We start from the raw sequence: 48865 nt of genomic DNA on the forward strand, positions 1-48865 counted from the left end.
TTAATTGGAAAGCCCTGACTTAACGGTCAGGGCTTTTTCCATTTCTACGGCAACCAGCCCAGGGCAATCACTTCACAGCTTATTGATCGCGCATTGGCGTGCTACTCAGTCCTTTCCTTAATATAAAAGACATTACCTCCGCGCACTCTCCCGGCTGCATAATCTTCCTGCTGACCTTCTGGTCTGTCCTCGACTGGCGCTCAGAACAGGCGTTTTTGACGGTCCGGCTTCTTCACCTCACCCTCTTTGCACTCACCATCAGGCGGTCCTTCTCACGACGCCGTATTCGCTTACGCCCTCCTGTGCTTTCAGGGACGCAGAACGGCTGCAAACGCGGCTGGATTTGCGCTGTAAACGTCATCAGAAGATGATGTTTAAACAGTCTGGCGAGGGAAATTACTGCTTTCAGGGGTGGGTGTACGGCTGTAACTGAGCCTGTATATGCCAGGGTTGCTCTACTACCCATTCGCTTAAAAAATCAATAAAGGCACGCACGCGCTGGCTTACGCCAAGATCGCTGTAATAGACAGCATTGAACGGCATCTCTACCGGTAAACGTTGATCGGCCAGGATCTCCACCAGACTTCCGTCAGCGATCTCTTTATGCACCATATAATCAGAAAGGCAGGCAATCCCATTACCGTCCAGACAAAGCTGCTTGATGGTTTCTCCGCTGTTAGAATCCAGTTCCGAACGGATGATGTAAAGTTCCCCATCGTCACAGGCGATTGGCCAGCGGTTAAGACGTGGCGCATCAATAAAACCGAGACACTGATGATTATCCAGATCGGCTGCGCACACAGGAATACCATATTTCTCCAGATACCCGGGAGAGGCAATAAAGCGGCGATAGCTGGTGAACAGCAGTCGTGCCCGCAGGCCTGAATCGGTAAGGCTGCCTGCCCGAATCGCCACATCGACTTTACGCTCGATGAGATTAATAAAGTTTTCAGATGAAATCAGTGAAAGGGCAATCTCGGGATAGCGCTCCCGAAAAGCTTTTATCATGGGCATCAGGAGATGCAGTATGACAGGAGTGGCGGCATCAATACGTAACAATCCCTTGGGCGCATGACGGCTCTCTATCAACGCGTCTTCTGCGGCCGTCATCACCTGAAGAAAATGCTGAACCTGCTGGAAATAACGTTCTCCTTCCTGCGTTAACGCAAGATTGCGTGTGGTGCGCGTCAGTAAAGCCAGTCCGAGTTTATTTTCCAGTTTTTTGATCGTGCGGCTGACGGCGGAATTGGCCATCTGCAAGGTGTCCGCCGCGCGGCTGAAGCTCCCGTTTTCAACCACGCTGACAAATACTTTGAGTTCTTCAGAAGATGCCTTCATTGTTTCCTTCACGTGAAATAGCGCCTGAGGCCATATACCGCTAATTAAAGCACAGCCTGCCGTTTACCCCCTTGGCGCGGATGGCTTTTTGGTAAAGCGGGCTAAAGAAGACGAAAGCGCCTTTCCGTCAGGCCGGTTATCTTTTTAGTGGAAGAAACGGTCTGCACAGGCCGGATTACGCCATTCGTGACGACAATAAAGTGGGAGGGCGGTCTCGAACAATCGTCGGCATCGATTGAAACTGCGTACTAAAATCCCTATAACAGATAAGTGACATGAATTTCTGAATGATTAGCCAGGCGGGACAGTGCGCAAAAAAACCTATGCGATGAGATATGTAGCCGGACAGCCAGCGGAAAGGATCTTTCCTCCGGGTGCCATGTTTCATCTCGGCCAGGCACTGCCACCGGGTGAGCCACTCCCCGCCGATCCCACTTTGAAAGTATTAGTATGGAATATCTTTAAGCAGCAGCGCGCTGACTGGATGTCCGTGCTGGAAGGGTTTGGTAAGGATGCCCATCTGGTTCTGCTTCAGGAAGCGCAGACGACGCCCGAGCTAATCCGCTTTGCGACCAGTAACTATCTGGCGGCCGATCAGGTCCCGGCTTTAGTGCTGCCTCAGCACCCCTCTGGCGTCATGACGTTAGCTTCTGCTCACCCTGTTTATTGTTGCCCCCTGCGCGAGCGAGAACCCCTGTTAAGGCTCTCAAAATCCGCCTTAGTCACGGCGTATCCGCTTCCCACGGGCGAGATGCTGATGGTGGTGAACATCCACGCGGTAAATTTTAGCCTGGGCGTGGATGTTTACAGCAAGCAGCTCGGCCCCATTGGCGAACAGATTATCCATCATCGCGGGCCTGTCATTATGGCGGGCGACTTCAACGCCTGGAGCCGCCAGCGCATTAACGCCCTCTATCGCTTTGCGCATCAGATGAAACTGGAAGAGGTGATGTTTACCGCCGACCACCGACGTAAAGCCTTTGGCAGACCTTTAGATTTCGTTTTTTATCGCGATATACACGTCAGTGAAGCCTCGGTTCTGGTGACGCAGGCATCCGACCATAACCCGCTTTTGGTTGAGTTCAGTACCAGACGATAAAGGTGACATCAGGCAGGAAAGGGCAGAGAGAACGTGGTCACGGGCAGGATGTAGAATCAAACAAGAAAAAAGGCTGACAAATGTCAGCCTTTTCAACGTATCAGGTATCTGGTGTTGCGTTATTCTTAACGAACAACGTGAGCTCGTCACCAGGCTGAATATCTTTTGCGTTACTCACAACACTGTTCCAGCGCATCACGTCTTTGATGTTAACGCCGTGACGACGGGCGATACTGTCAAGAGAATCACCCTTACGAACGCGATAGGTGATGCTGTTGCTATTATCCGCCAGGCTCGTGCCATTCGAACCCACAGTCAGTAACTGACCGGGACGAATACTGGCACTGCGCAGGTTATTTTGCTGCTTCAGTGTGGCCACGCTGACGCCTAACTTATTCGCAATACCGGATAAGGTATCGCCGCTTCGCACTTTGTAGCCCCCCTCATTGCTGGCTTTCGCCAGTTGTGTGGGCTGCACGGCAGAGATATCACCGGAAGCCAGTGAATCACGCAGCTTTGCGACGTTAGACTTCGGCACCAGAATGTAATGTGGCCCATTAGGTGCTGTTGCGCCGCCTTTATAACCGGTATTGAAGCTCTTTAACTTGGTGAGCGACATCCCCGCCATTTCTGCGGCCTGCGTCAGTTTTATCTGCTGACCCACTTCAACGCGTGCCAGAGCACGGTTTTCGTCAGGCGTCGGCAGTTTGATACCGTAACGCTTGTTGTGCTTAAGCAACTCGCTCAAGGCCAACATTTTTGGTACATAAACCGTGGTTTCACGTGGAAGCGAAAGATGCCAGAAGTCGGTAGGCTTACCGCGCGCCTTGTTCTGTTTAATCGCTTTGAGTACCCGTCCTTCTCCGCTGTTGTAAGCCGCCACTGTCAAAAGCCAGTCACCACCAAACATCGTATTAAGACGCTGCATCATATCCAGTGCTACTTTCGTTGAGGCGACAACATCGCGACGACCATCGTAGTAACGGTTCTGTTTTAAACCATAGTTTCGACCCGTACTCCCAACGATCTGCCAGATGCCAGCGGCATTTGCAGATGACGTTGCGTGAGGATCAAAAGCGCTCTCCACTATGGGTAGCAGTACCAGTTCCATCGGCATATTACGTTTCTTAATCTGCTCGACTATCCAGTACATGTACGGCTCTGCCCGTAATGTTACATCGTGGAGATAGCTCTTATTTTTTAAAAACTTTAATTTCTGTTCGCGGATCCGGGCGTTTTCCGGAATCCCCATCTTCAACTCGTCACTAATGAAACGCCAGAGATCATTATCTTCTGCGAGGCCAGTTCCGTCTTCCTGCCATCGCGGCGATAAAAGTCGATCACCGTATTTTCCATTTTCACTTTGACCAGCTGAAGACAGACTCTGGGCATGCTGTTCGGGGATATTGGCGTCATTCCGTGATGCCTGACATCCTACCAGCAAGACCGAGGCGAATAATATCGCTTTAGCCTTCATGTGTGTGTCAATAGTTCGCTTAAAAGACGAGCAACTATACGTGACGGTCCTTCACAACACAACCCGAAAAATCAAAAAGCGTCTTTCTTCTCGCGTAGAACAGCAAATGTTTGCCATACGGGGCCAACCCCAGCATCAACGTTTAAAGCGCGTTGTAAATCAGCATCTTGCGTTCGGAGAAATAAATTTATCACACGCTCATGGGCCAGTTTTGTAGGTAAAGTAATGCGGTTTTCGGCCCGTAAGTCCTTAATTTTATGGTATTCAGCCGTTATTTGCGGATCGTGGGGTAAAATTGCCGCAGAAAACTTCAAATTGGATAAAGTATATTCATGCGCACAGCACACTAATGTGTCTTCCGGGAGCGAATTAAGCTTTTGAAAGGATTGGTACATTTGCTCAGGGGTGCCTTCGAAAAGCCGTCCGCAACCACCTGAGAACATCGTATCTCCACAAAAAAGATAAGGTGCACTGTAATATGAGATATGTCCTAAAGTGTGCCCCGGCGTAGCGATGACCGCGAATGACAGGCCCAAAACGTCAACGTTATCTCCTTCACGCACGCATGTTTTTGCCCCTTTATCTGCCGTTTCCTGCGGACCGTAAACGGCAATCTCGGGAAAATGTTCACAGAGCGTTTTCACGCCACCGACATGATCGTTGTGATGATGCGTCAGCAAAATGGCGACAGGCTGCCAGCCACTGGCCTGAATTTTCTCCAGAACCGGCTGGGCTTCACCCGGGTCAACAATCAGGCATTTTCCTTCGTCATCTGTTAACGTCCAGATGTAGTTATCTTGCAGTGCAGGAATGCTGGTAAGATTCATAAATACCTCTCGCTGGTCGTTAAAAGGAAAATGGTAAAGCATGAAGCCCGCCAAGACACGCCAAATCCTGAACGCCCCACGCTCATGGCACGATATGCCATGGGGCATTTACTTTCGCGATGCCCTGACGCAGCAACTTCAGCCTTACCTCGGAAAGCTTTATGGCTTTCATATGCTTAAGCTTGGCAACCTCAGCGCAGAAATCAATACGGAACAGTGCGCGATTTCCCATCAGGTCAGCGTAGGTGTCGAAGGTGAAGGCTTACAGGTCCTGGCGCATCCCACCCAGCTCCCGTTCGAAGCCAAGTCTGTCGATGCCTGTTTACTGGCCCATACGTTATCCTGGAGTCAGGATCCCCACCGGGTATTGCGGGAAGTGGACCGGGTATTGATCGATGATGGCTGGATGATAATCAGCGGCTTCAATCCGTTCAGTCTGCTGGGCATCAGTAAAATACTACCCGGAATACAGCGTAAAGCGCCCTGGAGCGGGCGCATGTTCAGCCAGATGCGATTACTGGACTGGCTGGGATTGCTGAATTATGAAGTGGTCTTTCGTACGCGTTTTCAGGTGTTGCCCTGGCACCGTCAGGGCGGCAGAATGATCAGCGCTCATTTACCTGCTTTAGGGTGCCTGAATATCGTCGTTGCGCGTAAGCGCAGTTTCCCTCTCACGCCGACCAAGGCAAGAATGAGTCTGAGCAAAAGGCCCCTGCCGCAGCCTGTGAATGCGACACGGCAGTTCAGACACGTCAACGATCAGGATTCTGGTTGATAGCCGATATCATCAAAAGCCGGATGGTTTGCGGCATGGCGTGCCAGTTCATCGCAGCGTTCATTCTCCGGGTGGCCCGCATGGCCTTTAACCCACTCCCATTGAATCTGATGGGTGCTGAGCGCAGTATCAAGCCGTTGCCACAGATCGACGTTTTTAACCGGCTTCTTATCGGCTGTTTTCCAGCCGCGTTTTTTCCAGTTATGAATCCATTGCGTAATGCCCTGGCGCACATACTGACTGTCGGTACTCAATACCACGTCACAGGGTTGTTTCAGGGCTTCCAGCGAGACGATAGCCGCCATCAGTTCCATGCGATTATTGGTCGTCAGGCGGTAACCGGCGCTAAATGTTTTTTCATGTTGCCCATAACGCAAAATTGCGCCATAACCTCCCGGGCCCGGGTTGCCGAGGCAGGAACCATCGGTATAAATTTCTACCTGTTTGCGCATCTCTGGTAGACTTCCTTCTGACAAAACGCCAAGTCTGACATAAAACGAGCCCTATGAGCACTGCAAATAACCGCCAAATCGTTCTCGATACTGAAACCACCGGTATGAATATGATCGGGGTGCATTATGAAGGTCACCGCATCATTGAGATCGGTGCCGTTGAAGTGGTGAACCGTCGCCTGACAGGGAACAACTTCCACATGTATCTCAAGCCCGATCGGCTGGTCGACCCGGAAGCGTTTGGCGTTCACGGTATTGCCGATGAGTTTCTGCTGGATAAACCGACCTTCAGTGAGATTGCCGATGAGTTTCTTGACTACATCCGTGGTGCAGAACTTGTTATTCATAATGCCTCGTTTGATATCGGCTTTATGGATTATGAGTTCAGCAAGCTTGAGCGCGGCATCGAAAAAACGGAAACCTTCTGCAAGATTACTGACAGCCTGGCGATGGCGCGCCGTATGTTCCCCGGTAAGCGCAACAGCCTCGACGCGCTGTGTTCACGTTATGAGATAGACAACAGTAAGCGTACGTTGCACGGCGCACTGCTCGATGCCGAGATCCTGGCCGAAGTCTTTTTAACCATGACGGGCGGACAAACATCCTTGTCTTTCTCGTCGGAAGAGGATCGCTCGCGTCAGCAGCAGAGCGAAGGCATTCAGCGCATCGTTCGGCCCACATCAGGATTGCGCGTGGTCACCGCCAGTGATGAGGAAATCAGTCATCACGAATCACGGCTGGATCTGATCATGAAGAAGGGGGGCAGTTGCCTCTGGCGCGCCTGAGTCGCAAAGATTTGTGTGTAAAATCAACATCGGGGCGAAAATAGCAGCAAACGGAAGCGGGCAGGGGGAAAACCGTTGACGGCGAGTAATGATGTGATTAATATGCGCCTCGTTCCCGACGGGGAACAAAGCGCGGAGCGGTAGTTCAGTTGGTTAGAATACCTGCCTGTCACGCAGGGGGTCGCGGGTTCGAGCCCCGTCCGTTCCGCCAAATTTTGACGCCATGCTGGTTATCAGCATGGCGTTTTTGCTTTCTGGCTCTGGACGTTTCTCGTCTTCCTCTCAACAGCCGGTTTGCCCGTCACGCTCAGTGCTATCCCGTATTTTCGACCTGATGCCCGTCGCACCCAATAAATGCCCCATAAAGGCAGGGTAAGAACGACGTTCCCACAGCCAGTCCTCACAGAAACGGACTGACTGACAGTAAGCGTGAATCAGTCTTTCTGCATCGCGACGGCACCCGACGGGATTGTCGTATGTTTTCCTGCAACCTGTTTTTCCCGCGCCACCAGCCAGTAGCAGCTTGCCGCCAGCGCCACGCCGATAAACCAGCTAAAGTTGGCGACCTGATGCAGAGAAGGGATAAAGCTAATCACCAGACAAATAGCGACCGAGGGCAGCAGGGCGACAATGGCTTTCGGGTTAAATCCACCGCGATACCAGTAGCGCCCCTGCGGTGTGGCATCGAACAGATCGTCCACAGAAATACGGCCGCCTTTGATCAGGTAAAAATCGGCTAACAGAATGCCAAACAAAGGCCCGATAAACGAACCCAGTACGTCCAGCGTATAGTGAATCAGTTCAGGCGACTGGAACAGATTCCACGGCGTGAGCAGGACCGAACCCACCGCTGCAATCATCCCCCCGGTACGAAAACTGATTTTCTGAGGCGAGCAGTTAGAAAAATCGAAAGCAGGAGACACGAAGTTCGCCACGATGTTGATGCCAATCGTCGCGGTGATCATGGTCAGTAAGCCAATCGCCACGGCTAAATCGCTGCCAACCATGCTCACGGTTTCGATAGGATCGGTGATCATTTTGCCAAACAAGGACTGCGTACCCGATACAATCACAACGGTCACGATGGAGAACAGCAGGAAATTGAACGGCAGTCCCCAGCGGTTACCCCGGCGAACCTCACTCATGCTTTTGCCGTAGCGAGAAAAGTCACCAAAGTTCAGCAGCGGGCCTGAGAAGTAAGACACGACCAGTGCCGTTGCCGTAATCATCTGCCAGGTTTGTTCACCGACGGACAGCGATTTGCTGGCCAGCGTAAACGAAATACCGTCGAATCCGGTTTTGTATACAATCCAGCCCGCCAGTGCCAGCATGACGACGTAAACGGCGGGACCAGCGATATCAATAAAGCGCTTAATCGCACTCATGCCGTGCCAGAACACCATCGCCTGCAGAACCCACATCACGCCAAAGCAGTACCAGCCCAGTTGCGATAAGCCAAGCCAGTGGCTGTGCGTCAGGCTTTCCAGCGACGGATAAAACTTCAGCAGCACCAGCATCAGCGCATTCGCTGCCAGCCAGGTCTGAATACCGTACCAGGCAAACGCAATCAGGCCGCGGATCACCGACGGAATATTGGCGCCAAAGACACCGAATGCCTGGCGGCAAATGACCGCATAAGGCACGCCGGCCATCTGGCTGGGTTTAGCGACCAGGTTGGCGCAGAGCTGAACAATACAGATCCCCGCCAGCAAACACAGCAGCACCTGCCAGCTGGCCAGCCCTAATGTGAAGAAGCTTGCCGCGACCACGTAGCCGCCCATGCTGTGCACATCCGACATCCAGAAGGAAAAGATGTTGTACCACGACCAGTTTTGATGACGGGTAGGCGCCAGGTCAGCATTACATAGCTTCGGACTGTATGCTTTTCCGGCTTCAGAGGCCGATGTGTTACCCACCGTTGAATGATTTGGCATGAAACCTGCTCCTCTCAAAGACATGAATAAAATAACCTTGTGAAATCACATTGCAGGATCCAGGCCAGATTTGTTTTTTGTATACAAAATTTATTTTTAACGTATACGATAAGTGACGCAATGATGTTTACCGGAGCGGGTGATGAAGAGTGAAACAGGCCAGAGAACGGCGGCCGATCTGCATGATAAAGATGAACCTATCTATCAGGCGTTAATGAACGCCATTGTCGAACATCAACTGCCGCCCGGCAGCAAATTGCCGGAAGAAGCGCTTTCAGAGGTCTTTGGCGTGAGCCGCACGGGCATCCGTAAGGTCTTGCAGCGCCTTGCTGCGGTGCAAATGATCACGCTCACGCCCAAACGTGGTGCACATGTCGCCACACCGGGCGTGGAGGAAGCGCGGGATATTTTCCGCACCCGAAGCCTGCTTGAGTGCGGCAATCTTTCTGCGGTGCTGGAACATCTGCAGGCACCGCACCTGGCCGGGCTCACGGCCCTGGTTGAGCAGGAAAAAGAGGCGATTGCCCGGCATGACGGGCCGGCGGCGATTCGTCTGTCCGCGGCCTTTCATATCCAGTTGCAGGCGATTTCGGGCAATCAGGTATTAACGGATTTGGTGACGCAACTGGCCCAGCGATCGTCGCTGGTGATTGCCACCTGGGGCGCGCCCTGGCAGCGCGGTTGTCGCTGTGACGATCACGGCCAGTTACTCCAGCGACTCCGGGAAAAAGACCTGGTGTCACTGACCGCCTCGCTGCAGCACCATTTTGAACACATCGTTGCCAGCCTCCATTTTGAGCGCGGAGGCGAAACACTACCGGATTTTTCCCGACTGTTTGCCGGGCATAAAGGAGCTGTATCATGAGCCTGATTCAGGTTATCAATCCCAATACCAGCCAGGCGATGACCGAAACCATCGGTCAGGCGGCCCGCGCGGTGGCCGCACCTGGAACGGACATTATTGCCGTTTGCCCTTCGCAGGGCGTGCCGTCGATTGAAGGGCATTTTGATGAGGCGATAGCGGCAATCGGCGTGCTGGAACAGGTGAAGCTCGGCAAAGCGCAGGGCGTCAGTGGCCATGTGATTGCCTGTTTTGGCGATCCTGGCTTGCTGGCGGCACGCGAACTGGCAAGCGGGCCGGTCATCGGTATCGCGGAGGCGGCCATGCATACCGCCACATTGGTGGCAACGCGTTTTTCAATTGTCACGACGTTGCCCCGCACGCTGGTCATCGCACGCCATTTACTTCAGCAGTACGGTTTTACGCACCATTGTGCCGCTTTACATGCTATTGATTTACCCGTGCTGGCGCTGGAAGACGGCAGCGGCGTGGCGCAGGAGAAAGTGCGCCAGCTCTGTATCCAGGCAAAGCGGGAAGATGGCTGTGGCGCCATTGTTTTAGGCTGTGGGGGCATGGCAACGCTGGCCGCGTCGCTGACAAAAGAGCTGGAGATGCCGGTGATTGATGGCGTCAGCGCCGCCGTCAAGATGGTGGAATCGCTGGTGGCGCTGGGTTTTGGCACCAGTAAACAAGGCGATTTAGCTTATCCGCTACATAAACCGCTCTCAGGTGTCTTTCAGCACCTAAACTAAGCAGATGTTCCCGTTCAACGACAGGATGCAAGTGATGACTGAAAGCCAGGATAAAAAAACCTACAGCTTCAATAAGAATTACCCGCGTGACCTGATCGGTTACGGTGGAAAGCCTCCACATGCACGCTGGCCAAAGAAAGCGCGCGTCGCGGTGCAGTTTGTACTCAACTATGAGGAAGGGGCAGAAAACAACGTTTTGCACGGCGACACGGGTTCAGAACAGTTCCTGTCTGACATCATTGGGGCGGCCAGTTATCCGGATCGGCATATGTCGATGGAATCCCTGTACGAGTATGGATCCCGCGCCGGTTTCTGGCGCATTCACAATGAGTTTCAGAAGCGCGGACTGCCCCTTACCGTGTTTGGCGTCGCGATGGCGTTGGCGCGCCACCCGGACATCGTGGACGCCATCAAACAGGCGCAGTATGACGTGGTCAGCCACGGCTGGCGCTGGATTCACTATCAGGGCATTGATGCTAAAACCGAACGTCAGCACATGCAGCAGGCGGTGGATGTGTTAACGGACCTGTTTGGCAAAGCGCCCACAGGCTGGTACACCGGACGCGACAGCCCCAATACGCGGCGGCTGGTGGTGGAACAGGGCGGCTTCAGTTATGACAGCGACTATTATGGTGATGATTTGCCATTCTGGACTCAGGTCACCTGTCAGGACGGTACGGTAAAACCCCATCTGATCATTCCTTACACGCTGGAATGCAACGATATGCGCTTTGCCTCGCCCCAGGGTTTCAATACCGCAGAGCAGTTCTTCACCTATCTGCGCGATACGTTCGACGTGCTGTATGAAGAAGGCGAAACCGCGCCCAAAATGATGTCGGTGGGGATGCACTGCCGCCTGTTAGGTCGCCCGGGAAAATTCCGCGCCTTGCAAAATTTCCTCGACCACATTCAGCAGCATAAAGATGTGTGGATTTGCACCCGGCAGCAGATTGCCGATCACTGGATAAAAACCTACCCCGCGCCAGAGGCGTAATCTCCCGGCGGCAAGCGCGTGACGGCAAAAGGATGTCGCCACGCGCTGCCCCGGTTTCCGGCATTGTCGTCCGCACGGCCCCACTCAGTCACATAACGTGGGATCGGCCTCAATCATCAACTGCTTCATCTCTTCGAAATGCCGCAGAGAGAAGTCGGGGATGCCTTCCCAGTCACGGGCCGTTTTTTCCGCGACCTCGTCGCTCAGCACCTTCAACGGTTGCCCGGTAGACCAGGCGGTGACCAGAATCTGGCAGGCCCGCTCAAGTGTCCAGATATCATCATAGGCCTCGCCCACCGTCTGGGCGGTAACCATAACGCCGTGATTACCCATCAACAGACGACGCTTATCGGTCAGCAGGCTGGCCAGTCGGGCGCCTTCCTCCTGAGTGTCTGCCATGCCCCCGTACAGGGTATCCACCGCGATACGGTTGAAGTAGCGCGCACTGTTTTGATCGACAGGCGGAATGTGTGGCTGCGCCAGACAGGCGACGCTGGTGGTGTAAACCGGATGCAGATGCATCACGACCCGGGTTTCTGGCAGCCGCTGATGAATTTGCCCATGGATCGACCAGGCCGTGGCGTCTACATCGTCCCGCTCTCCACAGGCGGCATCGTCTGCATTGAGCAGCAGCAGGTCGCTGGCGCGAAGCCGTGAAAAGTGTTTCCACTTTGGGTTCATCAGAAACTGCTTACCATCCGGTGAAACGGCGGCACTGAAATGGTTCGCTACCGCCTCATGCATGCCCAGGTGGGCAATAATGCGAAAGGTCGCCGCCAGATCGATACGGGTCTGCTCTTCAAAAGAAAGCGCCATATTCCCTCCTGAAAATGAACGCGTGACGGGCACGCGTTTGAGATTAAGGTTTTGGCATCAGGGTGTTGAGATCGTCGGCTGTTGGCGCTTCAAAATGGTATTTTTTGAGCAGCGCGGCATATTCGGGCGTTTTACTGAAGGTAGCCAGCGCAGCGACCAGGGCTTTTTTCACCTCCGTATTGTCCTTCTTCACGCCAAAACCGTTTAACACCGGATAGATAAGTGTCGTGGAGGAAATCTGAATACGGTCACCCAGCTTTTGCACCACGCCACGCGCCACGGCGGCATCGGTAATCTGTGCTTCGACCGCATGGGAGAGCATCGCCTGCGTTGTCTGCGGATCGGTCGAATATTCGCTAATCGCGATGGGGGGTTTACCGTTTTTCACACAGTAGTCGTCAGACAGTTTGTGTAACTGCTGCAACCACGACGTGGCGCCCATCGAACCGATTTTATGGCCGCAGAAATCTTCAGGCGTTTTGGGTTGATAATCGCTTCCCTTCAACGACAGGATAGCTTCGCCGCTTTTCAGATAGGGAATCATGTCGATCACTTTCATGCGATCGGCGGTGATGTACATCGACGAATTAGTCATATCAAACCGGTTACTCTGCAAGCCGGTAATCAGGTTAGGGAAACGGGTATCAATGTTAACGGCCTGACGGCCCATCACTTTGGCCAGACCATCAAGAAACTCAATGTCAAAGCCGGCGGGTTTATTATCCTTCATGTACTCATACGGAAAGAAGGTCATATCCGATCCGGCGATAATTTTGCCGGGTTGTAAAAAGGCTGAGGCGTTAAAGGACGCCAGTACAGCGCCTGCGGCAAGCAGACTTAACACGTAGGTTTTCATCATTATTCTCTCTCTGAAAAATGCCATCAGACGTTGGCAAGATCTTTACCGGCCTGTTGAACAAAAAACGAAGCACCGCGCGGTTTCTGCGGCAGGCGGAAGGCGTTTGCGGTGCTGCGGATCATGCCGCTCTCCTGACCGTAAACCAGCGTGCCCGCATCCGGGCTGGGTAACGGGTTTTCACCGAACGGCAGTGCATCTTCAGCGGCGTACACGGCGATAAACAGTGTGCGCGGCCATTCGGTTTCATTGGGACTGGAGGCGTGCAGCAGTCGGGTATGCATAAAGCACACAGAACCCGAGGGACCAAAACAGGCGGTAGGTTGTTGGCACTGTTCTTTCACCACTGCGGGATCAACGGCACCGGTAAAGCGGCCACCCTGCCAGTGTGAATAAAGCGGCCCCTGATGGCTGCCCGGCACCACGTTCAGCGGACCATTTTCCGGCGTGACCTCACTGACCATCAGCAGCGCGGTCACGATATCGTCGTTGCTGTGCGGGGTGAACAGGAAATCCTGGTGCCACTCCACTTTCGTTGCGGTATGGGGCAGTTTCGAGTTGATCTTACTGTGATGATAGCGTGCGCCGCTGCCCCCGATTAACTGTCCGGCAATCTGCGCCATACGTGACTGCAGTGCCGCATGGCGATAGGCGGCAGAGATATCGTTCGGGGAGCTGACGCGGCGCAAAGAAGGATGATCGGCACGGTGATCGCTCTCAATATCGAAACGCGGACGCCCATCCTGCGTATCGCCCCAGGGCGCATTCTGGCTGCGGCTTTCCTCAACCCACTGGTCAAAGTCGTGTTGTAGCGCTGCGATTTCATCGCTTGTCAGGACATTTTCAACTACCAGAAATCCCTGCTGGTGATACTGATCTACCTGCCACTGTTCAATCATGGTCGTGCCCTCGTGATTAATACATCGTTACGCCAGCGAGACATCCTTCAGAAAAGCTTCCACGCGCGGATGCTGGCCATCGCGTAGAGCCTGCGGCGCGTCGTCACAGACCACGCGTCCTTTTTCCATAAAGACAATCCGGTCAGACACCTTGAAGGCGAAGTTCATCTCATGGGTCACGATCACCATGGTGATGCCCTCGCTTGCCAGGGCTTCAATGACCTGAAGCACTTCATTCACTTTTTCGGGATCCAGTGCAGAGGTGGGTTCATCGAACAGCATGATTTGCGGACGCATCATCAAGGCACGTGCGATAGCCACGCGTTGCTGCTGACCGCCGGAGAGCTGATGAGGGTACTTCCACGCATGGTCGAGCATGCCGACTTTAAAAAGCAGCGCAGCAGCCTGCTGTTTTAATACCGCGGCAGGCGCGAGCTTGTGATAGCGAGGCGCCAGCAACAGGTTGTCCATAACGCTGAGATGACTGAACAAATTAAAGCTCTGAAAGACCATCCCGATATTAAGACGATGCTCTGCATGCTCAACGAAGCGTGGCTTGCGTTGCTCTCCCTGCTGACTGAGATGAATAAAGGGTTTTCCGTTAATACGAATTTCACCGTTATCGATCTGCTCCAGACCATTAAGCAGGCGAATCAGCGTAGTTTTTCCTGAACCTGAAGGCCCGATTACGGAAACCACTTCGCCAGGATGGATCTGCAGGTTAACGGCGCCCAGCACTTCAACATTGTTGTAAGCCTTGTGCAGACGCAGGGCCTGCAACGCTGGTCCGCTGGCGTGAAACGCCTGACGGACAGGATTCACCGCTGCGCGTTGTGCGAGTTCGAAAAGATGTGCATCAGGTTTGCCGGACGGTTGGCGTTGTGTCACGTCCAGATAGCGCTCCAGCTGTTTCAGCAGGAAGTCAAAGACGGTAACGATCAGCACGTAATAGAAGGCCACCGCCGCCATGGTTTCCATGACCAGAAAGTTTTGCGAGTAGAGTCGCTGGCCGACCATCAAAATTTCGGTAAGCGAGATAACAGAGACCAGTGACGTCAGCTTCACGATCGCGATGTATTCATTCGCCAGTGCCGGTAAGGCCACACGCAGTGCCTGCGGGATAATGATGCGCCACTGAATGCCTGCATAGCGTAATCCCAGTGCCCGGGCAGCCTCGCTCTGGCCTTTGGGAATCGCCAGCAGCCCGCCACGGTGAATCTCTGCGATATAGGCGCTTTCACACATGGTCAGCGCAATAAATCCTGCCCAGAATGGATCGCTCAGTACCGTCGACGTGGCGGGCAATGCCTGAGGCAGGTTATAAACAAAGATCAGCAGCACCAGCAAAGGCAGGCTGCGAAAGAGCCAGATATAAAACCGGGCCGGCAGCGTCAATAAGGGATGGCGCGACTGCTTGGCCAGCGCTAGGATAAATCCCGCAATAATGCTCGTTCCCCAGGTCAGCAGGCTCAGTTTGATGACAGTCCATGTCGCCAGCCAAAAATTAGCGTCGCTAAACAGACTGAACATATAGTTCCAGTTAAATGTCATGGGCTTGCTCACATTAAACAGAAGGGGTGAATAATTCTGTAATTCACTATGGCGGCAGGACGGGAACGATAGCAATTAGTAATTTGCTGGCTTCTGATTTTAAAAAAACTATCCAACTGTTATATCCCTTTTTAAACGGTGTCTTTTTAACAGTGCAGGGCAATAATTAACGTATTCTTTCCCTGTTTGCGCTTATTTAGGGCAGCACGCTGATCATTGCGACGCAGGGTGAGAGTTATTGGTGCAATTTCTTTTTGATGATTACGTTTCTGCCAGACGTAAAAAAACAGGTGGAATGGCGTTAATACATAAACGGCGTTCAGGTGGAACGGGCAGGTAAGTGGCACAGCATTTGCAATGCTGCTTAGGCCGGAACGAAGCAAGGTGTCTTGCTGACTATAAAAAACAGAGGTAACGCCATGAGTCGCTTTACACTTAAACAGCTCAGATATTTCGTCGCCGTGGTGGAGACGGAAAGCATTGCGGAAGCCTCGCGTCAGTTGCATATCGCCCAGCCCTCCATTTCCGTTTCCATCAAAAACCTGGAGGACGCCTTCGATCAGCAACTGCTCATCCGCCATCACGCACAGGGTGTTTCGCTGACGCCTGGCGGCCGCCGTTTTTACGAAAAGGCGCAGGAGCTGCTACGTCTGACACACGAGTTTGAGCAAAACTCACGTGCAGATAACACCCTGATTTCAGGCACCATTGCGGTGGGATGTTTTGAATCTGCGGCGCCGCTGTATATGCCCAAACTGATAGCCGGGTTTAAAAAACACTATCCGGATATTACCATTGAACTGTACGACGGCGAGCAGCATGAACTGATGCATGGACTCCATCGCGGACGTTTTGATCTGGCTTTTCTCTACGATCTTGAGCTGGATAACACCATTCAAAAAACCACGTTAAACGCCCCGCATAAACCTTACGCGCTCCTGCCGGTAAACCATCCACTGGCACAAAAATCCCTGGTCACGCTGCGTGAGCTGAGTCAGGAACCTATGATTTTGCTGGATGCGGTACCCAGCAGGAATTACTTCATCAATATTTTCAAAAGCAAAGGGTACCACCCGCAGGTAGCCTACAGTTCGCCCTCCATTGAAATGGTGCGTTGCATGGTAGGACAGGGGCTGGGGTTTTCAGTTCTGGTCACCCGCCCCTGCACTGATGTGACTTATGACGGTGAAAAGCTGGCGCAGATTGATATTGAAGATGATATGGAAGCCTCGACGTTAATCATGGCCTGGTTAAGTCATAATGAACCGACGCGACCGACAAAACTTTTTATGGACTATTGCCAGAATAGTGCGTTGGGGCCCACCGTGTAAAAAGTGCCGCGCAATTACCGTGCTGTTTGGTAAGAAAAAGAAATGTATTTGCGGTAAATCACATCGGCTAATTTCGCGCTTTATTCGCTGAGTGGCTTTAATAACCGGGCACGTATCTTCTGCTTATTAATTTCTTATTCAGATATTAGCTTTATAATATTTTACCCATTCATCTGCCTCAAATAGTCTTGGCGCTGGCGCGTGTCAGGAACACGTCATTAAAACGTCGGGCTTGAGGATGATGGAATGACAATATCAGAGCAAGAAACAGATACCCTGGTGATTGGGGCAGGGCAGGCCGGCATCGCCATGAGCGAGCATCTGGGGCGGCTCGGCATTCCGCATTGCGTGCTGGAAAAAAATCGTATTGCCGAAGCGTGGCGGACCCGGCGCTGGGACTCGCTGGTCGCCAACGGCCCGGCCTGGCACGATCGGTTTCCCGGCATGACTTTTCCGGGGCAGGATCCTGACAGCTTTGTGCCTAAAGAACAGATTGCTGACTATTTTGAAGCGTATGTGCAGCACATCGAGGCGCCTGTCAAAACGGGCGTCGAAGTCATCAGCGTGGTACCGCGTGTCGGGCGCAGCGGGTTCGACGTCTCAACCTCCGCTGGTCCGATCGTTGCCCGGCGCGTAGTCGTCGCCACAGGGCCTTTTCAGAAGCCTGTGATTCCCGCCATTGCGCCCACGGATACACGGTTCACCCAGTTACATTCGGCGGACTACCGTAACCCGCAACAACTGCCTGAAGGTGGTGTGCTGGTTATCGGCGCGGGCTCGTCAGGGGTGCAGATTGCCGATGAGCTTCAGCGTGCAGGAAAAGACGTGTGGCTCTCCGTTGGTCCCCACGATCGTCCGCCTCGCCGCTATCGCAACCGGGACTTTTGCTGGTGGTTAGGGGTCCTTGGCCTGTGGGATGCGGCAGCCAGTCAACCGGGGAAAGAACACGTCACCATCGCGGTCAGCGGCGCGCGCGGCGGGCATACCGTCGACTTTCGCAAACTGGCGGAGCAGGGCATCAACCTGGTCGGATTGACGGAGCGCTTTTCCGGCGAGGTCGTGACCTTTAAGCCCGATCTGGCGCAAAACATTGCCGCAGGCGATGAAAACTATTTATCCCTGCTGGATGCGGCCGATGCCTGGGTTGAACGCCATGGCCTGAATTTACCTGAGGATCCGGCCGCACGCGCCTTTCTGCCCGATCCGGAAAGCGTCTCGCATCCTGTGCAGTCGCTCAATCTGGTCCGCGCAGGGATCACGACGCTCATCTGGGCGACAGGCTATGCCACGGATTATACCTGGCTGAAGGTTAACGCCTTTGACGAGAAAAACAGACCTCTCCATCAACGCGGCGTCTCCCCGGAGTCCGGACTCTATTTCCTCGGGCTGCCCTGGCAGTCGCGCCGCGGCTCCTCGTTTATCTGGGGCGTGTGGCATGACGCAAAGTATGTTGCCGACCATATTGCTATTCAGCGCCAGTATCAGGATTACCGTGCCGCGTCAGAAAACTGAACCAGGAGACTGCTGTTATGCCAACCCATACTCGTATTCGGATGTTTAACACCAAAGAAACGTACCCTAATCAAACGCTGGACAACGATCTCTGCCAGGCCGTACGTGCAGGTAACACGGTGTACCTGCGTGGCCAGGTCGGCACTGACTTCGACGGTAATCTGGTTGGCCTGGGCGATCCGGCCGCGCAGGCGGCGCAGGCGATGAAAAATGTGAAGCAACTGCTGGAAGAGGCGGGGAGCGATCTGTCGCATATTGTTAAAACCACCACGTATATAGTCGACCCGCGTTATCGCGAACCGGTCTACCGGGAAGTCGGAAAGTGGCTAAAAGGTGTTTTCCCCGTCTCAACAGGGCTGGTGATTTCGGCTCTGGCACAGCCGCAGTGGCTGATGGAAATTGATGTCATTGCGGTGATTCCGGATGACTGGAAACGTGGAGCAGACCAATGACCTTATCAGTGATGGCACGGTGTGAAGAAACCGGTCAGCTCGGCATCGCTATCAGTTCATCCAGCATTGCGGTAGGCGCGCGCTGTCCCTGGCTCCAGGCCGGCGTGGGTGCCGTATCCAGCCAGAATATTACGTTGCCCTCTCTGGGGCAGCAGATTCTGTTGCATCTGGATCAGGGCAGCGATCTGAACGTGGCGCTAAAGCGGGCGCTGGCCGGCGACAGATTCAGTGATTACCGCCAGGTCGCCGCGATTGATATTCAGGGTAACACGGCGTTTTTCAGTGGCAGCAAGACGCTGGGTATCTGGAGCATGGCCGAAGGAAAAAACTGTATCGCCGCAGGCAATATGCTGGCGAACGAGGGCGTAACGGCATCCATGTGCGCGGCCTTTGAAGCGGCCTCCGGTGAACTGGCCAGTCGGCTGCTTGCCGCCCTTCAGGCCGGCGTGGCGGCAGGCGGAGAAGCCGGGCCGTTACATTCTGCTGCGCTCAAACTCGTGGATGATTATCCCTGGCCGCTGGTGGATCTGCGCATCGACTGGACCGGGCACGACCCTGTCGGGCAGTTGACACAACTGTGGCTTGCCTATGAACCTCAGATGGAAGCCTATGTCGCGCGCGCGCTGGATCCGCGTGAGGCACCGGCCTATGGTGTGCCCGGCGATGAATGAGACGTTACGGGCGCTTCTGGCCTCTCTGCTGGCCTTTGACACAACCAGTCGGGTGTCAAACCTGGCCCTGATCCAGTTTATTGACGACTACCTGACTGACAGAGGCATAACGACGCAGTGGCTGTATGACGACAGCGGTAAAAAAGCCAATCTGTATGCGCGTCTGGGGCCGGAGGGCGAAGGCGGCGTTATGCTGTCAGGGCATACGGACGTGGTGCCGGTTGAGGGGCAAAACTGGTCCGTGCCGCCTTTCGCCCTGACGGAACGTGACGGACGATACTACGGTCGGGGAAGCGCCGATATGAAAGGCTTTATTGCCTGCGTGCTGGCCATGCTGGATGCGTTTCTTCAGCAGCCCCTGCGCATGCCTTTGCATCTGGCGTTTTCCTGTGACGAAGAGGTGGGGTGCCTGGGCGTGCGCTCGCTGGTGGCGATGCTCAATGCCTCACCGGCAAAACCGGCGATGTGTATTGTGGGTGAGCCGACCGCCATGCAGCCGGTTTACGGACATAAGGGAAAACGGGCGGTGCGCTGTCGGGTGCAGGGCCACGCCTGCCACTCTGCCTATACGCATCAGGGCGTGAATGCGGTTCACTACGCCGCCCGGTTAATTGCGCGTCTTTTGCAGCAGGAAGAAGCGTTAAAGCAGCAACGTGACGAACGGTTTGAACCGCCTTACAGCACGCTGCAGATTGGCACGATTCAGGGCGGGACAGCACTGAATATTGTTCCTGAGACCTGCCATTTTGATATGGAGTGGCGAACGCTGCCTGGTACGGATGCTCAGGCGCTGTATGACAGCGTACGCCACTTCGCCGAAGCAGAACTGGTGCCTGAAATGCAGCGCACTGAACCGTTGTGCAACATTACCTTTCAACCACTGAGCGACTACCCCGGCTTATTGACCGATCCGCAGACCGACTTTGCCCGCTGGCTGGCGCAGTGGAGCGGACATAACGAGTTCGCTACGGTCGCCTTTGGCACCGAAGGGGGATTATTTGACGAGATTGGGGTAGCCACGTTGGTCTGCGGGCCGGGAAGCATGGAACAGGGACACAAAGCAGATGAGTTTGTCAGTCTTGAACAGCTTGAACAGCTTGAACGCTGTATGGCAATGCTACAAAACCTGCGTCAGTGGATGGCGGTAACGTCCACCAATAAAGCCACGCAGGGTGGAGCGCGCCGCGCGGCCAGATGATCGGCAAAAACGTTTGCGGGTGCGGTTTACAACCGGCCGTAAAACGTCAGGCGGGCCGTTTCCGACAGGGCGATGCCGGGCGCGGTATTGTAGGCCAGCACCGCCAGCATGCGCGTGACGTCGCCTTCTGTGGGCGTCACGCGATGCAGTGAATTTCGCCCACGAAACAGTACCAGGTCACCGGCATCCATAGCCAGTTCATCGACGGGGTGCTGTTCATCGAGCACGGCGGCCACGCCCGCGTAATTCATTTCGCCCGCATCAGCATCCCGCAGGTCTTTCACATACTGAAATCGTCCACCGCCCAGCGGTTTCTGCACCAGCAACGTGATGGCAAACGAGGAGTTATCAAAATGCCATCCCAGCTCTTTACCCTGTGGCGCATAGTGCAGGTTAATCGAAGACAACGGGTCGGCGTAGGGATACAGCGCCTCTTCGTCCAGCACTTCGCATAAGAAAGACTGAAACAGCGCATCGTCATACAGCTGACGCAGCGGGGAATCCGCTGCAATCATATCGTCCGTAATGCACCCTTTGGTGCTGTTTACTTGGCGGTTGCGTGGATGGCTGTCGCTGAAGCCGGCATCCGTTTTCATCAGGTAAACGTTGTGCTGACTGACAGTGTAATAAGCCCGATCGCGCTGCGCATTGCCTTCTGCGACGATGGCCTGCAGGGCGGCAGGCTGCAAAAAATGACGCAACACCAGCGCGCCGTGTTGATTAAGTTGCCTGCGACAGTCTTGACGCCAGGCGTGGTCGGTCAGAGGATGTAAGTCAGTACGTACCAGGGCTTTGGGCATCGTCGCGGTCTCATAATGAATGAATTGTCACACTAGCCTGCCCGGCATCAGCTGAATACCAATAAATCGTTAATACCCTGATAAGGAATGCTTAATGCCCAACCCGTCATCGCGCTTGCCTAAAATCAACGTGATTCAGTCATTTAAAGTGGCTGCGGAAACCGGCAGCCTGACCAGGGCCGCGGCACAGCTGGCCTTAACCCCTGCGGCGGTGAGTCAGCAAATTCGCCAGCTTGAAGATCATCTTGGCTGCGTCCTGTTTTTACGTACGCAACAGGGCGTGATGCTGACGGAGACGGGCAAGCAGTATCTTCGCTATGTCACGGAAGCCTTTGCGGTTCTCCAGCTTGGTCAGCGTAACATAGGATGCACTGAGACCGCCGCACAGCTTACGCTTTACACGCTGCCGGCGCTGGCGTCGAAATGGCTGTTGCCACATCTGTGCCGCTGGCGTGAACGCTGTCCGGATGTCAGTCTTTCCTTACATGGCACGCATGCGGAGGTGGATTTTGCTCAAACGCCGGCCGACTTTGTGATGTGTTTCGGCGAGGAGGCGTATCCCAGACTGAATAAAGCGTATCTGTTTCATGATGAGGTGCTCCCGGTCGCCAGCCCGCGGCTGATCGACGCCTTTTCCCGCGAGGATCTGTTACGGCATGCGCCGCTGATTCATCTCGACTGGGGCAAAGAAGGGCGCTTTTTGCCAGACTGGTCGGGCTGGTTTGAGGCGAAAGGAATGGCTGTGCCAGCAGCCCGACCAGCCATGACCTTTAACCTGACCTCGCTGGCGATTGATGCCGCCGTGGCCGGCGCTGGTGTGCTGCTGGGACAGCGCCGGATGATCGCCCATGCGCTGGGCCGGGGCGAACTGGTCATTGTTGATGCGCTCGCGTTGCCGCTCAGCAAGCCCTATTATCTGGCCTGGCCGAATCGCACGCTGAACCAGCCTGGCGCAGAGGCAATGATCGCCTGGTTAGGCGAGCTCGCCGCCCTGTAGGAAGGCGTAGGGGTTGCAGTTGAGCGCTTTCGCGGCGTGAACCGTTAGACTCAGGCCTCCCGGCCTTAACATATGACTGCTCCGCCGGGCTTAGCTCATCAGACTGACCTGCGCTGCCACGATGCGCCAGCCCTGCGGAAACTTCACCCAGGTCTGTTGCTGACGGCCAATTTTCTCGGTGCCCGCCCGGGTAAATTCGGTGCTGCACACCGCATACGCGTCACCAAACGTGGTGATCACCGTATTGCGCAGCATGCGGTCCAGCCCCGCTGACGGTCTTGCCGCGCGAAACGCGCGGATTTCATCAATGCCGTACAGGTTCTCGCCAGCGCCTAAGCGCACGGTCCGCGGATCGTGCCAGAACAGCTCATCCAGGACGGCAATGTCGTTGCCCGTCAGCGCCTTTTCATAACGGTAGAACGCGGCGGTAACGGCGTTCAGCACCTCGGGAAGATTAATCGCGTCAGTATTCATTGTGCTCCTGCCCTGCGGGTGGGCGAAAATGTCAGTCCTTGTTGTTCAAGGGCACAGGCTGCGCGTAAGACAGCCTGTTCGTTAAAGGGGGCGCCAATTAACTGTACGCCAATCGGTAAACCGCTCGCCGTCGTCATCGGCACAGTACAGACGGGAAGTCCAAGGAAGGAGATCGGCTGCGTCAGCATGCCCATGCTGGCCTTCGTCGGCAGATTCTGCCCGTTAATGGCAATCGTTTCCTGACCAATTAACGGCGCGCTACATGGCGTGGCAGGGGCGATAAGCACATCGTACTGCGCAAACAGCGGGACGACCTGCTGCTGAAAGTGGCGGCGGAAGCGCTGGGCCTGAACATACCATGCCGCGGGCAGCATCGCACCAGCCAGCAGGCGTTCACGCGAATGGGGCTCAAACAGGTCGGGCTGCTGACGCAGCGCAGGCAGGTAATGATTGCCGCCTTCAGAGGCGGTCATAATAAAGGCGGCCGAGCGCGCTAACTCAGCCTCCGCGATTACCACGTCGTCCTGAGCCTGTAACGCCTGCGCCACCTGTAATTGCGCCGCGCGGGCATCATCATTACACCAGGTCGAAAAGAAGCCGCCCAGTACGGCGCAGCGCAAATCCTGTGCACCGTTTTTCAGCTGCGGTAAGGTGGCTGCCAGCGGGCGATCGGCCTGGAAGGCATCCGTGCTGTCGTGCCCTTGCAGCAGATCGTAAACCAGGGCCAGATCGTCCACCCGACGGGCAAAGGGACCGATATGATCCAGACTGGCGACAAACGGATGGCTGCCGCTGCGGGATAAGCGGCCAAAAGTCGGTTTCAGGCCAAAAATCCCACACAGGGAAGCCGGGACGCGGATTGAGCCGTTGGTGTCCGTCCCCAGCGAGAAAGGCACCAGTCCCGCTGCCACGGCGGCGGCCGAACCGCCGGATGAGCCGCCCGCAATGCGCGCCAGATCATGCGGGTTGTGCGTCGCCCCGTAGTGGGTATTTTCGGTGGTAAAACCGTAGGCATAGGCATCCATGTTGACCATGCCGGAAAGCAGGGCACCGGCCTGCTGAAGTTGGGTGATGGCAAAGGCATCCCGGGTTGCGGCCGGACGCTGACGAAACAGTCTGGCCCCCGCCAGGGTAGTGTACCCCTGCACGTCAAACAGGTTTTTTACCGCATAGGGAATGCCCGCCAGCGGCGGCAAGTTCTCGCCGCGCAGGCGTTGCTTGTCTATCGCATCCGCTTCCTGCACCATCCGCGTTGCGGTGATATCCGTCCAGGCATTAAGCTGCGGATTCTGTTTCTCAATCGCGGTCAGTGTCTGCTCCGCCACTTCACGGGCGCTGATATCACCGTGCTGAATCGCCTGCTGAAGTGCCTGAATGGAAACCTCGTCTGGTCTCATGCTTTGTACACTCCTGCGACTTCGAGCCGGTCGTCCAGCGGATAAGCCATCAACGGGGCCGCCATATCGGCAATGCGCGTCATCTGTTGTAGCAGGGCGACACGGCGATCTTCGTCCAGTTCCACGTTCAGGATTTGCTCCATTTGGGCAATATAGGCTGCCCAGTCACTCTGATTCATGATTTACTCCTGTCAGAAACCGGCGGCGCTGCCGTTGCTGCGCGGATCGCTTGCGCCTTCAAACATACCGTTGTTGTGACGAACAATGGCACCTGCATGGCCGACGGCCTCACTGTAGGCCGGCAGCGACTCCACGTCATGTCCTAACGCACGTAGCGCCTCCAGGGTGTCGGGCGCGAAGCGACTTTCCAGTTTGAGCGAGTCCGACAGCTGGCCCCAGGTCCGCCCCAGCAGCCAGCGAGGTGCGCTAACGGCCTGCTGCAGCGGCAGGCGCTGAATAACATGGCGGGTAAAAATGGCTGCCTGAGTTTGCGGCTGGCCATCGCCGCCCATGGAGCCGTATACCATGGTGCGACCATCCTTCAGGCGTGCGGCGGCAGGATTCAGCGTATGGAAGGGTTGTTTACCGGGCGCCAGCGCCAGCATATGGTCGGGATCGAGGCTAAAAGCCGCGCCCCGGTTTTGCCAGACAAGTCCGGTGCCGGGCACCACTACACCGCTGCCAAACTCATGATAAATACTTTGGATAAAGGAAACGGAAAGCCCGCTGCTGTCCATCACGCCCATCCAGACGGTATCGCCAGGCCCGCGACCGGTTCCCCAGGGCGCAGCGCGATCATCCTGAATCTGGCTGGCGAGGGTGGCGAGGGTTTCGCCGTCAAGCAGTGCCTGCAGATCCTCAACCACATGGCGGGGATCGGTAATATGCTGATCCCGAAGGGCAAACGCTTTTTTGGTGGCTTCGACGATACGGTGGATCGTCTGCACCTCATCTGCGTTCGCCATGTCCAGATGATCCGTGATGCCCAGTATGGCCAGCGACACCATACCTTGTGTCGGTGGCGTGATATTCCAGATATCGCCTTCGCTGTGGCGAATATGGAGCGGCGTGACGCGGCGAGCCCGTTGCTGCTGTAAATCCGCCAGGGTGATGGGAATGCCCAGATTGACCATTTCTTCCGCAAGGTGCTGTGCCAGCGTGCCGCGATAAAAACTGTCCAGACCTTCTTCGCTCAGCAGGCTCAATGTACGGGCTAAATCAGGCTGGGTGAAACGGCTGCCTTCCGCTGGCACATCGCCGTCCGGTAAAAACGTGGCGGCAAAGCCAGGCAGATGCTGTAGCTCGTCGCGCTTCGTCCGCGTCGCCGCGGCTTGTGAGGCGGTGACGGGAATGCCATCGGCAGCATAGCGAACAGCATCGCGGAGTAAGCGCGGTAAAGGCAGGGTGGTTCCCCCCAGTTCTGCGGACAGGTCCAGTGCCGCCTGCCAGCCGCTCACCGTGCCCGCCACCGTCAGGGCCGCTTTAGGCCCACGATGAGGGATATGGGTTTCCCCCTTATAGAAGTCAAAATTCGCCAGCGAACCCGCTCTGCCACTGCCATCAATGCCAACCGGATCGCCTTTGCCTGGCATGATCAGCCAGAATCCGTCACCGCCCAGCCCATTCATGTGCGGATAGACCACCGCAATCGTCGCCGCGGCGGCCACCATGGCCTCAATCGCGTTCCCCCCTTCCCGCAGTACCGCCAGCGCACTTTCACTGGCCAGATGATGCGGCGTCACGGCCATGCCTAACGGGGCCAAATTGCTCTGAATCATGCTCTTCTCATTCTGTTTTTCAGGGTACAAAGCAAAAGGTTAAGCAAGAGCCGTTCCAGTTTTTAAGAAGACAACGTCTCTGGACAGGTTTATCTGGCCCAAATTATGCTAGCTTCTGTGGCAATCCCGCGATTGAAACAAAAGTTACAGGACCTGAATGAAACAGCTTGATGAGCGACTCAGAACGCATTACCCCCAGCTTTCGCCGCAGGAGCAGCGTATAGCCGACTTTATTTTTGACCACTTTGATGACCTGATTAGCTATAACAGTGCCGAGCTGGCACGCCTGAGCGGTGTCTCAAAAGCCACGGTGAGCCGACTGTTTAAGCGCCTGGGCTATGACAAATATAAAGACATGCGCGATGAGCTCCGTACCCTGCGCCAGAGCGGTATGCCGTTAACGGATAACCGGGATGCGGTACAGGGAAATACCCTGCTGTCGCGGCATTACAAGCAGGAAATGGCCAATCTGACACAATGGGTTAACAGCATTGATCCTCAGCAATTCGCCGATGTGATCGCCCAGCTGGCGCAGGCAAAACGTATCTATATTGTTGGCATGCGTAATGCCTATCCGGTGGCGCTGCATCTGCGTCAGCAGCTCATTCAGACGCGTGCTCAGGTGCATATTCTGCCCCAGCCGGGCCAGACGCTGGCAGAGGATTTGGTGGACATCACGCCGGAGGATATGGTGGTCGTGATTGCGTTTCGCCGCCGCACCCGCATTATTCAGCCGTTAATGCAGCAGCTGCAAAGCGCAAGGATTCCGGTACTGGCGCTGTGTGAGCCCCAGGCGCAGAGCGTGATTTCACTGGCGCGCTGGCAGTTTTGCGCCCCGCTGGACAGCGTCTCCGCCTTCGACAGCTACGCCTCGGCCATGAGTCTGGTGAACCTGCTCGCCAACGCCCTGCTGCATGAATTACTGGCGCTGGGGCGGCCGCGTATTCATCAGATTGCCGATCTTTATCAGCACCTTGATGAGCTGGAGCACCGTTAGCAGGCACCATTTTGGTGCTTTGCCCCTTTTTGGACCGTCTCCCGGGGTGACTCGGGAATCGCATTACGCTTAGTAAAAGCCGCCATTTCAGCGTTAATCCGCATTTATCCCCCACCCGTTGCGTTGGCACATTAGTTGCAGAATGCCAATCATAAGAATCTTTTGTTTCACATAATCTCACCGGGGTGCATAATGAAAAAAGTATTAATGGCCGTTGTCGCGGCAGCCGTACTGATGGCACAGGCAGGCAGCGTGCTGGCGGATCAACTGCAGGACATCCAGAAACGCGGCGTGCTGCGAGTGGCAGTGCCGCAGGATTTCCCACCGTTTGGCTCCGTGGGGACCGATCTGCAACCGCAGGGCTATGACATCGACATGGCAAAGTATCTGGCCAAACAGATGAAACTTAAGTTGCAACTGGTGCCGGTCAGCAGTGCCAACCGTGTGCCTTATCTGCAGACGGACAAGGTGGATCTGGTGATCTCCAGCATGGGGAAAAATCCTGAGCGTGAAAAGGTGATTGATTTCAGCCGGGCTTACGCGCCGTTCTTTCTGGGCGTTTTTGGACCTAAAGGCGATCATCTGAAAGATCCCGCGGCGCTGAGCGGCAAGTCGGTGGGTGTCACCCGTGGTGCGGTGGAAGATATGGTGCTGAGCGAGGTGGCGCCGAAAGACGCGCAGGTGAAACGTTATGAAGATAACAACACCACGTTATCAGCCTACCTCTCCGGACAGGTGCAGTATGTCGCTACCGGCAACCTGGTCGTCGCAGCCATTACGCGTCAGAACCCGGCTAAAGCCCCTGTTGCGCAGTTCATGCTGAAAGACTCGCCGTGCTATATCGGACTGAAAAAAGACGAGCCGGCACTGAAAGAGAAAGTGAATGCGCTGATCGACCAGGGCATTAAAGACGGCACGCTGAACAAAATGTCCGAAGAGTGGCTGAAAGCGCCGCTGCCAGCCAACCTGGGCGCATAAGGACGGGGCAATGACCGGGCAACTTAATTTCCCTGCATTGTTGCCGTACTGGCCGGAGTTGCTCTCCGGCCTGTGGGTAACGATCCAGTTAACGGTGCTGGCGACGGTCGGCGGCGTCAGTATCGGCATTATCGGCGCGGCGCTGCGCAGCGGTAAACCCAGTTGGTTAAGCCGCCTGTGGGGCATCTATGTCGAACTGATTCGTAATACGCCGTTTGTGGTGCAGCTGTTCTTTATTGTGTTCGGTTTACCCAACCTGGGGCTGAAACTCACCGCAGGGGAAGCCGCACTGCTGGCGATGCTGGTTAACCTGGGTGCCTATAGCACGGAAATTATCCGGGCGGGCATTCAGGTCACGCCAAAAGGGCAGTGGGAAGCCGGTCGGGTGCTGGGATTAACGCGCAGCCAGACCTTTCTGCGCGTGGTGTTGCCACCGTCGCTGCAACGGATTTATCCGGCGCTGGTGAGTCAGTGCATCATTGTGATGCTGGGATCGTCGGTCGTCTCGCAGGTCTCCTACGAGGAGCTGACCTTTGCCGCCAACCTGATTCAGTCACGTACGTTTTTGAGTTTCGAAGTCTACTCGGTGACCACGTTGATCTACCTGGCGTTGTCGATAGTAATGCGTCAGCTGCTGCTGGCGATTGGCCGCAAGTGGCTGGGGGTGCAGGCATGATGACAACCTTTACCGACTGGGACATCGTGCGCAACCTGCTGCTGGCCGCGCGCTGGACGATTGCCCTGTCGCTGGTGGCCTTTTTAGGCGGTACGCTCGTGACGTTACCTCTGCTGTTTTTACGTCTGTTAAAGCGTAAATGGCTGACGCGAATCATTCGCGCGTACACCGAGCTGTTCCAGGGCACACCGCTGCTGATGCAGCTGTTTCTGGCTTTCTTTGGCGTCGGGCTGTTTGGCATCGACGTTGCGCCCTGGACCGCTGCGTCGCTGGCGCTGACCTTTTATACCAGTGCCTATTTGCTGGATATCTGGCACGGCAGTATTCAGGCGCTGCCAAAAGGGCAGTGGGAAGCGTCACGCTGCCTCGGCCTGAACTTTGGTCAGACGCTCACGCGGGTGATTGCGCCTCAGGCGATCCGCATTGCGATTGCCCCGACAGTGGGGTTTGCTGTGCAGGTGATTAAAGGCACCGCGCTGGCCTCCATTATCGGATTTGTCGAGCTGACCAAAGCCGGCACCATTTTGAATAACGTGACCTACCAGCCGTTTAAAGTCTTTGGGCTGGTGGCACTGGGCTACTTCCTGATGTGTTATCCGCTGTCGCGTTACAGCCAGTATCTGGAGAAAAAATTCAATGCCGCTCATCACCATTAATCAGGTCCAGAAGTATTACGGCACCAACCATGTTTTGAAAGGCGTGGATCTGGATATCGATATGGGAGAAGTGATCTCGATTATCGGTCGCAGCGGTTCCGGCAAAAGTACACTGCTGCGCTGCATGAACGGGCTGGAAGGCTATCAGGATGGCAGCATTAAACTCGGCGGCATGACCATCACCGACCGCGACTCACAGGCGCGCGAAATCAGCCGCTCCGTAGGGATGGTATTTCAGAACTTCAACCTGTTCCCACATATGACGGCGCTGGAAAACGTCATGCTGGCACCGCGTCGGGTTCTGAAAAAAAGTCAGGCCGAGTGCCGCGAACTGGCAGCCCGTATGCTGGAAAAAGTGGGGCTGGGCGAGCGGCTGGATTATTACCCGTCCAGCCTGTCAGGCGGACAGCAACAGCGCGTAGCCATTGCCCGCGCACTGGCCATGGAACCCCGGGTATTACTGTGTGATGAGATCACCTCAGCCCTGGACCCGGAGCTGGTCGGCGAAGTGCTGAAAGTGCTGGAGCAACTTGCCGCCGAAGGCATGACGTTAATTCTCGTCACCCATGAAATGAACTTCGCCCGCGATGTGGGCGATCGTGTGGTCTTTATGCATCAGGGGCGCGTCTGGGAACAGGGGGACAGCAAAACACTGTTTGCCCATCCGCAGACGGCGGAGCTAAAGCAGTTTATTTCCTCTGTGCGTCTGTGAGTGCTTAACAAGGAATTCACTATGGATATCTCTCAATTTTCGCAAATTAATCCGCCTCAGCGCCTGTTAATGGGCCCCGGTCCGATCAATGCCGATCCGCGTGTGCTGCGCGCGATGTCGAGCCAGTTGCTCGGACAATATGATCCGGCGATGACCCATTACATGAATGAAGTGATGGCGCTCTATCGCGGCGTGTTCCGCACCGAAAACTGCTGGACGCTGCTGATCGACGGTACCTCACGCGCCGGTATTGAAGCGATCCTGCTGTCGGCGATTCGCCCTGGCGATAAGGTGCTGGTGCCAGTCTATGGCCGTTTTGGTCATCTGCTGTGTGAAATCGCCCGTCGCTGCCGGGCCGATGTGCACACCATTGCGGTGCCGTGGGGAGAGGTGTTTACGCCCGATCAGATCGAAGATGCGATTAAAAAAGTAAAACCGCGTTTGCTGTTGACCGTACAGGGCGATACCTCAACCACTATGCTGCAGCCGCTGGCGGAGCTGGGGGCGATCTGCAAAAAATATGGTGTGCTGTTTTACACCGATGCCACGGCATCGCTGGCGGGCAATGCGCTGGAAACCGATGCATGGGGCCTGGACGCGGTGTCCGCCGGCATGCAGAAATGCCTGGGTGGCCCGTCCGGAACTTCGCCGATCACGCTGAGCGATGAGATGGCAGCGGTGATCCGCCAGCGCAAATGCGTAGAGCAGGGGATCCGCACGGATGCGCACCAGGATGGCGATGACGAGATGATCTACTCCAACTATTTCGATCTCGGCATGATCATGGATTACTGGGGCCCGGAACGCCTCAATCACCACACTGAAGCGACCAGCGCCCTGTTCGGCGCGCGTGAATGCGCGCGTCTGATTCTGCAGGAAGGGCTGGATAACGGGATTGCGCGCCACAAGCTGCACGGCGAAGCGATGTTAAAAGGCATTCAGGGGATGGGGCTGGAAACCTTTGGCGATCTCAGCAACAAAATGAGTAACGTGCTGGGCGTAGTGATCCCTCAGGGCGTCAATGGCGATGAGGTCCGTAAGCTGATGCTGGAAGATTTCGGCATTGAAATCGGCACGTCGTTTGGTCCGCTGCATGGCAAAGTCTGGCGCATCGGCACGATGGGTTACAACGCGCGCAAAGACTGCGTGATGCAAACCCTGGCCGCGCTGGAAATGGTGTTGTCGCATGTCGGTTACCGCACGCCACAGGGCGCGGGCTCGCAGGCGGCATGGAACCACTACGGGAGCCATGCATGATGATGAATGCCAGCGAGGCTCAGGTTGCCGCCCGGCGCGTGATGGCGCGCTGTGATGCGCTGGCTGAGATCAGTGAAAGCGAACAAGGGCTGACACGGGTTTATCTGTCGCCGGAACACCTGCGTGCCAACGCGCGCGTCGGTGAGTGGATGCAGGCCGCCGGTATGACGGTCTGGCAGGATGAAGTCGGCAATATCTGCGGCCGCTACGACGCGGCCCAGCCTGGCGCACCTGCGCTGCTGCTGGGCTCGCATCTGGACACGGTTCGTAATGCGGGCCGCTATGACGGCATGCTGGGCGTGCTGAGCGCGATTGAAACCGTGCAGTGGCTCCACGATCGCCAGCGTCGCCTGCCCCTGGCCATTGAAATCATCGGCTTTGGTGATGAAGAAGGCACGCGTTTTGGCATTACCCTGCTGGGCAGTCGCGGCATTACCGGCACCTGGCCTGACAGCTGGCCGACCCATCCTGACGGCAATGGCATTACGGTGGCACAGGCGATGCAGGATGTCGGCCTGGACGCCAGCCAGATCTCACGCGCCGCTCGTAACGTCAGCGACATCGTGGCCTATCTTGAACTGCACATAGAGCAGGGGCCTTGCCTGGAGCAGGAAGATCTCGCGTTGGGTGTGGTTACCGCGATCAACGGTGCCCGTCGCCTCAATTGCTGTTTCACCGGTGAGGCCGGTCATGCCGGAACCGTACCGATGGCGCATCGTAAAGACGCGCTGGCCGCTGCCGCAGAGTGGATGGTATTCATCGAGCATACCACGCGCGAGCAGACTTCACCGCTTGTCGCTACGGTGGGCACGCTGAACTGCGCGCCGGGCGCGGTGAACGTCATTCCGGGGGAGGTGCATCTGTCTCTGGATGTGCGTGGACCCGAGGACGCGCCGCTTGAATCGTTGCTGTCCTCGTTGCTGACCCAGGCGGAAGCCATTGCACTGCGTCGCGGTTTAACCTTTAGCGCGCAGGAGTATTACCGTATCGCGGCAACGGCCTGCGATGCCGGATTGCAACAGGCGCTGAGCCACGCGGTAGAAACCGTTCAGGGACGCTGCCTGGCGCTGCCCAGCGGGGCGGGTCATGATGCTATTGCCATTGCAGAGCGCTGGCCGGTGGGGATGCTGTTCGTGCGTAACCACCGCGGCATCAGCCACCATCCGGCAGAATCGGTGAATGAAGCCGATGTCGCGCCAGCGGTTCAGGCCTATTTGCAGACGATTTGCCTCCTTGCGGAGCAGCATTAATATGGATCTGGATACCTTTAACCAGTTACCGGAAGCCGCTGCACAGCTTGCCCTGTCCCACTGCGTTGCGCTGCCGCACTGGCAGCTGGCGCTGGTGGCGGCCCGCCCGTTTCACAGTCTTGATGCCCTGCTGACTGAAGCACAACGGCTGACACAGGACTGGCAGGAGGACGATCTGAATCAGGCGCTCTCCGCTCATCCACGTATCGGGGAAAAGGCGCAGGGCAATGAGAAGGAAAAACAGTTGTCGCGTAGCGAACAGGCGGCCATGCAACACGCAGACGACGCGTTACATCAGGCCATGGTGCGGGGCAATCAGGCATATGAGGCGCGCTTTAACCGGGTATTTTTGATTCGGGCCAAAGGACGCAGCGCACAGACGCTGCTTGATGAACTCACGCGGCGGCTGGACAACAGCCCGGAAACCGAGCAACAGGAAGCCCTGGCGCAGTTGCGGGAAATCACCCTGCTGCGCTTAAAGGAGAGTTTTTCATGAGCACCATCAGCACTCACATTCTGGATACGGCGCTGGGAAAACCCGCGCCGGGCGTTGCCATGTTGCTGGAACAGCACACGGCACAAGGCTGGACTCCCTGTGCACAAGGCGTCACAGATAACGATGGTCGTCTGAAGGATCTGACACCTGAGCCACTTGCGTCTGGGCAGTATCGCCTCACGGCAGATATTGGCGCCTACTTTCGCGCGGACGGACGGGAAACCTTATACGTCAGCGCACAAATTGATTTTGTCCTCACGGAAAGCGGCAGCCATTACCACTTGCCCTTTTTGATATCCCCCTGGAGCTGGTCCACCTATCGCGGCAGCTGACGGGTCCATCGGGCGCAGCTTTTTTTTCGCTGCGCTTGAAAGCTAATGGCTATCAATACCTTCGGCCCATCCGACTATATTCCTGCTAACGCCAGGGTTATCTTAGCGATGACAATGTGAAGGCAACGGAGCCGATAATGAGCACGCCAAAAGATAATGATGTAGCCGCTTCAGGTAAATGTCCCTTTCATCACGGTAAATCGGAAGAAGAAAGCGTTCTGGCTCGTGGAGCCGGTAGTGGTACCAGCAATCGCGACTGGTGGCCAAATATGCTGCGCGTGGATCTGCTGAACCAGCACTCCAACCGCTCTAATCCCCTCGGCGAGAACTTCAACTACCGCGAAGAGTTCAGCAAACTGGACTATTCCGCACTGAAAGCCGATATCCGGGCGTTGCTCACCGACTCCCAGTCATGGTGGCCTGCCGACTGGGGCAGCTACATTGGTCTGTTCATCCGCATGGCGTGGCACAGTGCCGGCACATACCGCACTATCGATGGCCGTGGCGGCTCCGGTCGTGGTCAGCAGCGTTTCGCGCCGCTGAACTCCTGGCCTGACAACGTCAGCCTGGACAAAGCCCGTCGCCTGCTGTGGCCGGTCAAACAGAAATACGGCCAGAAAATTTCCTGGGCCGACCTCTATATTCTCGCGGGTAACGTTTCGCTGGAAAACTCAGGTTTCCGTACCTTTGGTTTTGGTGCCGGTCGTGAAGACGTCTGGGAACCGGATATGGACGTGGACTGGGGTAACGAAACCGAGTGGCTGGCCCACCGTCATCCCGAAAGTCTGGCTAACGCCCCGCTGGGCGCAACCGAAATGGGGCTGATCTACGTGAACCCAGAGGGGCCTGAAGCCAGCGGCGATCCGGCATCTGCCGCGCCAGCGATTCGCGCCACCTTTGGCAACATGGGCATGAACGATGAAGAGATCGTCGCGTTGATCGCAGGCGGGCATACGCTGGGTAAAACCCACGGTGCGGCGGCGGCCAGCCATGTTGGCGTCGATCCGGAAGCGTCACCCATCGAAGCTCAGGGCTTTGGCTGGAACAACAGCTACGGCAGCGGTGTCGGTGCCGATGCGATTACGTCGGGTCTGGAAGTCGTCTGGACGCAGACGCCAACTCAGTGGAGTAACTACTTCTTTGAGAACCTGTTTAAATATGAGTGGGTGAAAACCCATAGCCCGGCAGGGGCCATTCAGTATGAAGCCGTTAACGCAGAAGCCATTATTCCGGACCCGTTCGATCCTGAGAAAAAGCGTAAACCCACCATGCTGGTTACGGACCTGACGCTGCGTTTTGATCCGGAGTTCGAGAAAATCTCTCGCCGTTTCCTTAACGATCCGCAGGCCTTTAACGAAGCCTTCGCCCGCGCCTGGTTTAAACTGACGCACCGCGATATGGGGCCAAAAGCACGTTACATCGGGCCAGAAGTACCGAAAGAAGATTTACTGTGGCAGGATCCGTTACCGCAGCCGACTCATCAGCCCACGCCAGCGGATATCAGTGAGCTGAAGGCGAAAATCGCGGCGTCAGGTCTGAGCGTGAGCCAGCTGGTTTCAGCGGCCTGGGCGTCGGCATCAACCTTCCGGGGTGGCGACAAACGTGGCGGAGCGAACGGTGCCCGTCTGGCCCTGGCACCGCAGAATAGCTGGGCTGTGAACGCCAGCGTGATTAACGACGTGTTACCGAAACTGCAGCAGATTCAGCAGGAATCCGGCAAGGCCTCGCTGGCTGACGTCATCGTCCTTGCGGGCAGCGTCGGTATCGAAATGGCCGCCGCCGCTGCGGGCGTGGCCGCGCAGGTCCCCTTTACGCCAGGTCGTGTGGATGCTCGTCAGGATCAAACCGATGTCGAATCCTTTAACGTGCTTCAGCCGCTGGCGGACGGGTTCCGTAACTACCGTCGCGTGAAAGGCGGCTCGTCAACCGAAACCCTGCTGCTGGACAAAGCACAGCAGCTGACGCTGAGCGCGCCGGAACTGACGGTGTTACTGGGTGGTCTGCGTGTGCTGGGGACCAACTTTGACGGCAGCCATCATGGCGTCTTTACTGACCGCGTCGGCGTCCTGAGTAACGACTTCTTCGTAAACTTGCTGGATATGCGCACCGCCTGGCGTGCGACCGACAGCAGTGAAGAGATCTTTGAAGGCCGTGACCGTCAGAGTGGCGAAGTCAGGTTCAGCGCCACGCGTGCCGATCTGGTGTTCGGTTCCAACGCCATCCTGCGCGCCCTGGCGGAAGTCTATGCCAGCAGCGATGCGAAACAGAAGTTTGTTACTGACTTCGTGGCGGCCTGGACAAAAGTAATGAATCTGGACCGTTTCGACCTGCAATAACTGACTGAAGCGCCCCGGCCTGGCCGGGGCGCTTTTATTCTGCCAGCGTAAAGCCATCCGCATCCCGCCACGCCGGAAACCGCTCGCGATAAGCCTGCAGATCGGCAAGCGACAGCGACGTCTCAACCTTACCTGCCGTAAAGGGCTCACCTGCAGCCAGCACCTCGCCTTGCGGTGAAATAATTCGGCTGTCCCCACTGTACTGATGTTGGTTGCCATCGCTGCCCACGCGATTGCAGCCCGCGACAAACGCCTGATTCTCAATCGCCCGGGCCAGCAGTAGCGCCTGCCAGTGCAGCGCGCGCGGCGCAGGCCAGTTGGCCACATACAACGCCAGATCGTAGTCATTTTGGTTGCGCGAAAAGACCGGAAAGCGCAGGTCGTAACAGATTTGCGGCAAAATGCGCCAGCCGCGCCACTGAATCACCGTGCGCGCCGTGCCCGCGACGTAATGCTGCTGCTCATCCGCCATGCGAAACAGGTGTCGCTTGTCATAGTGATGCAGCGTGCCATTCGGCTCAACCAGCAAAAAACGGTTCACGGCACCCGCTGGCGTTTGTATCGCGGCACTGCCGCCCACCAGCGCATTCGTGCGCTTCGCATGACGGTGTAGCCATGTCACGACCTGCTGTTGCGGCAGGGCCTGCTGTGCAGCCTCCATCGCAAAACCGGTGGTGAACATCTCCGGCAGAATAATCACATCCCGGTCTGTCATGTCAGCCAGCAGATTATCGAAATGGCGCAGGTTAGCCTCGCCATCCATCCACGTCAGCGGCGCTTGCAACAACGTAATGGCTAAAGACGACATAAGCGCTCCGCTGCGGCGTCGAGCGTCGCTTCCTGTTTTGCAAAGCACAGCCGGATCAGTTTGTGTGGGAAAGGCGCTTCACAGAAGACCGACAGCGGGATCGCGGCCACGCCCACTTCGCGCGTCAGCCACTGGCAAAACTGCACGTCATCCAGCGCCGATATAGCGCTGTAGTCCGCCAGCAGGAAGTAGGTGCCTTCGCACGGTAAAATGCGGAAACGGCTACGGCTCAGTGCCTGTATCAGTCGGTCACGGCGCGCGCGATAGAAGTCGGGCAGCTCACGATAATGTTCAGGATGCTGGCGCAGCATATCGGCAATCGCCAGTTGAGCGGGTGTGTTGACGGAAAAAGTGAGGTACTGATGGATCTTGCGGATTTCTGCGCTGATCGCCGCGGGGGCGACGCAGTAACCCACTTTCCAGCCGGTCATGTGAAAGGTTTTGCCAAACGAGGAAACCGCCACCGCACGTTGACGCAGTTCGGGGTGCGCCAGCACGCTGGCATGACCGTCCTGGGCAAAACAGATGTGCTCATAAACCTCATCGCTCAGCACATAGATTTCCCGGTCAGCAATCGACTGCCATAAGGCCGCATAGTCCGCCTGGTGCCAGACGCTGGCCGAGGGATTATGTGGCGTATTTAAGATAACCAGTCGGGTTTTATCGCTTAACAGCGCGGAGAACGCCGGCCAGTCAACTGCAAACGTGGGCGGCTGCAGGGTGAGGCGTTTCAGTACGCCGCCCGCCAGTTGCACCGCGGGCGCATAGCTGTCGTAACTGGGATCGAAGCAGATCACCTCGTCACCTGGGCGAACCAGGGCAGTGATCGCGGCATACAGCGCTTCGGTTGCGCCTGCGGTCACGGTGATATCGCTGTTCACATCGGGACGATAGTCGTACAACGCAGCGGTCTTTTCGGCAATGGCTTCGCGTAACGGTTGTGCGCCGGTCATGGGGGCATACTGATTGGCACCCTGACTGACATGATAAGCCAGCCTGTCCTGCAGGTAGCGCGGACCATCAAAATCCGGAAAACCCTGGGAAAGATTGATGGCGTTATGCTGCTGTGCCAGCGCGCTCATCTGCGTGAATATCGTGGTGCCGAGGGCGGGTAACTTGCTCTCAGGCGTGAGGATGGATTGCGTCATGATTAGGTTGCCTTACGCGCAAAAACGGTTACGGAGAAACGCTGAGTTGCTGCCACTATAAACAGGATGCTAGTATTTGGCAATCAAGACGCTTAGACGGCTAAAAGGAAGAGTAATGTCCGATTCTCATGCTTTAGATCAGCTGGTTGCCGCCTGTCACTGGATAGGTGCGAAGGGCTGGGCGCCCGCCACCGGCGGCAATATGTCGGTGCGCCAGGATGCGCATTTCTGCCTGCTCAGCGAGTCAGGCAAAGATAAAGGCAGCCTGACGCGGGATGACTTTATTCAGGTCGACATTGCCACCAGCCAGGCCCCCTCGGGTCGCAGGCCTTCTGCCGAGACCGCACTGCACACGCTGATCTACCGCCTGTTTCCGGAGGCGGGCGCAGTACTGCATACGCACACGGTCAATTCCACCGTTCTGTCGCGCGTAGAGCAGGGCGCGGCGCTACTGCTGTACGGCTATGAGATGCAAAAGTCGCTGAGCGGTCAGTCCACGCATGAGGATACCGTGGCGATTCCGGTGTTTGATAACCGCCAGGATGTTGCCGAGCTGGCGTCAGAAATTGAAGATTATGCAGCCCGTTTTCCGCTGCGTTACGGCTTTCTGCTGCGTGGTCATGGCCTGACCTGCTGGGGCAACGATGTGGCAGAAGCGCGCCGCCATCTGGAAGGGCTGGAGTTTTTATTTGAATGCGAACGTCAACGTCGCTTGCTGGAGAAGGCATGATTAAGGCCATTGTTACCGATATTGAAGGCACCACCAGCGATATCCGTTTTGTACATAACGTCCTGTTTCCCTATGCCCGTGCCCATCTGGCCGACTATGTGCGCCAGCATAAGGCGCAGCCCACCGTTCAGGACGCGCTCAATGCCGTGCGTGCGGAGGCCGGACAGCCCGATGCCGACGTCGACAGCGTGATCGCCATCCTGTTTTCTTATATGGATGAGGACCGCAAATCGACCGGCCTGAAAGCGCTGCAGGGGATGATTTGGCGCGAGGGCTATCTGAGCGGGCGTTTTACAGGGCACCTTTATCCGGATGTCCTGCCTGCGCTCACGGCCTGGCACGCGCAAGGCATTAAACTTTATATATATTCCTCTGGCTCGGTCGCCGCGCAGAAATTGTTATTTGGCTACAGCGACGAAGGTGATATTACTGGTTTGTTTAGCGGTTACTTTGATACCCACGTGGGCGCCAAGCGCGAGGTAACGTCGTATCAAAACATCGCGGCGCAAACGGGCTTGCCGGCCGGACAATTGCTGTTCCTCTCTGATATTCATCAGGAGCTGGACGCCGCCAGACAGGCTGGCTGGCACACGTTGCAGCTGATTCGTGACGCGGCGGATGATGACAGCCATCATCGTCAGGTCGCTGATTTTTCTCAGATTAACCCGGAGTCGATTTGAAATGAGTGCACTGACCATTTTTAGCGATAGCGATCCGAGCCAGCCGTTGTGGCACAGCACCGATCCCGAGGCGATCCGTGAGCGTCTGAACGCCAAAGACGTTCGCTTCGAGCGCTGGCAGGCAGACCGCGATCTGGGCGAGAATCCCGATGCGGAAACGGTGATCAACGCCTATCAGCACGCCATTGACCGCCTGGTCGCCGAAAAAGGCTATCAGAGCTGGGACGTCATCAGTATGCGGGCAGACAATCCGCAAAAAGACGTGCTGCGCCAGAAATTCCTCTCAGAACATACGCACGGTGAAGACGAAGTGCGGTTCTTTGTCGAAGGCGCCGGGCTGTTCTGCCTGCATCTGGACGGTGAAATCCTGCAGATCCTGTGCGAAAAGAACGATCTGATTTCGGTGCCCGCAGGCACGCCGCACTGGTTTGATATGGGATCATCCCCGCATTTCACGGCGATTCGTATTTTTGATAATCAGGAAGGCTGGATCGCCAACTTCACAGGCGACAGGATCGCCGATGCCTACCCGCGCCTGGCGTAATTATGACGGTGCCTTCTGCGGGCGGCTGACTCAGCCGCCCGTTTTGTTTACTGTGGCTGAAAAACGCCAGCAGCCACCTGTGCCGGTGTGATCACGCCGGTATCCAGTACCCAACCACTGATGAGCGCCGCAGGCGTGACATCAAAGGCCGGATTAGAAACCTGAGCATCCGCGGGCGCCCACTGCACGCTGCCGAAGCTTCCCGACACACCGGTAACTTCACTGGCGGCACGCTGCTCAATCGGGATGGCATCCCCCGTCGGGCATTGACGATCCAGCGTGGTATGCGGCGCGGCAACATAAAACGGAATACCATGATAGTGCGCCAGTACCGCCAGGCTGTAGGTGCCGATTTTATTCGCCACGTCACCATTGGCGGCAATGCGATCCGCGCCGACCCAGACAGCATCAACCTTGCCCGCCGCCATCAGGCTGGCGGCCATCGAATCCGTGATCAACTGGTAAGGCACACCCAGCTCGCCCAGTTCCCAGGCGGTTAAGCGTCCTCCCTGCAACAGCGGGCGCGTTTCATCAACCCAGACATTGTGAACGTGGCCTTGTTGATGCGCACGCGCGATAACGCCCAGTGCCGTACCCACACCCGCAGTCGCCAGACCGCCGGTGTTGCAGTGGGTTAACAACTGACTGCCGGGTTTGACCAGCGCACAGCCGGCATCGGCGATGCGATCGCACAGCTGTTTATCTTCATGCACCAGACGCAACGCTTCTTCCACCAGGCTCGTTGCCATTTCTGGCTGCGCCAGCGCCTGTTTCATACGATCAAGGTTATTCATCAGGTTCACGGCGGTAGGGCGGGCGGCCCGCAGGGTGTCCAGCGATTGCGCCAGTTGCTCGCGTGATTCCCCCTGTTCTGCCAGCAGTGCCAGCAGCAGTGATGCAGATAAACCAATTAACGGCGCGCCGCGCACCCGCAGGGCATGAATATGGTCAACCAACTGCGCCACAGTATGGACGGGCAGCCAGTTCTTTTGCTGAGGCAGGGCCTGCTGATCCAGTATCCAGAGCTGGTTGTTGCGAACCTGTAAGCTTGTGGTTTGGAATGTCTGCATTGTCGGTGAAATCCATGTTGCGTTGATGACGGATATTGTGCCAACATGCGTAACGGATGTATAGACGTCTGAACGGCTTGTTACGAAAGATTAATCAGCTCCGGCGCACACCGGCGTTTGTTGATGAGGAAAGGTCAATGTCGCAATACCGTACATTCACCGCTGCCGATGCGGTTGAATATGCCAAACAGTTTGGTGGGCTGGAAGATCCCTCGGTTTTACGCAGTGCGGAAGAGATTGGTGATGGTAACCTCAATCTGGTGTTCAAAATTTACGACGACCAGGGCAACAGCCGCATTGTAGTCAAGCAGGCGTTGCCCTATGTGCGCTGTGTGGGCGAATCCTGGCCGTTAACCCTTGATCGTGCGCGTATTGAAGCGCAGACGCTGGTCGAGCATTACAAATATTGCCCGCAGCACACGGTCAACGTCACGCATTACGATGCAGACCTGGCGGTGATGATCATGGAAGATCTGTCCAGTCACCGTATCTGGCGCAGCGAGCTGGTGAAGGGCGCTTACTATCCGGAGGCGCCACGTCAGCTTGGCGAATATCTGGCCCAGACGTTGTTCCATACCTCAGACTTCATTCTGCATCCGCATGTGAAAAAAGCCGAAGTGGCGCGCTTTATCAATCCCGAACTGTGTGAAATCACAGAAGATCTTTTTTTCAACGATCCCTATACCGACCATGTGCGTAACAGCTACCCCGAGGCGCTGGAACCCCTGGTGGCATCGCTTCGTACCGATGAGGCGCTGCGCATTGCTGTCGCCGGGCTGAAGCACCGTTTCTTCAGTCATGCAGAAGCCTTACTGCATGGCGATATCCACAGCGGCTCCATTTTTGTGGCTGACGGTAGCTTAAAAGCGATCGACGCAGAGTTTGGCTATTTTGGACCGATGGGATTTGATGTCGGTACGGCATTGGGCAATCTGCTGATTAACTACTGTGGCTTACCAGGGCTGCTGCCGCCCCGTGAAGCCGCGGATGCGCGCGAGCAGCGCCTGAGCGACGTGCATGATGTCTGGCAGACCTTTGAAACGCGTTTTCTGGCGCTGGCGGAGAGCAAGACGCAGGATGTGGCCATGGCTTATCCCGGCTATGCGCAGGCGTTTCTGCGTAAAGTGTGGGCAGATACCATTGGCTATTGTGGCACCGAACTGATTCGCAGAACCGTTGGCATGTCGCATGTGGCGGACATGAAACTGATTCGGGATGAGGAGATGCGGACTGACTGCATTCGCAATGCGATTACCCTGGGCCGCACCCTGATTCTGGCGGCCGGGCACGTGGACGATGTGGATGCACTGATTGCCCGCATCCGCCAGGCGGGATAAAAAAAGGCCGACGTGATGTCGGCCTGATGGGTTATGCCGCCTCGCTGGGGCGCGCGGGCTTAGTCACATCCTGTCTGACCGGCACGGCCAGCGCATCGGCCTCAAACTCGTCCACGTTGATTGAACGCAGACGGCTCTCTTCGGCACGCTTCAGCACCTCTGCCTCTTTCTGATCGATCCAGCCCTGTTCCAGCGCCTGTTTAGCCAGCGCATCCAGGCGCGTAAACGAGAGGTGTTTTTTCTGCTGTTTGCACAGGCGATCGTGAATCACCTCAGCCGCCATCACATCCTGTAGCGCCTGCTCTAACTGGCCCGCCGGATTATGCTTGCTGGGAGCCAGATACTGACCACGACCTAAGCGCGTACGCGTCGCCGACGGCACCTGCAGCATTTTTGCCAGCTTATGATCCAGGCGATCGGACGGTGCCGGGCAGTGCTGACCACCGGCAAAGACCACCAGGCGCATGACGCCAGCGACCAGACGGTTCGGGAAATTGCTCAGCAGATCGTCCATAGCTTTCTCGGCTTTGTGCAAGGCATCCTGCACGCCCCAGTGCACCAGCGGCAGATCGGCTTCATGACGGCCTTCATCCTCATAACGTTTCAGCGTCGCCGAGGCCAGATACAGCTGGCTCAGCACATCGCCCAGGCGCGCTGACATACGTTCGCGACGTTTCAGGCTACCGCCTAACACCGCCATGGACACGTCCGACAGTAACGCCAGATTGGCACTGATACGGTTCAGGTGCTGATAATAGCGACGGGTGGCATCACGCGTTGGCGCGGCGCTGGTGCGTCCGCCCAGAAGGCCCAGCCACAGGCTGCGCATCGCATTGCTGCCAACGTGGCCAATATGGCTAAACAGCGCCTTATCAAAGCCCGCCACATCATTGCTGGCGGCGGCCGCCATTTCCTGCAACACATACGGATGGCAGCGGATAGCACCCTGGCCAAAGATGATCATACTGCGGGTCAGGATATTCGCGCCTTCCACGGTAATGGCGATAGGGGCACCCTGATAAGCCCGGGCCAGGAAGTTGCTGTCGCCCAGCATGATACCTTTACCCCCGGCAATATCCATTGCATCGATAATTGACTGTTGGGCGCGGTGGGTACAGTGATATTTCACAATCGCAGACAGCACCGCAGGTTTCTCGCCCTGCATAATGCCGGTGGTAATCAGCGTCGCGGCAGCGTCCATCACGTAGGCATTACCGGCAATGCGCGCCAGGGGTTCTTCAATCCCTTCCATTTTACCGATAGACAGTTTGAACTGACGGCGGATATGCGCATAGGCGCCTGTGGCCAGCGCTACGCTTTTCAGGCTGCCGGTTGAGTTAGACGGCAGGGTGATTCCACGGCCCACCGACAGACATTCCACCAGCATCCGCCAGCCCTGTCCGGCCATTTCCGGGCCACCGATAATGAAATCGATCGGCACGAAAATATCTTTACCGCGGGTTGGGCCATTCTGGAACGGTACGTTAAGCGGGAAATGGCGATGGCCGATTTCCACGCCCGGTGTGCTGGTGGGGATCAGGGCGCAGGTAATGCCCAGTTCGTCTTTGTCGCCCAGCAGATGGTCGGGATCGGAAAGTTTAAACGCCAGGCCCAGCACAGTGGCAATCGGGGCCAGCGTAATATAGCGCTTGTTCCAGGTAAGGCGCATGCCCAGCACCTGCTGGCCCTGCCACTCGCCCATGCACACAACGCCCGTATCCGGAATCGCTCCCGCATCTGAACCGGCTTCCGGGCTGGTCAGGGCGAAACAGGGGATTTCATCGCCACGCGCCAGACGCGGCAGATAGTGGTCTTTCTGTTTTTCCGTTCCGTAATGTTGCAGCAGTTCGCCAGGGCCCAGTGAGTTAGGCACGCCCACGGTAATCGCCAGAATGCCTGAGACGCCGGCCAGTTTCTGCAACACGCGCGCCTGTGCATAGGCAGAGAACTCCAGGCCGCCGTACTCTTTCTTGATGATCATGGCAAAGAAGCGATGGGCTTTCAGATGCGCCCACAGTTCTGGCGGCATATCGGCCAGTTCATGGGTAATCTGGAAATCATTCGCCAGACGACAGGCTTCTTCCACCGGCCCGTCAAGAAACGCCTGTTCTTCCGGCGTCAGTCGCGGTTGCGGGTAGTTATGCAGTTTCTGCCAGTCGGGTTTGCCCTGAAACAGGTCGCCTTCCCACCAGGTGGTGCCTGCATCGATCGCCTCTTTTTCCGTACGAGACATCGGCGGCATCACCTGCTGAAAGCGGTGCAGCATCGGTTTGGAAAACAGGCTGCGGCGCAGGCTGGTGAGGTTCAGCGGTAACAGGATAATCGCCAGCGGCACAAGCAGCCACGGCGTCCAGAGATGGACCACCGCCATTGCTGCGGTCCACAGCAACAGGATGATGCTGCTGAGTAGCAGCGAGATGCGGTGATAGAACAGTGCGCCAGTCAGCAGCACTGTCGCAAGAATCGAGACAACCATCATAATGAAGTGCTCCGTAAGTAGTAAGAGGTCTGACCTGTTATGATGAAGGTGTAATTCAGATGAGGGCATTTATCAATTTGTTTACATCGCAATTACAACCTGACTCACAAAATCAGCGAAAGCGCGAGCAACGCCCAGGCTGTGGTCGCGAAAAAGCGCGGCGCGAAAAGGATCCGGCGGGGTGATGCTATGCGTGCGTCAGCCATTCCGTTAAACTTGCTGTGATTACCCTCTCCTACAAAGGACAAGTCTATGTATCAGGACATTATTCGTTCAGAGCTCAACGAAGCTGCAGAAACGTTGAATAACTTTCTGAGTGACGACGCGAACATTCATACCATCCAGCGTGCAGCGGTGATGTTGGCGGACAGCTTCAAAGCGGGCGGCAAAGTGCTCTCCTGTGGCAACGGCGGATCACACTGTGATGCGATGCATTTTGCGGAGGAACTGACGGGCCGTTACCGTGAAAATCGTCCGGGCTACCCGGCGATTGCCATTTCAGACGTCAGCCACCTTTCCTGTGTGAGTAATGATTTTGGTTATGACCATGTCTTTTCCCGTTATGTAGAAGCGGTAGGGCGCCCGGGCGACGTGTTGCTGGGGATTTCAACCTCAGGTAACTCGGCTAATATCATCAAAGCCGTAGAAGCGGCGCGCGCCCAGGGGATGAAAGTGATCACGCTGACCGGTAAAGATGGCGGTAAAATGGCCGGCAGCGCGGACATTGAAATTCGTGTGCCCCATTTCGGTTATGCTGACCGTATTCAGGAGATCCACATCAAAGTGATTCATATCCTGATGCTGCTGATTGAAAAAGAGATGGTCAGGTAACAGCGTGTGTCGCCTCCTGACCGACAGGAGGCTTTTACTCTAAGGCGGTTGCTATGTGCGAATTGCTCGGGATGAGCGCTAACGTTCCCACCGATATTTGTTTTAGTTTCACCGGACTGGTGCAGCGCGGCGGCGGAACAGGGCCGCATAAAGACGGCTGGGGCATTACGTTTTATGAAGATAAAGGGTGCCGCACCTTTAAAGATCCCTTGCCGAGTTTTAATTCCCCCATTGCGCGCCTGGTGCAGGAATATCCCATCAAATCCCATTCCGTCGTGGCGCACATTCGCCAGGCGAATCGCGGCCCGGTTTCGCTGGAAAATACGCACCCCTTTACCCGGGAGTTATGGGGACGCAACTGGACCTATGCCCACAACGGACAACTGAAAGGTTACCGGCAACTGGAAACCGGCACGTTTCGGCCGGTAGGCGAAACCGACAGCGAAAAGGCCTTTTGCTGGATTCTGCATAAGCTGGCCACGCGCTATCCGCGCACGCCGGGAAACTGGCCTGCGGTTTTCCGCTACATCGGCGAGCTGGCGAGCGAGCTGCGGCAAAAGGGCGTGTTCAACATGTTGCTGTCGGACGGGCGCTATCTGATGGCCTTCTGCTCGACCAATCTGTTCTGGATCACCCGCCGTGCCCCTTTTGGCCGGGCGCAGTTGCTCGATCAGGATGTGGAAATTGATTTCCAGAAACATACCGGGGCGAACGACGTGGTCACGGTCATTGCCACACAGCCGCTGACGGGGAATGAAACCTGGCACCGGATCGTGCCAGGCGAGTGGGCCTTATTTTACCTTGGAGAGCGCCAGGAACGACTGTGATGCCGCTTCGGGTTGGGTGATGACCGGGCTGCTGTTCATCACATATCTGCCGCTGGCGACATTGACTGTCGGCGGTTGATGATACTTCGCAAAGTAGACATAACCCGGCTGAAGCTGCTTCCAGAAATCCGCGTAGGTCGAATAACGATGGCGCTGCATGTTGCTGTCCGTCATGCGGAACGGATAAATTGCAATATTCACTTCCTGCTGACCATTACGCAATGCCGCGTTCACATACGTGAAAATCTGATCCATATAGGCATTGGTCATGGCATAGCAGCCAATCGACTTACAGTCGCCGTGAATCATCAGGTAGTTGCCGCTGTAGCCCTGGTCACGGTCGTATTGATTCGGAAAGCCAATATTAATCGCGCGATAGAAACGGCTGTCAGGTTTAAGCTGATTCAGTTTTACGCTGTAGAAACCTTCCGGGCTTTTAAAATCGCCTTCACGGCGTTTTGGACCCAGACCGCCCGAAAAATTGCAGATGCGGTAAGTATCCAGCAAGCGGTATTCGTTACCAATCTTGCCGTACAGCTCAAGTGTCCGCTCTTCCTTAAAGATCTGAATATAAACCGGCGTGCCGATTAGCTGTTTCTTTAACTCTTTACTCACAGGGGCCAGTTGCTGAACCGGCTCGGGAGTCATTGCCATGCTGAGGGCTGGCAGTAAAAGCATCGCAAACAGAAGTGCGATTTTGCCCATGCTGTGTATACCTTGAAGTGAAGAAGAACAATGGCGCGTTATGTGCGCCTCTGTTTGCATTATCGGAACTTTCCGCTACCGCAGCGCAACATTAAACATTGTCTGTTTTTTTAGCAATACAGCACGGCGCAAAATGTCCATTTCTTTGGCGGAATGACGCCAAAAATTTGTAAACTTTGTTTGTTATTGCAAGAAATATTGCACAAGCCTTTCCGAACTGTATACTTATCCAGTACTGGAGGGGCGATGCGTAAGATCATTCATGTTGATATGGACTGCTTTTTTGCGGCGGTGGAAATGCGTGACGATCCCTCATTACGCGATATTCCCATGGCCATCGGCGGCAGCCGCGATCGACGTGGCGTTATCAGTACCGCTAATTATCCGGCCCGCAAATATGGCGTACGCAGCGCGATGCCGACCGGTATGGCCTTAAAGCTTTGTCCGCATCTGCGTCTACTGCCCGGACGGTATGACATCTATAAAGAAGCCTCCAGTCAGATCCGTGCCATCTTTTCGCGTTATACCTCGCTCATTGAGCCACTCTCACTGGACGAAGCCTATCTGGATGTCACCGACAGCCAGCACTGTCAGGGATCGGCCACGCTTATCGCGCAGGACATCCGCGCCACCATTTTTCGTGAAACGCAGCTCACTGCCTCTGCGGGCATCGCGCCCATAAAATTCCTTGCCAAGATCGCCTCCGATTTAAACAAGCCTGATGGTCAGTATGTGATTACACCGGCCCAGATGTCCGATTTCTTGCTGGCCTTACCGCTGGCAAAAATTCCCGGTGTAGGAAAAGTTTCAGCAAAAAAGCTCGAAGAGCTGGGTCTGCACACCTGCGCGGACGTGCAAAAAGCCGATTTGGCGCTGCTGCTTAAGCGTTTTGGCAAGTTCGGCAGAGTGTTATGGGAGCGCAGTCACGGCATTGACGAACGGGGCGTGGTGGTTGAACGCGAACGGAAATCGCTGGGTGTGGAGCGGACGCTGGCTGACGATATCGACAGTTGGGAGCGCTGTCTGGAAATTATTGATTACCTCTATGCCGAGCTTGATCGTCGCCTGACGCAGATTCGACCCGATAAGCACATTGCGCGCCAGGGCGTGAAGCTGAAGTTTAGTGATTTCCAGCAGACCACTCAGGAACATGTCTGGCCCGTGCTCAATAAAGAGGACATGATTGCCGTGGCCCGTAAGACCTGGGACGAGCGCCGCGCCGGACGTGGCGTCCGGCTGGTGGGGCTGCATGTGACGCTGGTGGATCCGCAGCTGGAGAGACAGTTGCTGCTGGGATTATAGAGGGGGCGCTTTCGCGTTGAGTGGGGGGATTACGGTTGTGCTCCGGCTCCATGAAACCCCTGCCTGTGGGATCGTGTTATTGATTTGGTGTGGTGTTGTCTGAGGTTTTGTCTGTTTGCCCGCGGGGCGGGGGAGATTACGGTCGTGCACCGGGAATTTTCCGCCCGCCAGGAGATGGCAGTTTCAGCCTGTCCGTGCAGGCGGCCGGGTTAAGGGGCTTACGCCAGCCCCTTAAAAATCCCGGCGGCCGCTCTTTCTTTAGCGCGCCGGATGCCGCCAGGAAACCCCTGCCTGTGTGATCGTGTTACTGATGTGGTGTTGTCTGAGGATTTGTCTGTTTGTCCAAGGGGCGGAGGTGATTACGGTCGTACACCGGGAGTTTTCCGCCCGCCAGGCGATGGCAGTTTCAGCCTGTCCGTGCAGGCGGCCGGGTTAAGGGGCTCGCGCCAGCCCCTTAACAATCCCGGCGGCCGTCAGCCGTCGCTGTTCCTTCGTCTCTCACTGCGGCCTGACGAACCGTCCGGATGCGCCGTCCCTGGCGCAGCCGTCCTCTGCGCGGCATCCCTGCCGCTCCGTCCTGGCCTCCGTTCCCTCCTCAGCGCGCCGGATGCCGGCAGGAAACCCCCCGCCTGTCAGTCCTGTTTTTTTAAAAAAAGCGGGTGTTGTCTGTTTGAATGTGTTCAGTGAGGCTTAAAAAGATAAAACTTG

General features: G+C 56.0%; 48 protein-coding genes and 1 tRNA gene. 30 read left to right on the forward strand and 19 right to left on the reverse strand.

Annotated elements, in window-relative coordinates:
* Positions 1 to 405: 405 nt before the first annotated feature.
* Positions 406 to 1338, reverse strand: a complete 933-nt coding sequence (gene yafC / locus RAC65_RS21170; RefSeq protein WP_110268558.1) for a DNA-binding transcriptional regulator YafC — start codon at positions 1336 to 1338, stop codon at positions 406 to 408.
* 307 nt (positions 1339 to 1645) lie between these two features.
* On the opposite strand from yafC, the gene RAC65_RS21175 reads away from it, so the two are divergent.
* Positions 1646 to 2437: an endonuclease/exonuclease/phosphatase family protein gene (locus RAC65_RS21175; protein ID WP_006117999.1), complete on the forward strand. Its 792-nt coding sequence runs from the start codon at positions 1646 to 1648 to the stop codon at positions 2435 to 2437.
* A 100-nt stretch (positions 2438 to 2537) separates the two neighbouring features.
* On the opposite strand, the gene mltD is transcribed toward RAC65_RS21175, so the two are convergent.
* Both mltD and gloB read right to left on the reverse strand, forming a co-directional pair.
* Positions 2538 to 3914 (reverse strand): murein transglycosylase D, encoded by a 1377-nt coding sequence (mltD, locus tag RAC65_RS21180; protein WP_058708229.1) that lies wholly within the window; start codon positions 3912 to 3914, stop codon positions 2538 to 2540.
* Between the two features lie 71 nt (positions 3915 to 3985).
* A complete protein-coding gene (gene gloB, locus RAC65_RS21185) occupies positions 3986 to 4741 on the reverse strand; it encodes a hydroxyacylglutathione hydrolase (RefSeq protein ID WP_375097227.1) in 756 nt (251 codons plus the stop codon).
* 40 nt (positions 4742 to 4781) lie between these two features.
* Between gloB and RAC65_RS21190 the strand changes: the two genes are divergently transcribed.
* Positions 4782 to 5516 (forward strand): class I SAM-dependent methyltransferase, encoded by a 735-nt coding sequence (locus tag RAC65_RS21190; protein ID WP_033738493.1) that lies wholly within the window; start codon positions 4782 to 4784, stop codon positions 5514 to 5516.
* Here RAC65_RS21190 and rnhA read toward each other — a convergent pair.
* On the reverse strand, positions 5501 to 5968 hold the full coding sequence (gene rnhA, locus RAC65_RS21195) for a ribonuclease HI (RefSeq protein ID WP_006118003.1): 468 nt from the start codon (positions 5966 to 5968) through the stop codon (positions 5501 to 5503). The two genes, RAC65_RS21190 and rnhA, sit on opposite strands and share 16 nt — an antisense overlap.
* Positions 5969 to 6021: 53 nt before the next feature.
* Between rnhA and dnaQ the strand changes: the two genes are divergently transcribed.
* Both dnaQ and RAC65_RS21205 read left to right on the forward strand, forming a co-directional pair.
* Positions 6022 to 6753 carry a DNA polymerase III subunit epsilon gene (gene dnaQ / locus RAC65_RS21200; protein WP_006118004.1) on the forward strand — a complete coding sequence of 244 codons (732 nt, stop codon included), beginning with the start codon at positions 6022 to 6024 and terminating at the stop codon, positions 6751 to 6753.
* Between the two features lie 134 nt (positions 6754 to 6887).
* Positions 6888 to 6964: transfer RNA gene (locus RAC65_RS21205), tRNA-Asp, on the forward strand.
* 223 nt (positions 6965 to 7187) lie between these two features.
* On the opposite strand, the gene RAC65_RS21210 is transcribed toward RAC65_RS21205, so the two are convergent.
* Positions 7188 to 8687, reverse strand: coding sequence for an NCS1 family nucleobase:cation symporter-1 (locus tag RAC65_RS21210; RefSeq protein ID WP_058702727.1), 1500 nt, complete (start codon positions 8685 to 8687; stop codon positions 7188 to 7190).
* A gap of 142 nt (positions 8688 to 8829) precedes the next feature.
* Between RAC65_RS21210 and RAC65_RS21215 the strand changes: the two genes are divergently transcribed.
* The 3 genes from RAC65_RS21215 to puuE are packed head-to-tail and all read left to right on the forward strand — an operon-like array spanning position 8830 to position 11274.
* Entirely contained in the window at positions 8830 to 9552 is a 723-nt protein-coding gene (locus RAC65_RS21215) for a GntR family transcriptional regulator (RefSeq protein ID WP_039338613.1), read from the forward strand.
* Positions 9549 to 10280 carry an allantoin racemase gene (hpxA, locus tag RAC65_RS21220; protein WP_058702728.1) on the forward strand — a complete coding sequence of 244 codons (732 nt, stop codon included), beginning with the start codon at positions 9549 to 9551 and terminating at the stop codon, positions 10278 to 10280. The genes RAC65_RS21215 and hpxA overlap by 4 nt, the downstream gene beginning before the upstream one ends.
* A gap of 34 nt (positions 10281 to 10314) precedes the next feature.
* A complete protein-coding gene (puuE, locus tag RAC65_RS21225; protein WP_033738501.1) occupies positions 10315 to 11274 on the forward strand; it encodes an allantoinase PuuE in 960 nt (319 codons plus the stop codon).
* Positions 11275 to 11358: 84 nt separating this feature from the next.
* On the opposite strand, the gene RAC65_RS21230 is transcribed toward puuE, so the two are convergent.
* The 4 genes from RAC65_RS21230 to RAC65_RS21245 are packed head-to-tail and all read right to left on the reverse strand — an operon-like array spanning position 11359 to position 15396.
* Positions 11359 to 12090, reverse strand: coding sequence for a class II aldolase and adducin N-terminal domain-containing protein (locus RAC65_RS21230; protein ID WP_058702729.1), 732 nt, complete (start codon positions 12088 to 12090; stop codon positions 11359 to 11361).
* A 43-nt stretch (positions 12091 to 12133) separates the two neighbouring features.
* Positions 12134 to 12949, reverse strand: coding sequence for an ABC transporter substrate-binding protein (locus RAC65_RS21235; RefSeq protein ID WP_033738503.1), 816 nt, complete (start codon positions 12947 to 12949; stop codon positions 12134 to 12136).
* Positions 12950 to 12972: 23 nt separating this feature from the next.
* On the reverse strand, positions 12973 to 13845 hold the full coding sequence (locus RAC65_RS21240) for a phytanoyl-CoA dioxygenase family protein (RefSeq protein ID WP_039338604.1): 873 nt from the start codon (positions 13843 to 13845) through the stop codon (positions 12973 to 12975).
* Between the two features lie 27 nt (positions 13846 to 13872).
* The gene (locus RAC65_RS21245; RefSeq protein WP_033738506.1) at positions 13873 to 15396 is read right to left on the reverse strand and encodes an amino acid ABC transporter permease/ATP-binding protein; all 1524 of its coding nucleotides are present in this window, start codon (positions 15394 to 15396) and stop codon (positions 13873 to 13875) included.
* Between the two features lie 419 nt (positions 15397 to 15815).
* Here RAC65_RS21245 and RAC65_RS21250 point away from each other — a divergent pair, with 419 nt between their 5' ends.
* From RAC65_RS21250 to argE, 5 genes are all read left to right on the forward strand, one after another.
* A complete protein-coding gene (locus tag RAC65_RS21250; protein WP_033738508.1) occupies positions 15816 to 16727 on the forward strand; it encodes a LysR substrate-binding domain-containing protein in 912 nt (303 codons plus the stop codon).
* 246 nt (positions 16728 to 16973) lie between these two features.
* On the forward strand, positions 16974 to 18239 hold the full coding sequence (locus RAC65_RS21255) for an NAD(P)/FAD-dependent oxidoreductase (RefSeq protein WP_058702731.1): 1266 nt from the start codon (positions 16974 to 16976) through the stop codon (positions 18237 to 18239).
* Positions 18240 to 18256: 17 nt separating this feature from the next.
* Positions 18257 to 18691 (forward strand): RidA family protein, encoded by a 435-nt coding sequence (locus RAC65_RS21260; protein WP_054632950.1) that lies wholly within the window; start codon positions 18257 to 18259, stop codon positions 18689 to 18691.
* Positions 18688 to 19362 carry a DUF1028 domain-containing protein gene (locus tag RAC65_RS21265; protein WP_058702732.1) on the forward strand — a complete coding sequence of 225 codons (675 nt, stop codon included), beginning with the start codon at positions 18688 to 18690 and terminating at the stop codon, positions 19360 to 19362. The genes RAC65_RS21260 and RAC65_RS21265 overlap by 4 nt, the downstream gene beginning before the upstream one ends.
* The gene (gene argE, locus RAC65_RS21270; RefSeq protein WP_375097228.1) at positions 19340 to 20560 is read left to right on the forward strand and encodes an acetylornithine deacetylase; all 1221 of its coding nucleotides are present in this window, start codon (positions 19340 to 19342) and stop codon (positions 20558 to 20560) included. The genes RAC65_RS21265 and argE overlap by 23 nt, the downstream gene beginning before the upstream one ends.
* A gap of 26 nt (positions 20561 to 20586) precedes the next feature.
* Here the strand turns inward: argE and RAC65_RS21275 are convergent, their stop codons facing one another.
* Positions 20587 to 21360: an ArpA protein gene (locus RAC65_RS21275; RefSeq protein ID WP_039338593.1), complete on the reverse strand. Its 774-nt coding sequence runs from the start codon at positions 21358 to 21360 to the stop codon at positions 20587 to 20589.
* Between the two features lie 94 nt (positions 21361 to 21454).
* Between RAC65_RS21275 and RAC65_RS21280 the strand changes: the two genes are divergently transcribed.
* Positions 21455 to 22357, forward strand: coding sequence for a LysR substrate-binding domain-containing protein (locus RAC65_RS21280; RefSeq protein ID WP_205959217.1), 903 nt, complete (start codon positions 21455 to 21457; stop codon positions 22355 to 22357).
* 90 nt (positions 22358 to 22447) lie between these two features.
* Here RAC65_RS21280 and hpxZ read toward each other — a convergent pair whose 3' ends face one another.
* Genes hpxZ through RAC65_RS21300 form a run of 4 tightly spaced genes read right to left on the reverse strand, consistent with a single transcriptional unit; the run spans position 22448 to position 26006 of the window.
* Positions 22448 to 22831 carry an oxalurate catabolism protein HpxZ gene (gene hpxZ / locus RAC65_RS21285; RefSeq protein ID WP_058702735.1) on the reverse strand — a complete coding sequence of 128 codons (384 nt, stop codon included), beginning with the start codon at positions 22829 to 22831 and terminating at the stop codon, positions 22448 to 22450.
* A complete protein-coding gene (locus tag RAC65_RS21290) occupies positions 22828 to 24228 on the reverse strand; it encodes an AtzE family amidohydrolase (protein ID WP_058702736.1) in 1401 nt (466 codons plus the stop codon). The genes hpxZ and RAC65_RS21290 overlap by 4 nt, the downstream gene beginning before the upstream one ends.
* The gene (gene hpxX, locus RAC65_RS21295) at positions 24225 to 24407 is read right to left on the reverse strand and encodes an oxalurate catabolism protein HpxX (RefSeq protein WP_033738521.1); all 183 of its coding nucleotides are present in this window, start codon (positions 24405 to 24407) and stop codon (positions 24225 to 24227) included. The genes RAC65_RS21290 and hpxX overlap by 4 nt, the downstream gene beginning before the upstream one ends.
* 12 nt (positions 24408 to 24419) lie before the next feature.
* On the reverse strand, positions 24420 to 26006 hold the full coding sequence (locus RAC65_RS21300; RefSeq protein ID WP_006118024.1) for a gamma-glutamyltransferase family protein: 1587 nt from the start codon (positions 26004 to 26006) through the stop codon (positions 24420 to 24422).
* Between the two features lie 157 nt (positions 26007 to 26163).
* Between RAC65_RS21300 and hpxU the strand changes: the two genes are divergently transcribed.
* The 10 genes from hpxU (at position 26164) to katG (ending at position 35696) form a co-directional block, all read left to right on the forward strand.
* Positions 26164 to 27003, forward strand: coding sequence for a MurR/RpiR family transcriptional regulator HpxU (hpxU, locus tag RAC65_RS21305; protein WP_033738523.1), 840 nt, complete (start codon positions 26164 to 26166; stop codon positions 27001 to 27003).
* A 192-nt stretch (positions 27004 to 27195) separates the two neighbouring features.
* Positions 27196 to 27981, forward strand: coding sequence for a transporter substrate-binding domain-containing protein (locus RAC65_RS21310; protein ID WP_006118026.1), 786 nt, complete (start codon positions 27196 to 27198; stop codon positions 27979 to 27981).
* Positions 27982 to 27991: 10 nt separating this feature from the next.
* Positions 27992 to 28657, forward strand: coding sequence for an amino acid ABC transporter permease (locus RAC65_RS21315; protein ID WP_006118027.1), 666 nt, complete (start codon positions 27992 to 27994; stop codon positions 28655 to 28657).
* Positions 28657 to 29313, forward strand: a complete 657-nt coding sequence (locus RAC65_RS21320) for an amino acid ABC transporter permease (protein ID WP_033738775.1) — start codon at positions 28657 to 28659, stop codon at positions 29311 to 29313. Before RAC65_RS21315 ends, RAC65_RS21320 begins: the two co-directional genes overlap by 1 nt.
* Positions 29294 to 30025, forward strand: coding sequence for an amino acid ABC transporter ATP-binding protein (locus RAC65_RS21325; protein ID WP_006118029.1), 732 nt, complete (start codon positions 29294 to 29296; stop codon positions 30023 to 30025). Before RAC65_RS21320 ends, RAC65_RS21325 begins: the two co-directional genes overlap by 20 nt.
* Before the next feature lie 21 nt (positions 30026 to 30046).
* The gene (locus tag RAC65_RS21330) at positions 30047 to 31282 is read left to right on the forward strand and encodes a pyridoxal-phosphate-dependent aminotransferase family protein (protein ID WP_375097229.1); all 1236 of its coding nucleotides are present in this window, start codon (positions 30047 to 30049) and stop codon (positions 31280 to 31282) included.
* Positions 31279 to 32532: an allantoate amidohydrolase gene (gene hpxK, locus RAC65_RS21335; protein WP_054632954.1), complete on the forward strand. Its 1254-nt coding sequence runs from the start codon at positions 31279 to 31281 to the stop codon at positions 32530 to 32532. Before RAC65_RS21330 ends, hpxK begins: the two co-directional genes overlap by 4 nt.
* A 1-nt stretch (position 32533) precedes the next feature.
* A complete protein-coding gene (gene uraD / locus RAC65_RS21340; RefSeq protein WP_054632955.1) occupies positions 32534 to 33028 on the forward strand; it encodes a 2-oxo-4-hydroxy-4-carboxy-5-ureidoimidazoline decarboxylase in 495 nt (164 codons plus the stop codon).
* Complete coding sequence (gene uraH / locus RAC65_RS21345; protein WP_054632956.1) at positions 33025 to 33360, forward strand: hydroxyisourate hydrolase; 336 nt, start codon at positions 33025 to 33027, stop codon at positions 33358 to 33360. Before uraD ends, uraH begins: the two co-directional genes overlap by 4 nt.
* A 137-nt stretch (positions 33361 to 33497) precedes the next feature.
* Positions 33498 to 35696 (forward strand): catalase/peroxidase HPI, encoded by a 2199-nt coding sequence (katG, locus tag RAC65_RS21350; protein ID WP_033738531.1) that lies wholly within the window; start codon positions 33498 to 33500, stop codon positions 35694 to 35696.
* Positions 35697 to 35730: 34 nt separating this feature from the next.
* Here katG and RAC65_RS21355 read toward each other — a convergent pair whose 3' ends face one another.
* Positions 35731 to 36504 carry an amidohydrolase gene (locus RAC65_RS21355; RefSeq protein WP_054632957.1) on the reverse strand — a complete coding sequence of 258 codons (774 nt, stop codon included), beginning with the start codon at positions 36502 to 36504 and terminating at the stop codon, positions 35731 to 35733.
* The gene (locus RAC65_RS21360; protein WP_054632958.1) at positions 36492 to 37652 is read right to left on the reverse strand and encodes a pyridoxal phosphate-dependent aminotransferase; all 1161 of its coding nucleotides are present in this window, start codon (positions 37650 to 37652) and stop codon (positions 36492 to 36494) included. Before RAC65_RS21360 ends, RAC65_RS21355 begins: the two co-directional genes overlap by 13 nt.
* 115 nt (positions 37653 to 37767) lie before the next feature.
* Between RAC65_RS21360 and RAC65_RS21365 the strand changes: the two genes are divergently transcribed.
* Genes RAC65_RS21365 through RAC65_RS21375 form a run of 3 tightly spaced genes read left to right on the forward strand, consistent with a single transcriptional unit; the run spans position 37768 to position 39606 of the window.
* On the forward strand, positions 37768 to 38382 hold the full coding sequence (locus tag RAC65_RS21365; RefSeq protein ID WP_054632959.1) for a methylthioribulose 1-phosphate dehydratase: 615 nt from the start codon (positions 37768 to 37770) through the stop codon (positions 38380 to 38382).
* The gene (gene mtnC / locus RAC65_RS21370) at positions 38379 to 39062 is read left to right on the forward strand and encodes an acireductone synthase (protein ID WP_054632960.1); all 684 of its coding nucleotides are present in this window, start codon (positions 38379 to 38381) and stop codon (positions 39060 to 39062) included. Before RAC65_RS21365 ends, mtnC begins: the two co-directional genes overlap by 4 nt.
* A gap of 1 nt (position 39063) precedes the next feature.
* Complete coding sequence (locus RAC65_RS21375; RefSeq protein ID WP_039338570.1) at positions 39064 to 39606, forward strand: acireductone dioxygenase; 543 nt, start codon at positions 39064 to 39066, stop codon at positions 39604 to 39606.
* A gap of 47 nt (positions 39607 to 39653) precedes the next feature.
* Here the strand turns inward: RAC65_RS21375 and mtnA are convergent, their stop codons facing one another.
* The gene (mtnA, locus tag RAC65_RS21380) at positions 39654 to 40676 is read right to left on the reverse strand and encodes an S-methyl-5-thioribose-1-phosphate isomerase (RefSeq protein ID WP_375097230.1); all 1023 of its coding nucleotides are present in this window, start codon (positions 40674 to 40676) and stop codon (positions 39654 to 39656) included.
* A 137-nt stretch (positions 40677 to 40813) separates the two neighbouring features.
* Between mtnA and mtnK the strand changes: the two genes are divergently transcribed.
* Positions 40814 to 42013: an S-methyl-5-thioribose kinase gene (mtnK, locus tag RAC65_RS21385; RefSeq protein WP_039338567.1), complete on the forward strand. Its 1200-nt coding sequence runs from the start codon at positions 40814 to 40816 to the stop codon at positions 42011 to 42013.
* A 31-nt stretch (positions 42014 to 42044) separates the two neighbouring features.
* Here mtnK and fadE read toward each other — a convergent pair whose 3' ends face one another.
* Positions 42045 to 44492: an acyl-CoA dehydrogenase FadE gene (gene fadE, locus RAC65_RS21390; protein ID WP_375097231.1), complete on the reverse strand. Its 2448-nt coding sequence runs from the start codon at positions 44490 to 44492 to the stop codon at positions 42045 to 42047.
* 252 nt (positions 44493 to 44744) lie between these two features.
* Between fadE and lpcA the strand changes: the two genes are divergently transcribed.
* Both lpcA and RAC65_RS21400 read left to right on the forward strand, forming a co-directional pair.
* Positions 44745 to 45323, forward strand: a complete 579-nt coding sequence (gene lpcA / locus RAC65_RS21395) for a D-sedoheptulose 7-phosphate isomerase (protein WP_039338565.1) — start codon at positions 44745 to 44747, stop codon at positions 45321 to 45323.
* 53 nt (positions 45324 to 45376) lie between these two features.
* Positions 45377 to 46150 (forward strand): class II glutamine amidotransferase, encoded by a 774-nt coding sequence (locus RAC65_RS21400; protein ID WP_006118044.1) that lies wholly within the window; start codon positions 45377 to 45379, stop codon positions 46148 to 46150.
* Here the strand turns inward: RAC65_RS21400 and dpaA are convergent.
* On the reverse strand, positions 46115 to 46855 hold the full coding sequence (dpaA, locus tag RAC65_RS21405) for a peptidoglycan meso-diaminopimelic acid protein amidase (protein WP_033738547.1): 741 nt from the start codon (positions 46853 to 46855) through the stop codon (positions 46115 to 46117). The genes RAC65_RS21400 and dpaA overlap by 36 nt on opposite strands.
* A 246-nt stretch (positions 46856 to 47101) precedes the next feature.
* On the opposite strand from dpaA, the gene dinB reads away from it, so the two are divergent.
* Entirely contained in the window at positions 47102 to 48157 is a 1056-nt protein-coding gene (dinB, locus tag RAC65_RS21410) for a DNA polymerase IV (RefSeq protein ID WP_375097232.1), read from the forward strand.
* The last annotated feature ends 708 nt before the right edge of the window (positions 48158 to 48865 follow it).

The organism is Pantoea sp. BS_8, from assembly GCF_041954965.1.
GTDB lineage: Bacteria > Pseudomonadota > Gammaproteobacteria > Enterobacterales > Enterobacteriaceae > Pantoea > Pantoea stewartii.

Excerpts from the sequence above, each read along its gene's own strand:
- RAC65_RS21280 (WP_205959217.1), top strand. The coding sequence starts at position 21,455 with ATGCCCAACCCGTCATCGCGCTTGCCTAAAATCAACGTGATTCAGTCA.
- RAC65_RS21300 (WP_006118024.1), bottom strand. The coding sequence starts at position 26,006 with ATGATTCAGAGCAATTTGGCCCCGTTAGGCATGGCCGTGACGCCGCAT.
- hpxA (WP_058702728.1), top strand. The coding sequence starts at position 9,549 with ATGAGCCTGATTCAGGTTATCAATCCCAATACCAGCCAGGCGATGACC.
- mltD (WP_058708229.1), bottom strand. The coding sequence starts at position 3,914 with ATGAAGGCTAAAGCGATATTATTCGCCTCGGTCTTGCTGGTAGGATGT.
- RAC65_RS21315 (WP_006118027.1), top strand. The coding sequence starts at position 27,992 with ATGACCGGGCAACTTAATTTCCCTGCATTGTTGCCGTACTGGCCGGAG.
- mtnC (WP_054632960.1), top strand. The coding sequence starts at position 38,379 with ATGATTAAGGCCATTGTTACCGATATTGAAGGCACCACCAGCGATATC.
- uraD (WP_054632955.1), top strand. The coding sequence starts at position 32,534 with ATGGATCTGGATACCTTTAACCAGTTACCGGAAGCCGCTGCACAGCTT.
- RAC65_RS21245 (WP_033738506.1), bottom strand. The coding sequence starts at position 15,396 with ATGACATTTAACTGGAACTATATGTTCAGTCTGTTTAGCGACGCTAAT.
- dinB (WP_375097232.1), top strand. The coding sequence starts at position 47,102 with ATGCGTAAGATCATTCATGTTGATATGGACTGCTTTTTTGCGGCGGTG.
- mtnA (WP_375097230.1), bottom strand. The coding sequence starts at position 40,676 with ATGCAGACATTCCAAACCACAAGCTTACAGGTTCGCAACAACCAGCTC.
- RAC65_RS21210 (WP_058702727.1), bottom strand. The coding sequence starts at position 8,687 with ATGCCAAATCATTCAACGGTGGGTAACACATCGGCCTCTGAAGCCGGA.
- yafC (WP_110268558.1), bottom strand. The coding sequence starts at position 1,338 with ATGAAGGCATCTTCTGAAGAACTCAAAGTATTTGTCAGCGTGGTTGAA.
- uraH (WP_054632956.1), top strand. The coding sequence starts at position 33,025 with ATGAGCACCATCAGCACTCACATTCTGGATACGGCGCTGGGAAAACCC.
- RAC65_RS21360 (WP_054632958.1), bottom strand. The coding sequence starts at position 37,652 with ATGACGCAATCCATCCTCACGCCTGAGAGCAAGTTACCCGCCCTCGGC.
- RAC65_RS21325 (WP_006118029.1), top strand. The coding sequence starts at position 29,294 with ATGCCGCTCATCACCATTAATCAGGTCCAGAAGTATTACGGCACCAAC.
- RAC65_RS21290 (WP_058702736.1), bottom strand. The coding sequence starts at position 24,228 with ATGAGACCAGACGAGGTTTCCATTCAGGCACTTCAGCAGGCGATTCAG.
- RAC65_RS21400 (WP_006118044.1), top strand. The coding sequence starts at position 45,377 with ATGTGCGAATTGCTCGGGATGAGCGCTAACGTTCCCACCGATATTTGT.
- rnhA (WP_006118003.1), bottom strand. The coding sequence starts at position 5,968 with ATGCGCAAACAGGTAGAAATTTATACCGATGGTTCCTGCCTCGGCAAC.
- hpxX (WP_033738521.1), bottom strand. The coding sequence starts at position 24,407 with ATGAATCAGAGTGACTGGGCAGCCTATATTGCCCAAATGGAGCAAATC.
- RAC65_RS21230 (WP_058702729.1), bottom strand. The coding sequence starts at position 12,090 with ATGGCGCTTTCTTTTGAAGAGCAGACCCGTATCGATCTGGCGGCGACC.
- RAC65_RS21355 (WP_054632957.1), bottom strand. The coding sequence starts at position 36,504 with ATGTCGTCTTTAGCCATTACGTTGTTGCAAGCGCCGCTGACGTGGATG.
- lpcA (WP_039338565.1), top strand. The coding sequence starts at position 44,745 with ATGTATCAGGACATTATTCGTTCAGAGCTCAACGAAGCTGCAGAAACG.
- RAC65_RS21240 (WP_039338604.1), bottom strand. The coding sequence starts at position 13,845 with ATGATTGAACAGTGGCAGGTAGATCAGTATCACCAGCAGGGATTTCTG.
- RAC65_RS21235 (WP_033738503.1), bottom strand. The coding sequence starts at position 12,949 with ATGATGAAAACCTACGTGTTAAGTCTGCTTGCCGCAGGCGCTGTACTG.
- fadE (WP_375097231.1), bottom strand. The coding sequence starts at position 44,492 with ATGATGGTTGTCTCGATTCTTGCGACAGTGCTGCTGACTGGCGCACTG.
- hpxK (WP_054632954.1), top strand. The coding sequence starts at position 31,279 with ATGATGATGAATGCCAGCGAGGCTCAGGTTGCCGCCCGGCGCGTGATG.
- RAC65_RS21275 (WP_039338593.1), bottom strand. The coding sequence starts at position 21,360 with ATGCCCAAAGCCCTGGTACGTACTGACTTACATCCTCTGACCGACCAC.
- katG (WP_033738531.1), top strand. The coding sequence starts at position 33,498 with ATGAGCACGCCAAAAGATAATGATGTAGCCGCTTCAGGTAAATGTCCC.
- mtnK (WP_039338567.1), top strand. The coding sequence starts at position 40,814 with ATGTCGCAATACCGTACATTCACCGCTGCCGATGCGGTTGAATATGCC.
- RAC65_RS21260 (WP_054632950.1), top strand. The coding sequence starts at position 18,257 with ATGCCAACCCATACTCGTATTCGGATGTTTAACACCAAAGAAACGTAC.
- RAC65_RS21310 (WP_006118026.1), top strand. The coding sequence starts at position 27,196 with ATGAAAAAAGTATTAATGGCCGTTGTCGCGGCAGCCGTACTGATGGCA.
- RAC65_RS21320 (WP_033738775.1), top strand. The coding sequence starts at position 28,657 with ATGACAACCTTTACCGACTGGGACATCGTGCGCAACCTGCTGCTGGCC.
- RAC65_RS21265 (WP_058702732.1), top strand. The coding sequence starts at position 18,688 with ATGACCTTATCAGTGATGGCACGGTGTGAAGAAACCGGTCAGCTCGGC.
- gloB (WP_375097227.1), bottom strand. The coding sequence starts at position 4,741 with ATGAATCTTACCAGCATTCCTGCACTGCAAGATAACTACATCTGGACG.
- RAC65_RS21190 (WP_033738493.1), top strand. The coding sequence starts at position 4,782 with ATGAAGCCCGCCAAGACACGCCAAATCCTGAACGCCCCACGCTCATGG.
- hpxU (WP_033738523.1), top strand. The coding sequence starts at position 26,164 with ATGAAACAGCTTGATGAGCGACTCAGAACGCATTACCCCCAGCTTTCG.
- argE (WP_375097228.1), top strand. The coding sequence starts at position 19,340 with ATGGTGTGCCCGGCGATGAATGAGACGTTACGGGCGCTTCTGGCCTCT.
- dnaQ (WP_006118004.1), top strand. The coding sequence starts at position 6,022 with ATGAGCACTGCAAATAACCGCCAAATCGTTCTCGATACTGAAACCACC.
- hpxZ (WP_058702735.1), bottom strand. The coding sequence starts at position 22,831 with ATGAATACTGACGCGATTAATCTTCCCGAGGTGCTGAACGCCGTTACC.
- RAC65_RS21215 (WP_039338613.1), top strand. The coding sequence starts at position 8,830 with ATGAAGAGTGAAACAGGCCAGAGAACGGCGGCCGATCTGCATGATAAA.
- puuE (WP_033738501.1), top strand. The coding sequence starts at position 10,315 with ATGACTGAAAGCCAGGATAAAAAAACCTACAGCTTCAATAAGAATTAC.
- dpaA (WP_033738547.1), bottom strand. The coding sequence starts at position 46,855 with ATGGGCAAAATCGCACTTCTGTTTGCGATGCTTTTACTGCCAGCCCTC.
- RAC65_RS21330 (WP_375097229.1), top strand. The coding sequence starts at position 30,047 with ATGGATATCTCTCAATTTTCGCAAATTAATCCGCCTCAGCGCCTGTTA.
- RAC65_RS21250 (WP_033738508.1), top strand. The coding sequence starts at position 15,816 with ATGAGTCGCTTTACACTTAAACAGCTCAGATATTTCGTCGCCGTGGTG.
- RAC65_RS21255 (WP_058702731.1), top strand. The coding sequence starts at position 16,974 with ATGACAATATCAGAGCAAGAAACAGATACCCTGGTGATTGGGGCAGGG.
- RAC65_RS21365 (WP_054632959.1), top strand. The coding sequence starts at position 37,768 with ATGTCCGATTCTCATGCTTTAGATCAGCTGGTTGCCGCCTGTCACTGG.
- RAC65_RS21375 (WP_039338570.1), top strand. The coding sequence starts at position 39,064 with ATGAGTGCACTGACCATTTTTAGCGATAGCGATCCGAGCCAGCCGTTG.